Genomic DNA, 55,166 nt, shown 5'->3' on the forward strand with positions numbered 1-55,166 from the left:
GCGGCCCGAGGGGCGGCCGGGGCACGAGGTGCGGGGCGGTGCCGACGGCGGGACTCTGGAAGGGAGGAAGTGAGTCCCATGAGAGTCATGCTGAGAGCACGCCTGGACACCCAGGCCGCCAACGAGGCGATCAAGAGCGGAACCCTGCCGAAGATGATGGAGTCGCTGACCGAGCGGCTCCAGCCGGAGGCCGCCTACTTCGGTCCGGCCGACGGCGGGCGCTGCTGCACGTTCGTCTTCGACCTGAAGGACACGTCGGAGCTGCCGTCCATCAGCGAGCCGCTCTTCGGCGAGGTCAACGCGGAGATAGAGATCACTCCGATCATGAACGCGGACGACCTGCGCAAGGGCCTGGACGCGCTGGGGCGCTGAGCCCGCACACCGGCCCGGCCGGACCGCCCCGCTGTGCGCGGCGGTCCGACCGGCGGGCGCCCTTGTGCCCTCACCGCGCGAGCAGCATCCGCTGGAGTTCACGCGCCGCGCGCGGCGGCGCCACGTCGCTGCGGTGGGCCAGCGCGATCGTGCGGTGCAGGCTCGGGCCGGCCAGCTCAGTCATCCGCAGGTCGGGCCCGGAGCGCTCGGCGACCATCCGCGGCACCACCGCGACCCCGAGGCCGGCCCGTACGAAGCCGAGGACCGCGTCCATCTCGCCTCCCTCCACCGCGAACTCCGGCTCGAACCCCGCGCCACGGCAGGCGGTGACGGTCAGCTCCCGCAGGTCGTACCCGTGCCGGAACATCACGAGCCGCTCACCCTGCAGGTCCGCGATCCGCACCGACGCGCCAAGACCCCGCGAGCGCGGTGACGACACCACCACGAGGTCCTCGCGCAGCAGCTCGACGGTGGTGAGCGCCGGGGACGGACTGGGCAGCGGAAGGACCACCAGGGCGAGGTCGAGCGCGCCGCGCGCCAGCTCGCGCACGAGATCGTGCGAGCCGCCCTCTTCGATGAGGAGCTGGATGCCCGGATGCCGGTCGTGGAAGGCGCGCAGGACGTCGGGGAGCAGACCCGTGCACACGCTCGGCGTCGCGCCCAGGCGGATGCGGCCGCGGCGCAGCTGCGCCAGCTCCTGCACCTCGATACGGGCGGTGTCCGCGTCGGCCAGGATCCGGCGGGCCAGCGGCAGCAGCGCCTCGCCCGCGTCGGTCAGCGTGATGTTGCCCCGCGCCCGGCTGAAGAGCTCCGCACCCAGCTCCTTCTCAAGGGCGCGGATCTGCTGCGAGAGCGAGGGCTGGGAGACGTGTACGTCCTCCGCGGCCCGGGTGAAGTGCCGTGCCTCGGCGACCGCCACGAAGTAGTGCAGCTGCTGGAATTGCATACCCGCACGATAGGCGATCGATAGGCTGAGGCTATGGAGATGAGCTGAACCATCTCTTGGACCGATCGGGACTTTCGGCCGTAGCGTCTCTGACATGGCTCTGGCAACGCGGACGGACAAACGGCCGTCCATGACCCGCACGCTGTGGGACTCCACCATCGGCAAGAAGACGGTCATGGCGGTGAGCGGCCTGATCATGCTGCTCTACCTGGTCGCCCACATGATCGGGAACCTGAAGATCTTCTTCGGCCCGGCGGAGATCAACCACTACGCGCACTGGCTCCGCACGGTCGGCGAGCCCTTCATGCACTACGAGTGGACGCTCTGGCTGATCCGGGTGGTGCTGGTCGCCGCGGTCGTCGCGCACGCCACCTCCGCGTACCAGCTCAGCCGCCGCGACATCAGGGCACGCCCCACCCGGTACGTGCACAAGAGGCGCGAGGCGAGCTTCGCCACCCGCACCATGCGCTGGGGCGGCGTCATCCTCGCCCTGTTCATCGTCTGGCACATCCTCGACCTGACGACGGGCACCGTGCACCCCGGCACCTACCAGCACCTGCACCCGTACCAGAACATCATCGACACCTTCTCGACCTGGTACGGCAACGTCATCTACATCGTCGCCGTGGTCGCCCTCGGCTTCCACGTGCGGCACGGACTGTGGAGCGCCGCGCAGACCCTGGGCGTGGGCACCGCCGCCCGCGACCGCGTCCTCAAGCCCCTCGCCAACGGCATCGCCGTGGTGCTGACCCTCGGCTTCGTCTCCGTACCCGTGGCCGTCATGACCGGACTGGTGAGCTGACCCATGAACCACTCCACTGAGTACTCCGCGTACACGACGGGGGAGCCGCTCGTCGACACCAAGGCCCCCGCCGGGCCGATCGCCGAACGCTGGGACACCCGCCGCTTCCAGGCGAAGCTGGTCAACCCAGCCAACCGCCGCAAGCACACCGTGATCGTCGTCGGCACCGGTCTGGCCGGCGGCTCCGCCGGCGCCACCCTCGCCGAACAGGGCTACCACGTCGTCCAGTTCTGCTACCAGGACTCGCCGCGCCGCGCCCACTCCATCGCCGCGCAGGGCGGCATCAACGCCGCGAAGAACTACCGCAACGACGGCGACTCCGTCCACCGCCTCTTCTACGACACCGTCAAGGGCGGCGACTTCCGCGCCCGCGAGTCCAACGTCCACCGCCTCGCACAGATCTCCGTCGAGATCATCGACCAGTGCGTGGCCCAGGGCGTGCCCTTCGCCCGCGAGTACGGCGGCCTCCTCGACACCCGCTCCTTCGGCGGCGTCCAGGTCTCCCGCACCTTCTACGCGCGCGGCCAGACAGGACAGCAGCTCCTCCTCGGCGCCTACCAGGCACTCAGCCGCCAGATCGCCGCGGGCAACGTGGAGATGCACCCCCGCACCGAGATGCTCGACCTGATCGTCGTCGACGGGCGGGCCCGCGGCATCGTCGCCCGCGACCTCATCACCGGCAGGATCGCCACCTACTTCGCCGACGCCGTGGTCCTGGCGTCCGGCGGCTACGGCAACGTCTTCTACCTGTCGACCAACGCCATGAACTCCAACGCCACGGCCGTCTGGCGGGCCCACCGGCGCGGCGCCTACTTCGCCAACCCCTGCTTCACGCAGATCCACCCCACCTGCATCCCGCGCACCGGCGACCACCAGTCCAAGCTGACGCTGATGAGCGAGTCGCTGCGCAACGACGGGCGGATCTGGGTGCCGAAGGCGCAGGGGGACCAGCGGCCGCCCAACGAGATCCCCGAGGAGGAGCGCGACTACTACCTGGAGCGCATCTACCCCTCCTTCGGCAACCTCGTGCCCCGCGACATCGCATCACGCGCCGCCAAGAACGTGTGCGACGAGGGCAGGGGAGTGGGCCCCGGCGGCCAGGGCGTCTACCTCGACTTCGCCGACGCCATCCGGCGGATGGGCCGGAAGAAGGTCGAGGAGAAGTACGGCAACCTCTTCGACATGTACGAGCGGATCACCGCGGAGAACCCGTACGAGGTGCCGATGCGGATCTACCCCGCCGTGCACTACACGATGGGCGGCCTGTGGGTCGACTACGACCTGCAGACCACCGTCCCCGGCCTCTTCGCCGTCGGCGAGGCCAACTTCTCCGACCACGGCGCCAACCGGCTCGGCGCGAGCGCCCTCATGCAGGGCCTCGCCGACGGCTACTTCGTGCTGCCGTCCACCATCAACGACTACCTCGCCCGCCACCCGCACAAGGACGAGGTGGACGTCGACCACCCGGTGGTGCAGGAGGTGCTCGCCGAGACCGAGGACCGCCTCAACCTCCTGCTGTCCGTCGACGGCGACCGCACGCCCGACTCCTTCCACCGCGAACTCGGCGAGATCATGTGGGAGTTCTGCGGCATGGCCCGCACCGAGGCGGGGCTGCGCAAGGCCCTGGAGCGCATCCCGCAGATCCGCGAGGAGTTCTGGCGCCGCATCAAGGTGCCCGGCACCGGCGAGGAGTTCAACCAGTCCCTGGAGAAGGCGAACCGCATCGTCGACTACCTGGAGCTCGCCGAGCTGATGTGCCTCGACGCGCTGCACCGCGCCGAGTCGTGCGGCGGCCACTTCCGCGAGGAGTCCCAGACGCCCGACGGCGAGGCGGCACGGCGCGACGAGGAGTTCTCCTACGCCGCCGCCTGGGAGTTCACCGACACCGGCGCCGCCCCCGTCCTGCACAAGGAAGACCTCGTCTTCGAGTACGTCCACCCCACTCAGCGGAGCTACGCATGAAGCTCACCCTGCGCGTCTGGCGCCAGAAGAACGCCGACGCCGACGGCGCGATGTCCACGTACGAAGTGGACGGCATCTCCTCCGACATGTCGTTCCTGGAGATGCTCGACACCCTCAACGAAGAGCTCATCGTCAAGGGCGAGGACCCCGTCGCCTTCGACCACGACTGCCGCGAGGGCATCTGCGGCGCCTGCTCGCTCGTCATCAACGGCGACGCGCACGGCCCCGAGCGCACCACCACCTGCCAGCTCCACATGCGGTCCTTCGAGGACGGCGACACCATCGACATCGAGCCGTGGCGCGCCGCCGCCTTCCCGGTCGTCAAGGACCTGGTGGTGGACCGCTCGGCCTTCGACCGGATCATCCAGGCCGGCGGCTACATCAGTGCGCCGACCGGCTCGGCGCCCGAGGCGCATGCCACGCCCGTGCCGAAGCCGGACGCCGACTCGGCGTTCGAGCACGCCGAGTGCATCGGCTGCGGGGCGTGCGTGGCGGCCTGCCCCAACGGCTCGGCCATGCTGTTCACCTCCGCCAAGGTCAACCACCTCAACGTCCTCCCGCAGGGCGCCCCCGAGCGCGAGACGCGCGTCCTGGACATGGTCACGCAGATGGACGCCGAGGGGTTCGGCGGCTGCACGCTCACCGGTGAGTGCGCGACCGCCTGCCCCAAGGGCATTCCGCTGCCCTCCATCGCGGCCATGAACAAGGAGTGGCTGCGGGCGACCCGCAAGGTGAGCCGCTAGCCGCCCCGGGGGCCGCACGGTGCCGGCGGGGCGGATGTGGCCGGTCGCGCCGTTCCCCGGGCCCCACCCGGGCGCATAGCGTCCCGGCATGCATCCCGGAGCGTACGACCCCGCCAGGCCGGCCGTCGTCACCGCCGACGGCACACGGACCCTCACCTACGGACGACTCGAAGAACGCTCCCTGCGGCTCGCGGACCACCTGCGGGCCGCGGGGCTGCGCCGCGGCGACCACCTCGCCCTGCTCTGTGACAACGACCCGCGCGTCCTGGAGGTCTACTGGGCCGCCATGCGCTCCGGGCTCTATCTCACCGCCGTCAACCACCACTTGCTGCCCGACGAGGTCGCCTACATCGTGCGCGACTGCGGCGCGGGCGCGCTGATCGTGTCGGGCTCCCTCGCCGACCTCGGCGCGACCGTACGGGAGCGGGCGGGCGGCCCGCCGCTGGTGCTCGGCCTCGACGACGGCACGTACGAGAAGGCGCTCGCCGGAGCCTCGGCCGTCCCGCCCGACCGGCAGCCGCTCGGTACCGACATGCTCTACTCCTCCGGCACGACCGGCCGGCCCAAGGGGGTACGGCCGGTGCTGCCCGACGGGGACGTGCGCGAGAAGCCCACCACGTACACCGTCGTCTTCCAGGCCATGTACGGCTTCGGTGAGGACACCGTCTACCTCTGTCCCGCGCCGATCTACCACGCGGCACCCCTGCGGTTCTGCGGCATCGTGACCGCCCTCGGCGGCACCGTCGTCCTGATGGACGCCTTCGACGCGGAGAAGGCCCTCGCGGCGGTGGAGCGGCACCGGGTGACGCACAGTCAGTGGGTGCCGACCATGTTCGTGCGCATGCTCAAGCTGCCCGCGGAGGTACGCGAACGGTACGACCTCTCCTCGATGAAGATCGCCATCCACGCGGCCGCGCCCTGCCCCGTCGAGGTCAAGCGGCGGATGATGGAGTGGTGGGGGCCGATCCTGCACGAGTACTACTCGTCGACCGAGGGCAACGGCATCACGTTCATCTCCCCGCAGGAGTGGCTGCGCAAGCCCGGTTCGGTCGGGCGCGACGGGTTCCTGGGGGCCCTGCGGATCTGCGACGACGAGGGGCGCCTCCTGCCGCCCGGCGAGACCGGCACGGTCTACTTCGAACGCGACGAACCCCCCTTCCGCTACCACGGCGACGAGGCCCGCACCCGCGAGGCCCAGCACCCCGAGCACCCCAACTGGACGACCACCGGCGACATCGGGCACGTCGACGAGGACGGCTACCTCTTCCTCACCGACCGCAAGGCGTTCATGATCATCTCGGGTGGTGTGAACGTGTACCCGCAGGAGGCCGAGGACGTGCTCGTGCTGCACCCGGCCGTCGCCGACGTGGCGGTCGTCGGCGTGCCGGACGCCGAGATGGGCGAGGCGGTCAAGGCGGTCGTGCAGGTCGAGGACGGAATCACCGCGGGGCCCCGGCTGGAGCGTGAGCTGCTCGACTTCGCCCGCGCGCGCCTCGCGCACTACAAGGCCCCGCGCTCCGTCGACTTCACCGAGCGCCTGCCGCGCACACCGACCGGGAAGCTGGCCAAGGCCGGGCTCCGGGAGGCGTACCGGAGCGGACAGCGCTGACGGACCGGCGGCGACCAGACCATGGGCAGACCCGGCCGGCCCTCTCGGGCCGCCGGGTGGGCCCTCGGCCGTCAGCTCCGGTCGGCCCCGGCGCCGAGCGCCCGTGCCAGATACGGCGCGGTACGGGTGCCCTCGGTGGCCGCCACCTCCGCCGGGGTGCCCGCCGCCACGATCCGGCCGCCGCGGTCACCGCCGCCCGGGCCGAGGTCGATGACCCGGTCGGCGCCCGCCACGACCGCCATGTCGTGCTCGACGACGACCACGGAGTTCCCGCCGTCGACCAGTTCGTGCAGCCGCTGGACGAGGACCTCGACGTCGGCCGGGTGCAGGCCCGTCGTCGGCTCGTCGAGGAGGTAGAGGGTGTGGCCCCGGCGGACCCGCTGCAACTCGCTCGCCAGCTTGATGCGCTGGGCCTCGCCGCCCGAAAGTTCCGTCGCGGGCTGGCCGAGCCGCAGATAGCCGAGCCCCACGTCGAGGAGCGTGCGCAGGCTGCGTACGACGGCCGGGGTGTCGGCGAAGAACTCCGCGGCAGCCTCGACGGTCAGGTCGAGCACCTGGGCGATGTTCCTTCCCCGGTACGTGACTTCGAGCGTCGGGGGGTTGTAGCGGGCGCCCGCGCAGTCGGGGCAGGGCGCGTACGTGCTCGGCAGGAAGAGCAGCTCGACGCTGACGAAGCCCTCGCCCTGGCAGGTCTCGCAGCGCCCGCCCGCCACGTTGAAGGAGAACCGGCCCACTCCGTAGCCGCGCTCCTTCGCCGTGTCCGTCGCCGCGAAGACCTTCCGCACGACGTCGAAGAGACCGGTGTAGGTGGCCAGGTTGGAGCGGGGCGTGCGACCGATCGGCTTCTGGTCGACGCAGACCAGGCGGCCCACGCCCGGCAGCTCCTCGGTGATCTCGCCGACGAGCGTCGACTTCCCCGAACCGGACACGCCCGTGACGGCCGTGAACGCGCCGAGCGGGATCTCCGCCGTCACATCGCGCAGATTGTGACGGGTGACCGGGCCGACCTTCAACCAGCCCAGGGGCGCGCGCACTTCGCGCTCGGGGGCCGGACCCCGGTCGAACAGGAAACGCGCCGTCGCGGATTCGCCGACGCCCGCGAGCTCCGCGACCGGTCCGCTGTGCAGCACCCGCCCGCCGTGCTCGCCCGCCCGCGGGCCGACGTCGACGAGCCAGTCCGCGTGGCGGACGACATCGAGGTGGTGCTCCACGACGAAGACGGAGTTGCCGGCCGCCTTGAGCCGGTCCAGGACCGTCAACAGGGCTTCCGTGTCCGCCGGATGGAGGCCCGCCGACGGCTCGTCGAGCACGTACACCACGCCGAAGAGCCCCGAGCGGAGCTGGGTGGCGAGGCGCAGGCGCTGCAGCTCACCGGCGGACAGGGTGGGGGTGGCGCGGTCCGGGCTGAGGTAGCCGAGACCGAGCTCGGTGACGGTCCCGATGCGGGCGAGCAGGTCCTCGGTCAGGACGCGGGCCGTCTCGGAGGTGTCCGTGGCGCCCGCGAGGACATCGGCGAGGTCGGAGAGAGGGAGTGCGGCGAGCTCGGCGATGGTGCGGCCGCCGAACGTGACCGCCATCGCCTCCGGACGCAGCCGGCTCCCCTCGCACGCCGGGCACGGCTCGCTCGTCAGGAACCGTTCGGCCTTGGCGCGCAGCGTCTGGCTCTTGGAGTCCGCGAAGGTCTTCATCACATAGCGCTGGGCGCTCATGTAGGTGCCCTGGTAGGGGCGGTGGATCCGGCCCGCCTCCCGCACCGGGTGCACGGTGACCACCGGCTGCTCGTCGGTGAAGAGGATCCAGTCGCGGTCCCGTTGCGGCAGCTCGCGCCACGGCCGGTCCACGTCGTACCCGAGGGCGTCGAGGACGTCCCGGAGGTTCTTGCCCTGCCAGGCGCCGGGCCAGGCGGCGACGGCACCCTCGCGGATGGAGAGCGACGGGTCGGGCACCAGCAGCTCTTCCGTCGTGCGGTGCACCCGGCCCAGGCCGTGGCAGGCGGGGCACGCGCCGGCCGCCGTGTTCGGCGAGAAGGCGTCCGAGTCGAGCCGCTCCGCGCCCTCGGGGTAACGGCCCGCGCGGGAGAAGAGCATCCGCAGGGAGTTGGAGAGCGTGGTGACCGTGCCGACGGAGGAACGGGACGTCGGCGCCGAGCGGCGCTGCTGGAGGGAGACCGCGGGCGGCAGCCCGGTGATCTCGCCGACCTTCGGGGCTCCCACCTGATGGATCAACCGCCGCGCGTACGGCGCGACGGACTCGAAGTAGCGCCGCTGCGCCTCGGCGTAGATCGTCCCGAACGCCAGCGAGGACTTCCCGGAACCGGAGACACCCGTGAAGACCGCGAGGACGTCGCGCGGGATGTCCACGTCGACGCCCTGGAGGTTGTGCTCCCGGGCGCCCCGGACGCGTACGAACGGATCATGGGGGCTGTGCATGGGCGGACTCCGTACGCGGCTCGGGGACTCGCCCCACGATACAACCGCCCGCGCCCGCTCCCGCGGCTCTCACCTGCGGTTTCCCGGACGCGGAGGTGGTCGCGTCCTGGGGGGCGGGTCTCGGTGGGGAGTGTCGAGACCTCTACCCGGGCGTAAGGGCCTTTCGCCCCCTACCAGCCATTTTGGGCGTCTTTTACGTTTTACGGAGAGAGCGTGACCGGAATCACTCCGCCCCGTCGAAAGGCCCCCCACCGCATGATCGCGCACCCGGCCCACCCCAGCTCCGAGCAGACCGATGCGCTGGAGACCGAATTGCGGGAGCGCGGCGTGCTCTACACCGCGCAGCACCGCCCGGCGCCCGAGTACGCGGCGCAGGACCCCGAGGGCCGCGTCTGGATCATCCGTGCCGCCAAGGACGCCAACGCGGTCATGGCCTCGCCCTCGCGGATCTGGCGGGCCGCCTGCGACGAGCTGCGCATGAGCACTCCGGTGACCACCCCGGCCGGGGTGGCGCGGGCGATAGCGTCCGCGATCGGACGGCAGCCGTCGCCCGAGGCGTCGGTGCCGGTGAAGAGCCCGGGTCGCGTCTGATCGGTGACCGTTACATCCCTTATGGGTGCCTTTCATGTGAGGTGCGTAACTTCGTGGATGCCGCCGCCGAGCACCACGGGAACGGGGCGGCCGTCCACGAGAGACCGTGACCCGGAAAGGAACACACCTCTGTGTCCGCGCGTCTGCGAGCCCTGTTCATCGTTCTCGCCGCCCTGACCGCCACCGCTCTGCCGACCGTCGTCGCGTTCGCCGAGCCGCCCCTGGTGCCGGCCGAGGTCCCGCACACGACACCGCGCGAGGAGATCCAGCCCGCCGGCAACATCGTCGGCCAGCTCGGCCGCCGCACGGCCGAACGCTCCACCGGCAGGCCCCTGGGCCTCATCCCCGAGCAGTCCGCCTCCTGCGTCGCCCGCGCGATCGCCGCACCACATCGGGGCGACGCGTAGATCCGGGAAACGCCCCGGTCCTCACGCATCCCCGGACGGGGACGGGGCCGGCGTCAGCCCGGCCACCCGCGCCAGCCGCCGGAAGGAGTCAAGGAGACCGGCCCTGTCGTACGTACTGGTCGTGACCAGGACCTCCTGGGCACCGCTCTCCTTGATCACCCGCTCCAGCTCGTCGGCGACCTGCTCCTCCGTGCCGTGCACGTGGCCGCGCAGCCCCGATTCGTAGAAGCCGCGCTCCTTCTCGCTCATCGCCGAAGACTCCACGCGCTCGGCCGGCGTCAGCGGCGGGAACGTGCCGTGGGTGCGGGAGTACGCCATCGACCAGGCCTCGGGCACGAGCAGCCGGTGGGCCGCCTCCTCGCTCTCGGCCACCGCCACGGTGCCCGCGATCATGACGTACGGTTCGGCCAGCCACGACGAGGGACGGAACCCGGCGCGGTACTGCTCGATGCCGCGCAGCATCTTCTCGCGCCCCCTGATGTCCCCGATGACCAGCGGCAGACCCGCCTCGGCGGCGATCGTCGCGCCCTCGCCCACCGCCAGTACGTACGGCGGAACGCTCAGCCCCTCGGCGGGGCGGGCCCGCACCCCCGTGCCGGACGTGCCGCGGAACCAGTCGAGGAGCTCCGCGAGCTGCGCCGCGAAGTCCTCCGCGTCGTGCTTGTCGCGCCCCAGCGCCTTGCGCACCCCGTCGGTGAAGCCGACCGAACGGCCGAGCCCCATGTCGATCCGGCCCGGAAAGAGCGACTCGAGCACCCCGAACTGCTCGGCGACGACCAGCGACTGATGGTTCGGCAGCATCACGCCGCCCGTGCCGACCCGGATGGTGCGGGTGGCCGCGGCGACCGCCGCCGCGAGGACGGTGGGCGCCGACCCCGCGACGCCGGGCACGCCGTGGTGCTCGGAGACCCAGAAACGGTGGTAGCCGAGCGCTTCCACCTCCCGGGCGAGCCGCACCGTGTCGCGCAGGGCGGCCGGACCGTCGTACCCCTCGCGGGTACGGGAACGGTCGAGGACGGAGAACCGGGTCGCTGCCATCACAGAGCTCACGTACGGTTCAACGCCGCGGCGCCGCTGTGATTCCCTGAGGGAGTGACCGACAGCAACAGACCCCTGGCCGTGTTCGACCTGGACGGCACCCTCGCGGACACCGCCCACCGGCAGAAGTATCTGGAGCGCAGGCCGCGCGACTGGGACGCGTTCTTCGCCGCGGCGCCCCAGGACCCGCCGCTGGCGCGCGGCGTCGAGCTGGCCCTCGCCAGCGCCGAGGAGTGCGACATCGTCTACCTGACCGGGCGCCCCGAGCGGTGCCGCGCGGACACGGAGGAGTGGCTGGCGCGCCAGGGCCTGCCGGAAGCCCCGGTCTGGATGCGCGGGAACAACGACCGCAGGCCCGCGCGCAGGACCAAGCTGGAGATCCTGCGCGCGCTGGCCGGGAAGCGGCATATCCGCATGCTGGTGGACGACGACGAGCTGGTCTGCGACGAGGCGGAACGAGCGGGCTTCCCGGTCGTCCACGCCACGTGGGCGACCACATCCCACGAACTGAAGAAGGCCCAACAAAAAGAGGGCCGCACCTGACCAACCCCGCGAGCAAGGCCCCAAAGGGACGCGGGAAACGACGCAAGCACCCACAAAAAACCCGCACCAAACAACCCACACGCGCCCCCTGAGGGGCGCGGGGAACGGCGCGAGCAACCACAAAGAAGCCCGCACCGAAAAACGCACACGGGCAGCCCCCTCAGGGGCGCGGGGAACTGCGCGAGCAACCACAAAGAGGCCCGCACCAAACAACCCACACGGGCCCCTGAGGGGCGCGGGGAACTGCGCGAGCAACCACAAAGAAACCCGCACCGAACAACGCACACCAGCCGCCCCCCTCAGGGGCGCGGGGAACTGCGCGAGCACCCCCCAGGCACCCGCCCGGGCCCCCGCACCCCACCCGCCCCGCGAAGCGCTAAACGCTGGAGTCGTCGTCCAGGCGGAACCCGACCTTCAGCCCCACCTGGTAGTGCTGGATCTGCCCGTCCTCGATGTGGCCCCGCACCTGCGTGACCTCGAACCAGTCCAGTGAGTGGAGCGTCTGCGAGGCCCGCTCGATGCCGTTGCGGATCGCCTGGTCGACACCCTCGTGGGAGGTGCCGACGATCTCGGTGACGCGGTACGTGTGGTTCGACATGAGGGATGTTCCTCCGGACCGTCGGGTGCCATCGTGAAGTGCCGTCACTCCACCGTCACTCCACCGTGCCCCAGCCCGCCCGCTCGCGCGAGATGGCAGGCACCCCTTGACCCCCTCATTGGTCCGTACCAAAATCCTGCCAGTAACCCGTTCGAGCCATCCGCTCACCCCCCGCGTCGGGCTGACCTTCCCCTGTCCGCAGGCAGAAAGTGACCGACGTGAAACCGCACCACCGCGCCGCCATGCCCCTGGCGCTCACCCTCTCCTCCGCCCTCCTGCTCTCCGGTTGCGGCGTGCTGCCCGGCGGTGACGACACCAGGACCGTCACCGTCTGGCTGATGCGGGGCAGCGCGTCGCCCGAGTTCGTCGACCGCTTCACGGAGGAGTTCGAGAAGGAACACGACGACGTCGACCTCGACATCCGCGTCCAGGAGTGGACCGGTATCGGCGCCAAGGTGAAGAAGGCGCTCAAGGAGGAGGGCGGTGACGGTCCCGAGGTCATCGAGGTCGGCAACACCCAGGTCGCGGAGTACGTCGACGAGGGCGGCCTGTACGACCTCACCCTGGAGTCCGCACGGGACCTCGGCATGGACGACTGGCTGCCCGGCCTCGCCGAGCCCGGCCGGTACCGCGGCGCGCAGTACGGCATCCCCTGGTACGCCGCCAACCGCGTCGTCATCTACAACAAGGACCTGTTCGACGCGGCGGGCATCACCCGTCCGCCGCGCACCCGCGAGGAGTGGCTGACGGCCACGGAGAAGCTCAACTCCGGCGGAAACCAGGGCATCTACCTGGCGGGCCAGGACTGGTACACCCTCGCCGGGTTCATCTGGGACGAGGGCGGCGACCTCGCCAAGGAGACCAAGGAGTCGTCCGGCGACTGGCACGGCAGCCTGCACACCCCGGCGGCGCTGCGCGGCATGGACTTCTACCGGCGGCTCCAGGCGCTCGGCGAGGGCCCGCGCGACGCGGACGAGGAACACCCTTCGCAGGCCGGGGTGTTCGCGGGCGGGCACGTCGCCCAGATCGTCGCCGTGCCCGGCGCGGCCCGCGCGATCGAGGAGAAGAACCCGGAGCTGAAGGGCAGGCTCGGCTACTTCCCGATCCCCGGCAAGAAGGCGGGCAAGCCCGGCGCGGTCTTCACCGGAGGCTCCGACTTCGTCGTCCCCGAGCACAGCGACGACCACAAGGGCGCGGTCGAGGTGATCGAGGCGCTGGCCGGCAAGAAGTGGCAGACCGAGCTGGCGCGGACCATGAACTACGTGCCGAACAAGGCGAAGCTGGCCCCGGCGGTCGCCGGCGAGGAGGGGGTCGCCGCGATGGCCGTCGGCGCGGCGAACGGCCGGGCGACCCCCAACTCGCCCCGCTGGGCGGGTGTCGAGGCCGACAACCCCATCAAGGGGTACATGACGAAGGTCCTGACGGGCGGCGACCCGGCGACCGAGGCCCGCAAGGCCTCACGCCGGATCACCGAGGCGCTCAACGTCGGGGGCCTCTGACCGACACCGACGCCGACACCCCCCTCGCGCAGCGGTGCGAGGGGTGTCGGTGCGAGTGCGGGCCGTTCTACGCCACCGTGCTCAGCGACAGCGCGAACCGTGCCCTCTCGTCCGTCCACCACTGCGTCAGCTTCAGCCCGGCGGCGGCCAGTTCGCCCCGTACACCGTCCTCGCGGAACTTGGCCGAGATCTCCGTCCGGAGCTCCTCGCCCGCGGCGAAGTCGACGGCCAGGTCCAGCGCGTGGATCTTCACGGTCTGGGCGGTGGCCGAGCGCAGCCGCATCTCGATCCACTCGCGCTCGGGGTCCCAGACGGCGACGTGCTCGAAGGCGTCGAGGTCGAAGTCGCCGGCGAGCTCACGGTTGATCACCGACAGGACGTTCTTGTTGAACGCGGCCGTCACGCCCGTCCGGTCGTCGTACGCGGAGACGAGCACCGACTCGTCCTTGACCAGGTCCGTGCCGAGGAGCAGCGCGTCGCCGGGCTGGAGCAGCCCCCGTACGGAGGAGAGGAACGCGGCCCGTTCGGCGGGCAGCAGATTGCCGATCGTCCCGCCGAGGAACGCGACCAGGCGCGGCCCCGGCGTGCCCGGCAGCGCGAGGCCGCGGGTGAAGTCGGCGATCAGGGCGTGCACGTCGAGCGCGGGCCGCTGCGCGAGCAGGGCGTTGGCGGCGCCGGTCAGCGCGCTCTCGCTGACGTCCACGGGGACGTAGGTGTGCAGGGACGGCAGGGCGTCGATCAGATGGCGGGTCTTCTCCGAGGAGCCGGAGCCCAGCTCGATGAGCGTGCGCGCGCCCGTGATCTCGGCGATCCGGGCGGACCGGGCCACCAGGATCTCGCGCTCGGCGCGCGTGGGGTAGTACTCGGGCAGGGTGGTGATCTCCTCGAAGAGGGCGCTGCCGCGCGCGTCGTAGAACCACTTGGGCGGCAGGGTCTTGGGGCTGCGGGTGAGGCCGTGCTGGACGTCCGCGCGCAGCGCGGCGTCGGTGGCGTCCTCGGGCAGGGTGCGGGTCATCAGGAACGGGCTCACGCAGGGGGCTCCTTGAGCGGGGTCAGCAGTACGTCGGTGCGGTCGGCGGCGAGCAGGGTGCGGTCGGGCACCTCGCGCCAGCGCGGGTCGTCGTCGTAGGGCTCGGAGGCCACGACGGTGCGGCGGCCGGGCTCCGCGAGATACCAGAGCGTGTCGCCCCAGGCGGTCGCGGCGATCGTCTCGCCGTTGGTCAGCAGGAGATTGAGGCGGGACCCGGGGGCCGCCTCCGCGACCTCCAGGACGGTGTCGGCGAGGGCCTGCCCCGGCTCGTCGCCGCGGAGCAGCCGGTGCAGCAGGAGGGCCCACACCAGCGCGGAGTCGCAGCGCGCCTCCAGCGCGAGGAGTTCTTCGGGCGGCAGGCCCCGGGTGAGCGCGGCGAGCGAGCCGGGCCAGCCGGTGACCGCGCCGTTGTGGCTGAACAGCCAGGGCCCCGCGGCGAACGGGGCAGCCGCGGCCTCCCCGTCCGCGCCCGCCACGGTGGCGTCCCGTACGGCCGCGAGCACCGCCCCGGAGCGGACGACCCGGGCGAGATCGGTGAACGACTGGTCGCCCCAGATCGGCCCGGTGCGGCGGTAGCGAGCGGGCACCGGGTCCCCGTCCGCGTACCAACCCACCCCGAATCCGTCGGCGTTGACGGTGCCGTGCCGCTGCATCCGCGGCGCCCACGACTGGCGGAGCAGGCTGTGTTCGGGCGCCACGAGGACGCTTCCCAGCGGCTCCGGCGGGCCGAGGAAGGCGAGGTGACGGCACATCAGGCGGTCTCCGGGGCCGCGGCCTCGGTGGGCCCGGCGTCCCGCGCCGTGCGGAACCCGGAGAAGATCTGCCGCCGCACCGGATGGTCCCAGTTGCGGAACGTGCCGCGGCAGGCCACCGCGTCGACGGAGAACGCGCCGCCGCGCAGCACCTTGTAGTCGCCGCCGAAGAAGACGTCCGAGTACTCGCGGTAGGGGAAGGCCGAGAACCCCGGGTACGGCAGGAACCCGCTGGACGTCCACTCCCAGACGTCGCCGATCAACTGGCGCACGCCGAGCGGGGATTCCCCCGCCGGATAGCTGCCCGCGGGGGCGGGCCGCAGATGGCGCTGGCCCAGGTTGGCCCGCTCCGGCGTGGGGTCCGCGTCGCCCCACGGGTAGCGCGTCGAGCGGTCCGTCACCGGGTCGTGGCGGGCGGCCTTCTCCCACTCCACCTCGCTGGGCAGCCGCCGGCCCGCCCACCGCGCGTAGGCGTCGGCCTCGTACCAGCTGACGTGCAGCACCGGCTCGTCGGCGGGGACCGGCTCGACCGTCCCGAACCGCCGCCGCAGCCACTGGCCGCCCTCCCGGCGCCAGAACAGCGGCGCCCGCAGCCCCTTCTCGCGGACCATCGCCCAGCCCGCCGGATCCCACCACCGCATCCGGTCGTAGCCGCCGTCCTCGATGAACCGCTGGTACGCGCCGTTCGTCACCGGGGTGGTGTCGATGAAGAACGGGGGGACCAGGCGGCGGTGCGCGGGCCGTTCGTTGTCCAGGGCCCACGGCTCGGTGGAGGTGCCCATCGTGAACGGGCCGCCGGGCACCAGGACTTCGGCGGGGCCGGTGAACGGCTCGCACGGAGCGGGGTCGGGCGCGGTGAGAGCGGTCGGCCCCGACCGCAGCTGATGGGTGATCAGCATGGTCTCGTCGTGCTGCTGCTCGTGCTGCGCGATCATGCCGAACGCGAACCCCGCGTCGGTGAGCGGCGTGCCGCGGAAAGGCGTCTTCTCCAGTACGTCGAGCGCCCGGCCGCGCACCTCGGCCGCGTATCCACGCGCCTCGGCGGGCGCGAGCAGCGGAAGGTTCGGCCGCTCGGCGCGGGGGTGCTCGAACGCGTCGTACAGCGGGTCGATCTCGGGCCGCATGGCGTCACGGCCCGCGACCGCCCGCAGCAGCCACTGCTCCTCCTGGTTGCCGATGTGCGCGAGGTCCCAGACCAGCGGCGACATCAACGGCGAGTGCTGAGCGGTCAGTTCGGCGTCCTCCACACAGCTGGTGAGGAGGGTGGTGCGGTCCCGGGCGGCGAGGAGCGCGGCCAGCGCGCGCTCGCGCAGGGCTTCCGGGTCGGTGGTGGAGCCTGTCATCGGCGGGAGTCCTTCCCAGACGTGTCATGGGGGCGGGGGGCGTCGCGCACGCCGTCGAGGAGGTCGTCGGCGGGGCAGCGGCCCCGCTGGACGTACTGGGCGGCGTACGTCGCCACGGCGTCCCGCACCGACGCGGGCGCGCCCAGCCGGGGCAGCGCGTCGACGGCGGCGGCGAAACAGACGACGGCCGCCTCGCGCAGTTCGGGGTCGGCGGGGCCGTGCCGTGCCGCGTCCAGCCAGAGCGGGTTGTGCGGCGCGGCGGGCGAACCCGCCGGCCCGCACCGCTCGGCCAGTGGCTTGACGGCGCGGTACGCGGTCTCGGCCGCCTCCGGGTCGTCGAACACCGCGCTCGTCATGGCCAGCGGCACGATCCAGCCGTCGTCCCCGGGCTGGGCGTCCACCATGCGCAGCTCCAGGTGACCGCGCGGGCGGACCGGCGGAAACAGGGTGGTCAGGTGGTAGGCGAGGTCCTCGCGGGTGGGTCTGCGCGGTGCGCCGGTGCGCGCCCACGCGCGGAAGCTCAGCCCTTCCGGGACGCTCCAAGGTCCCTCGCCGGGCTCTCTCTTGACGCACATGACCGGTGCGTCGAGGGCGTGCCGGGCCCAGACCTCGCGCGGCTCCCCGTCGAGCGGCGGGGCACCGGATCTGCCGGGCTCGATGCCCGCCCACACGGCCTGCCGGGTCGACCGCCAGCCGGTGGGGCGGCCGTCCTGCAGCGGCGAGTTGGCGAACGCGGCGACCAGCACGGGACCGAGCAGATGGGCAAGGCGCCAGCGCCGCGCGTAGCCGAGCGGGCCCGGCTCCTCGTGGCCGGCGTCGAGACAGATCTGCACGGACGCGGTCGAGCACATCATCCGGCGTCCGGCCGGTCCACCGCGGTCGAGGCAGGCCTCCAACGCGTCGTAGCGGGGTTCGCGCAGGATCCGCGACGGCGGGCGCCAGGGGTCGGCGCCGAACCCGCTGAGGGTGAGGTGGTGGGAACGTAACGCGTCACGTACGACGCGTAGATCGGCCTCCATGGCCGTGATGCACTCCGTCAGCGAAAAGGCGGGAAGCGAGCTGAGCTCCAGCTGGCCGCCGGGTTCGACGGTGACGGACGATCTCAGGGGCAGGGCCCGCAGTGCGGCGTAGGCCGCTTCGAGGCGGGCGGTGGACACGGGCAGGTGGGGCAGTCCGGGCTCGTGGACGAGCCATTCCAGTTCGACGCCGGTGGCGCGGGGCGGGCCGGTCTTGAAGCAGATGCCGCGGACCAGCGCCTCCACCTCGGCCTCCGACACCGTGTCCCGCGCCCTTGTGGGGCGCGCGGTGCGGTGTTTCGTACAGTCTCCCTCGGGCATGCGGGGATCCTTCCATGCGGTACGGCTCGTCACACCCAAAACCTTTGAGGGCGTCCGCACAAGAGTGCCCCTCAGGCCGTTCTCGTACCGGGAATTTCCGCCGCGCCACCGGAGACCGGTGGCGGAGCCGCCCGTTCCGCACGACCGTACCCACGGTATGCGAGGTCACGGACCCGGGCAGCTCGAAGACGGCCCGTGGCCCGCGGCGCCGCTCAGCGCCAGCCGTACCGCTCCCTCAGCCGGAGCACGACGAGGTTGAACCGCATCCGGTCCAGCGCGCACGCCTCGCGCCGCATCCCGCGGTCGTGCACCCGGAAGACGCGGTCGATGTCCACCCACGAGTCACGTCCCGACCGGTCCCACGGCCCGCTCCCGATCGGCACCCACTCACGGTCGCCGGCATGCCGCTTGCTCGACAGCTGTACGGCGAGCAGCGTCCCGGACGCCTCGCGGGCGACGACGAGCACCGGCCGGTCCTTGCCGCGCCCGTCGTTCTCCTCGAACGGCACCCACGTCCAGACGATCTCGCCCGGGTCGGGGTCGCCGTCGCGGTCCGGCGCGTACTCGGTGCGGACCCGGCCCACCTCGCGCGGCTCGGCCTCGGTGGTCGCGGTGGGGCCCGAGCGGCCGGGCGAGTCGGACGTGTGCGGGTCATCGGTGAAGGCAGTCACACGGATCACCGTAGAACCTGACCGGCCACGGCCGCGGGCCGGGACCCGCACAGGACCGCGCCCGTGACGCGGTGGGCCGGTCACGGCGCCGGTGCGGCGTCCGGCAGCGGCGCGGGCCACCGCTCGTACCACCGCTGGTCCGCCTCCAGTTGGGCGGCGAGCGAGATCAGCAGCGGCTCGCCGCCCTCGGGTCCGAGCAGCTGCGCGCCGACGGGCAGGCCGCCCGGGGTGTGTCCCGCGGGCACGTTGACGCCGGGCCAGCCCAGGACGTTCCACGGCCACGCGTAGGGGCACGCGGCGATCATCGCCTGGTCGGTGCGCCAGCCGTTCATCGCGGCGAGGGTGCCGATGCGGGGCGGGGGAGCGGCGGTCGTCGGCGCGAGCACCACGTCGTACGTCGAGAAGACGGCGCCCACCTGCCGGTGCAGCGCGGCCTCCGAGCGGCGCGCCAGCCGCAGCGGGGCACCGCCGAGGAGCCGCCCCATGCGGGCCGCCTCCCGGGTGCGCCGGTCGAGCAGGGAGAAGTCGGGCACCTGGCGGCACCACGCGGCGATGCCCGCCGTGGCACGCGGCACGAACGTCAACCCGATCCGGCCGTACCGTGGATCGGCCTCCTCCACGTCGTGCCCCAGCGCGGCGAGCCGCTCCGCGAGCGCCACCACCCGGCCGCGCACCACCGGATGCAGGCGCTTGGCCGTCGCCGTGAACGGCATCCGCAGGGACAGCGCGATCCGCAACCGCCCGGGATCACGGGTCGCCGCCTCGGCGGCCCGGATCGGCTGCGGGCGATGCAGGTCGCCCTCGTGGCTGCCGCTCGCCGCGTCGAGGAGCAGCGCCGCGTCCCCGACGGTCCTGGCAAGCGGGCCGTTGACGGTGATGCCCTGGAACGCCTCGGGCCACGGCCACGTCGATATCCGGCCGCGCTGCGGCTTGATGCCGACCAGATGCGTCCAGGCCGCCGGGATCCGCACCGAGCCCGCGCCGTCCGAACCGAGCGCCGCGGGGACCAGGCCCGCCGCGACCGCGGCCGCCGAGCCGCCCGACGAACCACCCGGCGTATGACGGGTGTTCCACGGATTACGGGTGTCACCGAAGCCGGGACCTTCGGTGAACGGCCACTGCCCCAGCTCGCACGTGTTGGTCTTGCCGACGATCACCGCCCCCGCCGCCCGGAGCCTGCGCACGGCCTCGGAGTCCGCCGTCTTCGGCGGGAAGTCGCCCCTGCATCCGAACGCGGTCGGCTCGCCCGCCACGTCCATGTCGTCCTTCACGGCCAGCGGCACCCCGAGCAGCGGCCGCCCCGAAGAGGCACCGCCCGCCGCAAGCTCCCGGTCGGCGGCGTCCGCCTCGGCCAGCGCGGCCTCGGCCCGCACCAGCTTGAACGCGTTGAGCACCGGCTGCGACGCCTCGATCCTCGCCAGCGCCCGCTCGGCCAGGGCGCGCGCGGACACCTCTCCGTCGGCCAGCGCGCGAGCGGTGCGCGCCAGGCCCTCTGCACGGTCGGCAGTCATGTGGGGGACACCTTCGCTCGACGACGGGTGCCCGCACGTTAACCGGCGAGTAGGGCAACACGGAACGCGGCGCCCGAAGTTGACCCGCGAACCCGCGGGCTCCGCGAGCCGGGACGTTCCCCCACGATCCGCCCGAGGGTGCCCGGGCGCCGTCTGCAAGGATGACGGGGTCATGGTGCAGATACCCGAGCAGCAGTCCACGCGGCGTTCCGTGCCGACGAGCGCCGACGTCGCCCGTCTCGCGGGGGTCTCCCGCGCGACCGTCTCGTACGTCCTCAACAACACCAGCGCCGTGCGCATCAGCGAACCCACGCGCCTCCGCGTCCACGCCGCCGCCAGGGAGCTCGGCTACGTCCCCCACGCCGCCGCCCGGAGTCTGCGCGCCGGACACAGCCGCATGGTCCTCATGCCCACGGCGGAGATCCCGGCGGGCCCCCTCTTCAGCCGGTTCTTCAACGAACTGCAGTGGGCGCTCAGCCGCCTCGACTACACCGTCGTGCAGTACGCCAGCCTCGGCCTGACCGGCGAGGACGCCGCCCGCGCCTGGGCCGAACTGCGGCCCGTCGCCGTCCTGGCCCCCGATGTCTCCGCGGTCGGCCCGCGCGGCGTCACCGTACTGAAGCGCTCCGGCGCCCGCGCCGTCTTCACCCTCGGCCCGCACCGCGTCGAGGGCGCGCACGCCCTGCTCATGGACGGGCGCAGGGTCGGCGAGGCAGCCGCCCTGCACTTCCTGGCCCGCGGCCGCCGCCGCATAGGCGTCGTCGTCCCCGAGGAACCGGGCCTGGAACACTTCTCACGACCGCGCCTGGAAGGCATCCGCCAGACCGTGCGGGAGACGCGCACCACGGGCGCCTCCGTCACCGAACTGCTCCTCGCCTACGACGAGGGCTCCGCCGCCCGGCTCGCGGCCCGCTGGCGGGAACTGGCCCTGGACGCCGTCTTCGCGTACAACGACGAGTACGCGATGCTCCTGATGCGCGCCCTCCAGGACGAAGGCATCGCCATACCTGAGGAGACCGCCGTCATCGGCTCGGACGACCTGATGCTCGGCCGGCTCCTCAGGCCCCGGCTCAGCACCGTCCGCATCGAACTTCCGTCCGGCCGCGGCCTCGCCGAACTCGTCGACCGCGTGGTGCGCGACCCGAGCGCGGAACCCGAGGTGCACGACGTGCTCGGAGCGGACGTCGTGCACCGCGAGTCCAGCTGACCGCTACGGCCCGAAGTACCCGCTCACTGCTCCTGGCTCTTGGCCTGCTCCTCGGCGACCTGCCGGCGCACCTCGTCCATGTCCAGGTTCCTGGCCTGGCCGATGACGTCCGTGAGCGCGGCCTCGGGCAGCGCGCCCGGCTGGGCGAAGACCGCCACCTGATCGCGGACGATCATCAGCGTCGGGATCGACTGGATGGCGAAGGCCTGGGCCAGCTCGGGCTGCGCCTCCGTGTCCACCTTGGCGAAGACCAGGTCGGGATTGGCCTCGGCCGCCTTCTCGTAGACAGGGGCGAACTGCTTGCACGGCCCGCACCAGTCGGCCCAGAAGTCGATCAGGACGAATTCGTTGTCCGTGACCGTCTGGTCGAAGTTCTCCTTGGTGAGCTCCACTGTCGCGCTGCTCATGGTGTGTCCCTGCTTCCTGCTGTCGGGCGTAGCCGCTGTGCACAACGGCCGATGGTGCGGACGTATTCCGCCTGTCGCACGCGCGGAAGGTGCCGCATGTGCACCGGCGTGTTCCGCGCGCGTACCCATGTGGCCACGGCGCACACCTGCCGACAGACTGTCCTCATGACGGATGCCATCACATACGACGTAGTAGTCATCGGCGCAGGTCCCGTGGGGGAGAACGTGGCGGACCGGGCCCGGGCGGCCGGGCTCAGTGCCGCGATCGTGGAGAGCGAACTCGTCGGGGGCGAGTGCTCCTACTGGGCCTGCATGCCCAGCAAGGCCCTGCTGCGCCCCGTCATCGCCCGCGCTGACGCCCGCCGCGTCCCCGGCCTGCGCCAGGCCGTGCAGGGCCCGCTCGACACCGCCGCGGTCCTCGCGCACCGTGACGACTACACGTCGCACTGGAAGGACGACGGCCAGGTCGGCTGGCTGGAGGGCGTCGGCGTCGACCTGTACCGCGGGCACGGCCGCCTCGCGGGGCCCCGCAAGGTCACCGTCACCGGCGAGGACGGCACGGAGCGCACGCTGGCGGCCCGGCACGCCGTGGCCGTCTGTACCGGCACCCGCGCCGCCCTGCCCGACCTGCCGGGCCTCGCCGACGTCAAGCCGTGGACCAGCCGCGAGGCCACCGGCGCCGACCGTGTGCCCGGCCGGCTCCTCGTCGTGGGCGGCGGCGTCGTCGCCGTGGAGATGGCCACCGCCTGGCAGGCGCTCGGCTCGTCCGTGACGGTCCTCGTGCGGGGGCAGGGCCTGCTGCCCCGCATGGAACCGTTCGCCGGAGAGCTGGTGCGGGAGGCCCTCACGGAGGCGGGCGCCGAGGTCCGCTGCGGCGTCTCCGTCACCGCGGTACGGCGCGAGGACGGCACCGTCACGGCCACCCTGGACGACGGCTCGACGCTGCGGGCCGACGAGATCCTCTTCGCCACCGGGCGCGTCCCGCGCACCGACGACATCGGCCTGGAGACGGTCGGCCTCGAACCCGGCTCCTGGCTCCCCGTCGACGAGAGCCTGCGGGTCGAGGGCAGCGAGTGGCTCTACGCGGTCGGCGACGCCAACCACCGCGCGCTCCTCACCCACCAGGGCAAGTACCAGGCCCGCATCGCCGGCGCCGCCATCGCCGCCCGCGCCCAGAAGGTGCCCCTCCTGGAGACCGACCGCTGGGGAGCCCACGCCGCCACCGCCGACCACGACGCCGTCCCGCAGGTCGTCTTCACCGACCCCGAGGCGGCCTCCGCGGGACTCACCCTCGCCGAGGCCGAGGCCGCGGGCCACCGCGTCCGCGCCGTCGACTACGACATGTCCGGCGTCGCGGGCGCGGGCCTGTACGCCGACGGCTACCGCGGCCGGGCCCGCATGGTCGTCGACCTGGACCGCGAGATCCTCCTCGGCGTCACCTTCGTCGGCCCCGGCGTCGGCGAACTCATCCACTCCGCGACGATGGCGGTCGCGGGCGAGATCCCCCTCGACCGCCTGTGGCACGCCGTCCCCGCCTACCCGACGATCAGCGAGGTGTGGCTGCGGCTCCTGGAGACGTACCGGGGGTGACGGCACGCGGCGGGGCGGTCGGCCGCCCGCGCAGACGTCCTCGACGTGGCGCCCGACGGCGACCAGCTCCTGCCACCATTCCTCGGCCGCCGAGGCGTCGCCGCCCGCGAACTTGGTGTGCGGGGCCGGAACGCCGCGCGGACGCCTGGCGCCATCCGCGCGGCGGTCTTCGCCGCGGCCCGGGGCTCCAGCTGGACCGCGTCGCGAACCGGCTGCTGCTCGATCTGCTCACCCCCACCAACAGCGTGCAGCTCCGCAAGCTCGACGAGGCGACCTGGACCGTATGGGGCGAGCGGCGACACGGGCAGGTCAGCAGGCACGCCACAACCGGCGCGGACGAGGCTGTGGAGGTCGCTCGCCCGGCCCTGAGCGGGCGGGAGGCCCACATCCTGCGGCTGGTCGCGGGCGGCGCGACGACGTCGGTCGTGGCGCGCACCGTCGGGATCGGCGTCGACGGCGTCAACCACCACCTGACCCGGCTCTGCCGGCGGCTCCGGGCGCCGAACCGGACGGCGCTGGTGGCACGCGCCCACGGGCTCGGGCTGCCGGCCCCCGGGGGTGCAGCCGCCGCGGATCGCGCCGCGCGTCGCCCGCCGTGGCGGCCCCGCGGGACAGCCATGATCGACACGCCGAGTAGCCTGGCGTCGTGACGATGGAGCAGGCGGTCGGCGTGAGCGTCGACGCGATGATCGAAGACCTCAGGGCGCTCGTCGAGGTCGAGTCCCCCTCGCGCGACGTCGACGCGCTGACCGCCTCGGCGAACGCCGTCGCCGCGGTCATCGAGCGCCGGCTCGGCGGCCGGGCCGACCTCGTCGGCGGTGACGCGGGCCCGCACGTCCACTGGTCGGGCGGCGGCGAGCCCCGGGTGCTGATCCTCGGCCACCACGACACGGTCTTCCCCCTCGGCACCCTCGCGCGGCGCCCGTTCACGGTGGCGGACGGCCGTGTGACCGGCCCCGGCGTCTTCGACATGCTGGGCGGTCTGGTGCAGGCCGTCCACGGCCTGGCGGCGCTCGACGACCGGTCCGGCGTCGAGATCCTCGTGACCGCCGACGAAGAGGTCGGCTCAGGATCCTCTCGCGCGCTCATCGAGGAGCGCGCCCTCGCCTGCGGTGCCGTCCTGGTCTTCGAGGGCGCGGCCGACGGAGGCGCCCTGAAGACGGGCCGCAAGGGGTGCGGAACCTTCGAGGTGACCGTCACGGGCCGCGCGTCGCACGCGGGCCTCGAACCCGAAGCGGGCGTCAACGCCCTGGTGGAGGCGGCCCACCAGGTCCTGGACATCGCCGCGCTCGGCCGCCCCGGAATCGGCACGACCGTCACCCCGACCGTGGCGTCCGCGGGCACGCTGGACAACGTCGTACCCGCCGAGGCGACCGTCGTCGTCGACGTCCGGGTCGAGACGGCGGAGGAGAAGGAACGCGTCGAGTCGGCGTTGGCCGCGTTCTCACCCCGCCTCCCGGGAGCACGCGTCACGGTCAAGGGCTGTGTGGGACGGCCCCCGATGCCCGAGTCCGCGGCGGCGGAGCTCTTCGCGGTGGCGCGGCGCCTGATGCCGGGCCTGGAGGCGCGGGCGGTCGGCGGCGGCAGCGACGGCAACTTCACGGCCGCCCTAGGCGTACCGACCCTGGACGGTCTTGGCGCGGTCGGCGGCGGCGCCCACGCCGACCACGAGTACCTGCTGCTCGACACGATGGCGGAACGGGCGAACCTGGTGTCCGGCCTGGTGCGCGCGGTACAGCGGGGCGAGGTTCCGCCCCGGCCCCAGGACCGCACTGCCTGACGGCACCGGAGAGTCGCGTGGCCCGGCGGCGGCGTGCGACGGGGGAGGCTCGGTGGGAGCGATGGGAGCGATGGGAGCGGCGGGGCTGGTGACGCGGTGAGGGGGCGTGCCGGTTAGCGTTAGGCGCATGGGAGCACAGCGGCCCGGTGCGGTGGACGAGCCCACGGACCCCGACATCGACCTTTCCGTGGCCGCGCAGCGCCGCGAACTGACGCAGGGCCAGGGACAGACACTCGCGGCGGTCTCCGTCGGCGGCGGCCTCGGCGCCGTGGCCCGTTACGCAGCGACCACACTCTGGCCGGTCGCCCCCGGCGGCTTCCCGTGGACGACCCTCGTGGTGAACGCCGTGGGATGCGCGGCGATCGGCGTCCTCATGGTGCTCGTCACCGAGGTTCTGACGGCACACCGGCTGGTCCGGCCGTTCCTCGGCATCGGCATCCTCGGCGGCTTCACCACGTTCTCGACGTACGCGGTGGACATCGAGGCGCTGGTGAGGGACGGCCATGCCCGCACCGGGCTCGCCTACCTCGGCCTCACCCTCGCGGCGGCGCTCGCGGCGGTGTGGTGCGCGACGTGGACGACGCGCCGCGTGGTGGCGTGGAGGCGCTCGTGAACTGGCTGCTCGTCATCGCCGGCGGCATGATCGGCGCGCCCCTGCGCTATCTGACGGACCGGGCCGTGCAGGTGCGCCACCGCACCGAGTTCCCGTGGGGGACCTTCACCGTCAACGCCGTGGGCTGCCTGATCCTCGGCGTGCTGACCGGCGCGGTGCTCGCGGGTGCCGCGTCCTCGCAGGCGCAGCTGTTCCTCGGCACCGGGCTCTGCGGGGCGCTGACGACGTACTCCACGTTCTCGTACGAGTCGATGCGCCTCGCCGAGCGCCGCATGCGGTTCTACGCGGTCGCCAACACGCTGGGGAGCGTCGCCACGGGCGTCGGCGCGGCCTTCGTGGGCATGGCCGTCGCCGAGGCCCTGTGGCCGTGACGCGCGTCAGGGGACGACCGTCCGGGGACGGAGCGGCGGGGGCGGGGCTCAGCGCCGGAGCGCCGCCGAGACCTCGGCCGCCCACCGCCAAGGCTTCGCGGTGCCGCCGGGCTCGGAGTTGAAGTACTCCCAGCCGGCCACCCCGCCGAAGCCGGGATGCTTGGCGGCGAGCGCGCGCACCGTCGACCTGAGGGTCGTCATGTCGACGAAGCCACTGCCTCCGTTGGCCGGCGAGGTGAGCGTGCCCGCGACCACCTTGTGCGCGGGGATAAGCCCGCGGGTGATGACGGCGTCGTAGTCGGCGGTCGAGTCCATCGCGCCCCAGCCGTTGTAGAACTGGGCGTTGAACCACGCGATGTCGTGGCCCCGGCTGCGGTAGAGGGCGTCGTAATCGAAACCGGAGAGGTTCCCGCCGCCGCTCAGCGCACTGCCCACCGGGGCGAGGGTGATGAGGAAACCGGCGCCGAAGTCCGCCCGCAGGGCGCCGATGACGCGCTCGATTCCCGCCAGTGACATGTTTTCCTCGACATCGAGATCGACGCCGTCGAGTCCGTACTCGCGGATGAAGTCCCGCAACAGCGGGTAATACGTGCCGAATTCCTTGTCGAGCCGGGTGAAACTCCCGGGCGCCGCGCCGCCGACCATCGCGAGGACGTGCACGCCCCGGCGGCGCAGCGCCTTGAGGTCGCGCCACATCCGGTCGTACTTGGCCGCGTGGGGCGGGTCGTCGTTCACGTGGATCGGGGCGTACGGGCCGTTGAGGTCGTTGATGTGCACGGCGGCCACCAGGACGTCCGTCACGCCGGTGTGGTGCTCGGTGAGGGCGAGCGGCGACACGTACGTGCCGTTCGCGTACTGCGTCTGGTAATAGACCACCACGCGTTTACCCGGCCTCGCCGGTTTCCCCGCGGCCGCCGCCGTACCACTCGATGCCGCGGTGAGCGCCAATGCCGAGAGCAGGACGCTGCGCCTCTTCATGCTCATCTCTCCCCTGAGGTCGAAGTCGCCGCAATAATTCTTACGGGGAGGCGCGGAGAATCGCCAGGGAGTGAGAGAACTAATGCGTATTAGTTGGTGGGCGCGGGAGTTGACGCTTCGACGGGCCGCTGAGCGGTGACCTGGTAGCGGAGCAGTGCCACGCCGTTGCCGAACCTCCGCGTCTCCAGGAGCGTGAGGTCGGCCCTGACGTCCGTGGCCCGGAACATGGGGCGGCCGCGACCGATCAGGACCGGGTGCACGTAGACGTGGATCTCGTCGACGAGACCCAGGCGCAGGAAGGACTCCGCGAGGTCGGCGCCGCCGACGGTCATGTCCCCGCTCGCCGTCGCCTTGAGCGCCTCGATCTCCGCCGGCACCACCTCGCGCAGGATCGACGCGTTCCAGTCGGCCCGCTCAAGGGTCCGCGAAAACACGTACTTGGGCAGGGAGCACCAGATCCCGGCGAACTCCCGCATCGTCTCCGTGGCATCCGGGTCGGACTCCGCGGTGGGCCAGTACCCGGCCATCAGCTCCCAGGTGACGCGGCCGTGAATGAACCCGCCCATGGCCGCCAACTTGTCGTTGAAGTGCTGGTGCAGCTCGTCGTCGACGACATGCCAGTCGATCTCGCGGTCCGGCCCCTCCATGAAGCCGTCCAGGGACATCCCCATCATCCAGATGATTTTTCGCATCGCGGGCCCTCACCGTCTTCGTGGCGCCGTCGCAGCCGGTCGCACGGGTGACGGTACGCCCGCGCCCCGCCCCACGGGGTGCGGGACGAGGCGCGGGGTGGCGGGTGTCTTGTGACGGATGCGCAGGGCGAGCTGGTTGCAGTGCGGGACGTCGAGGACGTCGAGGATGTGCTGGTTGCCGCGCGCGAGGCGGAACATCTCGGAGATGTGCACGGTGTCGCCCGGTCGCGCGCAGGTGAGCAGTTCGCGGAACTTCGGGCGCTGGAGCGGGTGGAGGCGGCTGGATGTGCCCGGGCCTTCTTGAAGACGATCGGGACCTTGATCCCGGCCTCGGCGAGGACGAGGTCCTGGCGGGCGGCGGACTCCTGGTCGGTCGAGACCCGCTTGTAGAGCAGGTTGGCCACCGAGGGGCCCCTTCCGTACGGAGGATCGGACCCTATCTGTCGTCAAACCCTGTCAGCAATCACCATCGGGTCTGATTGGATTCGCGCTGCCGCCCGGATTTCCCGGGTTCATTGGACGCGTCAGCCGCCTGTCGTCAGACGATGGTTTGCCTGGGGCTCCGGTAGACGCAAATCCAGGACTGGTCGGCGAGGCCCTGGGCTCCACGGCGGCGGCCACTCATCGGCCCGGCTCCGCAATGCTCCGCTCCTCGATCGATACTGCCACCCTCCACTACTCGGTGATACCGTATAGCGGTACTCGGTAGCACGTAGTACTGACAGGCTGAGGAGCACCCGCGATGGACGACCTGACGGAGATGTTGAAGGGCACGCTCGAAGGGTGCGTTCTCGAAATCATCGGCAGCGAGGAAACCTACGGGTACGCCATCACCCGTCAGCTGAACGAGCTCGGCTTCGCTGACGTCATCGAGGGGACGGTGTACACCATCTTGCTGCGGCTGGAGAGGAACGGGCTCGTCCAGGTGACGAAACGGCCATCCGGGGTTGGTCCGCCGCGCAAGTTCTACGCGCTCAACGACGCCGGACGCGAGGAACTCGCGAAGTTCTGGGCGAAGTGGCAGTACCTCTCATCACGCATCGACAGGCTCAAGGAGGGCGGGAGATGAACTTCTGGGAGAAGGTCACAGGCAGCGATCTCACCAGGGAATGGAAGGCGTTCGAGGCCCGGGCCGATGTCCTGCCGGACGACTACCGGGCGGCGTGGGGGCAGATCATCGCCCACCTTTTCCCCTACGGGGACTTCACCGGTCGCAACCTGATGCCGATCCTCGACTCCGCCCTGGGGCTGCTCGAAGTAGCAGCGGCGGACGGCCAGAGCATCCACGAGGTGCTCGGCGAGGACATCCAAGGCTTCTGCACCGCGCTGGCCGGCGGAGCAGGGGCCCGCACTTATCGCGACCGGTGGCGCGAGCAGTTGAACAGGAACGTCGCGAGGAAATTGAGCCGGCTGGGAGGCTGACGTGAGCATTCAGGACATCATCGAAGGCAAGAAACAGTGGCGGGCGCACGTGGCTCGGGTCAAGGCACTCCCGCCGGACTACCAGATCGTCTACAAGGAGATACAGAAGTACCTGTTCAAGGTCGGGCCGATCAGCCTGCCTGACGGGCCCCTGCTCCCCGGGATCGTCGACTTCTTCGAGGAGGGCGTCGCCGGAGGCAAGGGGGTCGTGGAACTCATCGGCACCGACGTCGCCGCGTTCTGCGACGACCTGGTCAAGGACTCCCCTACCTACGCCGATATCTACCAGGCATCCATCAACGCGGAATCCGGCACTGACGAGAAGTGACGCCCGCCGCCCGGGTGCGGGCCGAAAACGAGGGCACTGCGTAACCGTCGAGCAGCTCCCTGGCGCTCACTCATCGCCCTCTTCGTCCTCATCCAGCTCGGGCGCCTCCGGGTCGCGCAGCGGACGCAGGGCACCGGCGGCAGGAACGCTGGCAGTGAAGCTGTAGCGGCCGAGCAGGTTCAGGTTGCGGTGCTTGAGCGGGGAGAGCCGGGCGATGTCCTCTTCCCGGATCTCGTTGCTCTCGGCGCGGAGCTGGGTGACGGCGGCGTCGATGTAGTTCGTGGTCCAGAGCGCGATGGCGTTGAGGACCAGGCCGAGCACGCCAAATTCGGCCGAGTTCTCGTCCTCGGGCACCAGCGAGACCACTGTGGCCGCCGCGGTCATCACGGCGGCGCGCGGGGCGACCTCCTCCACCGCCGCCCACAGCGCGGCCACGTCCAGGTCCGCCTCCTGCTCCTCGACCAGCTCCAGCTCCTCGAACGGCACCTTCGCCGCCCGCGCGAGCACCCGCGAAGCCTTCTCCAGCTGTGGCAGCGTCGACAGCCGCTCCTTCTCCGTCTTGCGCTTCGCCGTGTTCAGCAGCCGGGTGGCCATCAGGACCTGGAACAGGTCCAGGGCCCCATCGATAGCCTTCGCCTCCAGGTGCCGCATCACCGCGGTGAGCATCGCCGTGCGCTTCGGCTCCGCCGCCCGCTCCAGCAGCGGCGCCTTCGACCCCAGCGCGTACCGGGCCAGCGCGGCCATCCGGTTCGGCGGGGTCTGCGACAGCCTCAACCTGCCGAGCCGGTACGCGCCGATCTCGTCCACCCGCTCCAGCGCGCGGGTGGACGCCGTGCCCGTCGTCCGCGTCGGCGGCCGGCGCAGCCGGGTCCGAGAACCGCGAGCCCTCCGGCGTCTTCAGCGTCGCCGCAGATCCCCGGGCAGCGCCGGGTCCGCGCGGCGGGCGGCGCCCGCGACCGTGGCGTGCAGGCGCTTCTCCGCGACCTGCCGCGCCTCCGCCGCAGGGCGATCAGGTCCCGGTCCATGTCGTCCAGGAAGAAGAACCGCTCCAGCTCGGGCCTCGTCGGCTCCTCGGCGAACGTCCCGTACGCCTCGGACTGCTCATCACTCAGAAATTCCACCGGGCACGAACCGGGCCGTAGCCAGCCCCCGGACCGGGCCCGGAGGTGTTTCACCGAACCCCAGCGGCGAAGTGGATCACTGTGCCAGGGCGTGTATCGGAAGTGCTGGTAGGCGGGACTGACAGCGAGACTGCAAGGATGCGGTCATGGAGCAGATATTGAGTCGGCAGGAAGCTTCGGAGGCGGTCCAGGGTCACGGGTGGCGCTACTTGCTGGGGTCGTTGCAAACGTCGGTTCCGGTCGGGACGTCGGCTCAAGCCGTCAGTTTGGCGGTGGACGCTGTCGCGGTGTGCGGCGATGATGCGGACCGCCATCTGCGGATCGATGTCCGACCCGATCGGGCCGTCTTCACTCTGCAGTCGTTGGACCATGCGGCGGTCACCACCCGGGATGTCGAGCTCGCGCACCGGATCTCTGCCGCTGTCGGCAAGTCCGGGTTTCTGCCGGAGCCCGGACTTGGCACGGGGTCCTCACGGTCCGTCCAGCTACTGGAGATCGCCATCGATGCCCTGGACATCGCCGGGATCCGGCCGTTCTGGAAGGCGGTGCTGGGCTATACCGATGAGGCAGGCGCCGAGGGAGCGGAGGATCCGCTCGTTGATCCGCTCAGGCAGGGCCCGGCCATCTGGTTCCAGCAAATGGACCGCGCGCGTCCGCAGCGCAATCGCATCCACCTCGACATCAGTGTTCCGCACGACGAGGCACCCGGACGGATCGAGACCGCGCTGGCCGCCGGGGGGCGGCTTGTATCCGCGACCCGTGCCCCCGCGTTCTGGGTGCTTGCCGACCTGGAGGGGAACGAAGCCTGCGTCACCACATGGCAGGGCCGAGACAACTGAAACAACGTGCTGGTCACAGCCACTCGTTGATGGCTGCGACGAGGACGGTCGCTTCGTGGCGGACAGCGAGCTTGTCGTATCGCGTGGCGACGGCGCGGTGGCGCTCGAGGCGATTGATGCCGCACTCGACCGCGTGACGCTCGCGGTAGTCGGTTTTGTCGAACTTCGGCGGCCGGCCACCGCAGGAGCCGAGCCTGCGGCGGTTGGCGAGCTGATCGGTCTTGTTCGGGATGGTGCAGCGGATCCCGCGTCTGCGCAGGTAGGCGCGGTTCTTGCGGGGGACGAGTACGCCTTATCGGCGCGAACACGGCGGGGCCGGGTGCGGGGACGTCCCGTCCCCAGACGGGACACCCGGATGAGGTCGGCCACGGCCAGCACTGTGGGGAGTCGCCCCGCTGCCCGGCCGTGATCACGACGGACATGGGACGCTGGCTCTGCTCGACGGCCAGGTGCAGCTTGGCCGTCAGCCCGCCGCGCGAGCGGCCAAGGCCGTGGTCGGCCGGCTCGGCGTGGACGCCACCGGGCGGTTCCTTTTACAGGTCCCCCTTTTTCTGGCTCCGGCGGCATACTGGTGGCCCGGCAGACGGTGGAGTCGACGTTGATGTCCCAGGTCAATCAGCTCCTCGGCGTCCGCCCGGGCCTGCAGCGCAGTGAAGATCCGCTGCCAGGTACCGTCCCGCCGCCAGCGGCGGAACAGGTCGTACGACCGGGCCCAGGGGCCGTACTCGCTGGGCACGTCCCGCCACGGGATGCCGGTACGGACCCGGAACCGTATGCCCTCGATCAGCTGCCGCCGCGTCCATGCCGGCGGTCGTCCTGGCTTCTTGTCAGTGGGCAACAGCGGTTCCAGGACCGCCCATTGCTCGTCCGTCAGATCTCCCCGCGACACGAACCAAGATCATCGCGTGTCCAAGATCCACTTTCGATACACGCCCGAGACGGCCATGATCGTTCTCACCGATAACCGCTGTACCTACGTTCCCCGAGGCCGGTGTCGTACGACGGCGCGTGTCTTACGAGGACAGCGTGGCGTCGTCGCCCGGCGTGAAGTCACCGCTCAGCGCGGCGGCCATGCGCAGGTGCGGCCTCGCGTCGTCCGCGCGGCCCTGCCGCTGCAGCGTGCGGCCCAGCATGAGCCGCGCGTAGCTCTCCACCGGGTCGAGTTCGATGACCTTGCGCAACTCCTCCTCGGCGCGCAGGAGTTGAGCCGAGTGGTAGTAGGCGCGGGCCAGCAGCAGGCGCGGGGCGACCTGCTCGGGCACCTCGTCGGCCAGGGTGCCGAGGACGCGGGCCGCCGTCGCGTACTCCTTGGCGTCGAAGAACAGCCGCGCGCGCTCCCAGCGCTCCGCCGCCGTCCCGTGGTCGTAGTAGGTCGTCTCCACTGTCTGCCTCCTTCGAGCCGTGAAACGATGACCAGTAGTTGAATATTCCACCAGTGCGGTGAGGTGTGCGCCGGGCGCCGCCGACGTGGCCAGAACCTGCGGGATCATGACGGCCGTGCCCGCCGCCCGGCCCCGTCGCGACGGGATTCGCCCGGGAAGTGTTTGCGCCATTGTTCCGGCCGCGCGCCGGACTCATCGGGTGATCTCGGCCGACGGCGGGCAGTTTTCCGTAAGTCATGGGCGATCGCGGCACCGGGACGGCGAGGCGGGAGCGAGGGGGCCGCTGCCGATGTGTCGCCTGCGGCGGCGCGCCACATCCCTGGAGGGAGGCGAGGAGCGGATGACCGCGATCCGGGTGGGAGTGATCGGTGCCTCGGGACGCATGGGCCGTGAGGTGGCCCGAGCCGTCGACGCCGCCGATGACCTGGAGCTGGTCGCCGCGCTGGGCCGGACCGACCGGCTGGAGAGCCTCACGCGCTCGGGCGCCCAGGTAGCCGTCGAACTGACCCACCCGGACTCGGTCATGGACCATCTGGAGTTCTGCGTGCGCCACGGCATCCACGGTGTGGTCGGCACGACCGGCTGGACCGACGAACGGCTCGACACCCTGAGGGGCTGGCTCGCCGCCTCGCCGCGGACCGGCGTGCTCGTCGGCCCCCTCTCGGTCGGCGCGGTGCTCACCATGCGCCTCGCCCGGTACGCGGCCCGCTGGTTCGAGTCCGTGGAGATCGTCGAGATGCACCATCCCGACAAGGCCGACGCCCCCGGCGGAGCCGCCGTGCGCACCGCCCGGCTCATCGCCGAGGCCCGCCGCGAGGCGGGACTCCCCGGCCCGCCGGACGCCACGACCACCACGCTCGCCGGGGCCCGCGGCGCGGACGTCGAGGGCGTGCCCGTGCACGCCGTGCGGGCGCGCGGGCTCGTGGCCCACCAGGAGGTCGTCTTCGGCGGCCCGGGCGAAACGCTGACGATCCGTCACGACTCCACCGACCGGGCCTGCTTCACGCCCGGCTTCCTGCTCGGGGTACGCCGCGTCGGTACGGCCCCCGGGCTCACCCTGGGACTGGAGTCGTTCATGGGGCTGGACTGAGCGGGCCGTTCGGGCACGGCGAGCGGAACCGCCGCCGTCCGCGGGACAGGAGGGCAACGGTGATCGCGAGGGACGGAGGCGGAGTTCACGCGCCGACGGCGACGGCACCCGTTCGCCCGCCCCCGCTCGCCCGCCCCCGCTCGCCCGCTCGTCCGCGCCCCCGCGGTCCGCCGGGCGACCGGCGGACGGCGACCGGCGGACAGCGGTTCCCCGTACCCGTCCGAAGAAGACCACCGGCACGTGACCGCAGACGGCCCGAAGGGTGGAGCACGTGGCAACAGGATCGCCGGGCAGCACGCAGGGACCACCGCACATATCCGACGCCACGCTGCGGGACGCGGCACACATGGCGGGCGTGGAGTTCGGGCCGCGCGACGCCGCGGCCATCGCGGAACTCCTCGTCGCGACCGGCGTCCAACTGGTCGAGGTGGGCATGGTCTCCGGCCCCGGGACCAAGGACGCGGAGCTCATCCTCGCCGCCCACGAGAGCGTCGGGCCCGAACGCTGCGTGACGCTCGTCGTCGTACGCGACCGCCGCCAGGTCGACCAGGCTTTGGGGGAGGCCGAGCGGCTCGGGGTGCGGCACGTCATGTGTTCCCTCCCCACCTCCGAGCGGCACGCCCAGCTGAAACTCGGTTCCACGAGCCTCAAGTTCCTCCAGGTGCTCGCCCGTTCGGCGATATCCCGGGCCAAGGAGCGCGGCTTCCACGTCACCTTCAGTGGAGAGGACGGCGCACGAACCCCCGCCGAGCGGCTCGTCCCGTACGTCACCAACGGTTTCCTCGCGGGGGCCGACCGGTTCCGGCTCGCCGAGACCGTCGCGTGCCTCTCGCCCTGGCGGATGGAGGAGACCGTCGCACGGCTCGTGGAGATCGACGGCTCCGAGATCGAGGTCCACTCGCACAACATGCTGGGCATGGCCGTCGCCAACTCGCTGGCCGCCGTCCGCGCCGGCGCCCGGTGGGTCTCCACGACCGTCGCAGGTGTCGGGGAGCGCGGCGGCAACACTCCGCTGGCCGAACTCCTCACCGCGCTGCGTGTCCTGCACGCGGACAGGCGGTTCGACCTGACCCGCCTCACCGAGCTCTCCCGGCTCGTACTGAAGGGCTCAGGGCTCGGCGAAGCCTTCCAGCCGGGCCCGACCACCCCGTACGCGTTCGCCTACGAACTGGCCGGCCAGCTCAGCCATCCGGAGGCGTACGAGACGCTGCCCGCCGAACTCGTCGGCAACACCCGCCGGTTGAGGGTCCGCAGCCGCCTCACCCCCGGCCTCGTCGCCTGGGCGCTGGCCGGCACGGGCATCGACGTGGACGTCGGCGCCTTCACCTCCTGGCTCGTCGAACGCCAGCGACGGGCCGGCGACCCGCTGCTCGACCGCGACGCGATCTGCACGGCCGCCGCGGAGTTCCCCGCCCCCTGAACCCCGCCCGACTACCGGAGGTTCCGCATGACGCCCCCTACGCTCGCCGGTACCTGCCCCGAGTGCGAGACGGACCTGACCGTGCCGGCCATGGTCGCCGGCGAGACCCTCGTCTGTCCCGAGTGCATGCTCACCCTGCGCGTCGAGGAGATCGCCGACGGCCGCATGACGCTGAAGATGGTCGAGACCCGGCTCCGCGACTGGGGCCAGTGAGATGGGGCCGACCGTCGCTCTCGCCGCGGACCGGATCGGCTGGGAAGAACGCCGCCTGATCACCGCGGCCCCGGCCCACGGCCTGCGCCTGGAATGGGTCAACGACGAGTCGATGTGCCTGGGCCACCCGGACGCCCCCTCGCTGGCGGGCTACGACGGGCTCCTTGTGCGCAGCCGCAGCCACACCCGCGGCGGCCTCCTGGCCACGCTCGCCGAGGCTGCCGGTCTCCCCACCCTGAACACCGCCCGCACCATCCACACCTGCCAGAACAAGGCGGCCCTGCGCATCGTGCTGCGCGCGGCCGGCCTCCCCGTCCCGGACTTCCGCCTGGTGCTCTCCCGCGCGGACTTCGAGCGCGCCCTGCGAGAACTGCGCCTGCCGCTCGTCCTCAAGCCCGTCTTCGGCGGCATGGGCCGCAGGGTCACCCTGCTCCGGCACGCCGACACCGCCGCTTCCGTATACGACTACGTCGAGGACCTCGGGCACGCCGTCGAGCAGGCGAGCCTCATCGAGCCGTACTTGGGCGGGACCTCCGTGCGCTGCCTGGTCGTGGGGGACGAACCGCTCGGGGCCGTCGAGTTCACCGCCGGAGCCGACGAGTGGCGCACCAACGCGGCCCTCGGCAACCGGTGCCGGACCGTGGAACCCGATCCCGGCCTGCGCAAGATCCTCGACGGCGTGGTCTGCGCCCTCGGGCCCGGCCTCTACGGAGTGGATCTCTTCCGTGGTCCCGAAGGGCACGTGGTCAACGAGGTCAATCACGCGCCCGGTTTCCGGGCCCTGGCCACGGCGCTCGGCACCGACATCCCCTCGGCCGTCGCCCGCCGCCTACGAGAGGCCTTCGCATGATCCGCGCGGGAATCATCGGCGCCTCCGGACTCGTCGGAGGGGAGCTCATCAGACTGCTCACGCACCACCCCCACCTGGAACCGGCCTTCCTCGGCGGCTCCACGAGCGCCGGGATGCGCCTCGGCGAGCTGCACCCCGGGCTGATGAAACCCGCCCTGATCGTGCAGGACGTCACCGAGGCCACCACCAGCGGGCTCGACGTCGCCTTCCTGGCCACCCCCGCACCGGTCTCGGCGGACCTCGCCGCGCTGCTCGTGGACCGGGTGCCGGCCGTGGTCGACCTCAGCGGCGCCTTCCGCATCCGCACCCGCCACCTGCACGACCGCTGGTACCCCGAGGTGGAGCGCCGCGCCGACCTCCTGCGGCGCCGCGTGTACGGGCCCCCGGAACTCGTCCGCGACCAGCTGAAGGACGCCGCGCTGATCTCGCTCCCCGGCTGTCACGCGACCGCGATCACGCTGGGTCTTGCACCGCTCGCCCTCGGCCTGGGCCTTCCGCTGAAGAGAGTGCTCGTGGACGCCAAGAGCGGGTCCAGCGGCAGCGGTCTGCGCCTGCGCACCGCCGGCCTGCATCCGCTGCGCGGCGGCGCCATCACGCCGTACGCCCCGACCGGGCACCGGCACGCCGCCGAGGTCACCGACTTCCTCCAGGGGGCCAGGCCCGGCTCGATCGACGCGTTGAGCATGTCGGCCTACGGCGTCCCGACGGTGCGGGGGCTCCTCGCGAGCGTCTACGTCTTCACCGACCGGGTGGTCGACCCGCGTGAGCTGCACCGCACCTACCTGCGCTTCTACCGGGGGCACCCGTTCGTCCGCATGCGGCGGCACACCGAGACGCGGATCCCGATGCCCGATCCGCAGGCCGTGCTGGGATCCAACTACTGCGACGTCACCGCGCTCGTCGACGAGGACGGAGAGCGCATCGTCGTCCTCGCGGCCCTCGACAACCTCGTCAAGGGCGCCGCGGGCCAGGCGGTGCAGGCCGCGAACGTACGGTTCGGGCTGGCCGAGGAGGCGGGGCTGACGATGCAGCCGGTGATGCCCGCATGAGTACGTGTGAGACCCCGTGAGCACCCGGGACGGCCGTCGCACCGGGCCGCCCGGGGCGGCGCCACTCGTCGTCAAACTCGGGGGCAGCCGCCTCGACTCCCTCGGCGACCACTGGTGGGACGATCTGGCGCGCCGGGGAAGGGAGCGGCGACTGATCCTCGTGCACGGCTGGTCCCGGCCGCTGGAACGCCTCGACCCACGCCACGGACGGCCGACGGCGATGCTGCGCGACCGGTACGGGAACCGGAGCCGCTGGACCACACCGGACGTCATCGACGACATCAAGGCGGTCAGCTCCGCCCTGGGCGAGGACATCGTCGGGCGGCTCACCGTGCGCGGGATCACCGCGGAACGGCTGCTCGGCAGCGACCGGCTGATCAGCGCGGGGCCCGCCGAACGCCTGTGGTGGCGGGGCAGAAGCCTCGTCGAGCTGGACAACCTCGTCGGCCCGCCCGGCGCCGTGCGCACGACGCCCCTGGAACGGGCCCGGCCGGGCCACGTCTGCGTCGTGACCCCGCTGGCACGCGACGCGGCCGGCCGCGAGGTCAACACCGACGCCGACCGGGCGGCGGCCGCGATCGCCGGCGCCCTCGGTGCCAGGGACCTGGTACTCGTCACGGACGTCCCCCACCTGACCGTCGAGGGCGAGCCGGTGCGCGGCATCAGCGGCGAGAGCGCGGCCGGACTGCGCGACACGGTGGTCACGGGCGGGATGCGGAAGAAGCTGCGCGCCGCGTGCGAGGCGCTGGACCGCGGCGTCGAGCGCGTCGTCATCGGCGACGCCACCGTCACCGCCCTGCTCGCCGCCGACGCCGGAACTGCCGTCACCGGAGCCTGAGGAGGCCGGACACGTGCCGCGACCGCACGTCCTCGTCGTCGACAACGGCACGCTGTCGCGGCCCCAACTCTGCGCAAGAATCCACGAGTTGGGGTCGAGCGCGACCGTCACCGACACGGCCTCCGTGCCCTCGCGGCTCCCCGCCCGGTATCAGGCGGTCGTACTCAGCGGCACGAAGGTCCGCGCCCACGACCTCGCGCACTACGAAGCCCTCGTCCGGCTCGTCCGGGACACCGACGTCCCCGTCCTCGGCATCTGCGGAGGCATGCAGATCCTCGCGGTCGCCGCCGGCGGCCGCCTCTGCACGGGACCCCAGCGGGTCGGGCGCAGGGAGGTCCAAGTCGACCCCGGGGAGCCGCTCTTCGCCCATGTGCGGTCGCCCGTGACGCTCTTCCAGCGCCACACCCTGTATCTCCGCGAGGCCCCGCCCGGCTTCCGCGTCATCGGCCGCTCCGAGCAGGCGCCCGTGGAGTTCCTCCGCTCCGCCGACGGACGCCTCGTCGGCTCTCAGGCCCATCTGGAATTCCGGGCCGACGGGCGCGAAATCCTGCGCGGCTTCACGCAGTTCTACGCGTGAGGCGCGGGCGCCCGGCCGCCCGTAAGCCGGAACGCGTCAGCGCCCGGGCCGTCCCGGGTGGCGGGCCGCGCCGTCCGGGTCCGGGTCCACCCGCTGGATACGGGCGCGCCGCACGACCTCAGGGCCCACCTCGGCGGCCTCGCGGACCAGCGCGGGCCCGTCCCAGTCGGTGGGCCAGCCGTGCCACAGCCGCAGCTCCCCGCCCACGAACACCGCGGTGATCTGATCCCGGCCGGCCAGCCGGACCAGCTCCCACGACAGGTCGTACGACGGGGTGAGCTCGGGCACCCGGAGGTCGACGAGCAGGAAGTCGGCGGCCTTGCCGGCGGCGATCTCGCCCGTCACCTCGCCGAGCCCGAGGGCGTCGGCGCTCAGCGCGGTGGCGTGGGTCAGCCACACGCGGCCGACGCCGCACGCGGAGTCCCCCGACGGCAGGCCGTGGGCCAGGCGCTGGGCGCTCTCCGCGGCGTCGGTCACGCGGAAGCCGTCGCCGCGGGTGCCGTCGGTGCCGGTGCCGAAGCGGATGCCCATGGCCCGCCACATCAGGGCGTGCGCGACGGCGTTGCCCTTCCAGGCGCTGGCCACCGGGTTGTAGCTGAGCGCGGCTCCGGTGTCGGCGAGCATGCGCACCTCGTCGGGGGTGAGCAGGGTGGCGTGCGCGCCGAGGGTGTGCGGGTTGAGGGCGCCGATGTGGTGCAGGTACGACACCGGGCGGCGGCCCACGCTTTTGAGCGAGCGTTCCACGGCGGCCAGGTGCTCGTTGACGTGGACCTGGAAGACCGCACCGGCGTCCGCGCAGAGGTCGGCGGTCTTCTTCAGCACCTCAGCGGTGGCGTCCTCGGGGACGGGTATCGCCAGCGAGGGATGGATCAGCCGGGAGCTCTGGAAGCGCTCCAGGTGTTCCTTGCCGCCCTTGCCGTCGGAGACGACCTTCGACAGGACGCAGCGCAACCCGGCCTGTCCGGTGGCCTCGGCGATGACGCCCACGTCGACGGGTGCGCGGGTGCCGGCGTCGGCGACGGTGGTGAACCCGCCGCGCAGCGCCTCGAGCGCCGCGAGCTTCGCCGAGAGGTGGGCGGTCTCCTCGTCCAGGGCGTGTTCCAACGGCTCCCACACGGTCTTGAAGATCTCCGAAGGCTGCCCGAACGCCTGGGCCTTGCCGAAGCTCTGCGTCAGATGGTGGTGGGCGTCCACGAAGCCCGGCATCAGCAGGTGGCCCTTCAGCCGCACCGTGCGGGCGTCCCGGTGCTTGCCGACGAGTTCGCGGACGGGCCCGACGGCCCGGAACACACCGTCCTGGACGAGCACCGCGCGGTCCTTGACCGGCCCTTCGGGGAGCAGGACGACATCCGGTACGAGGAGCAGCCGCCGCCCTCCGCGGAAGTCCTCGGGACCGAAGGCCTCACGTCCCTCGCGGTCGGCGGCGGCCGCCGGTCCCGTTCCGACGGCGCCGAGCAGGCCGCCGGTGCCGGCCAGACCCGCCCCGACGACGAAGCCGCGACGCCCCACGCCACGCGTCCCGCCGCCCTCGCGGCCTGCTTCCGGCAACTGTTCGCCCGTGCCCGCCCACGTCTCGTCCTCACCCGACGACCCGTCAAGCCACGCCTGCTGCGCCACCGCACGCTCCTTCGTTCCGCACAGGGAAGGCCCGTCCGCGCGGGGCGGCCGAGCCGGGGGCGCTGACCTTAAGCGAGTCCGTAGGTCGGAACAAGGGTTTCGACAGACGGAAACGGAGGGTGAAGTTCGGGCGGGACGGCCGGGTCGCCGCGGGGTGGCGGAACAGGGCGATCCGTCCCGCTGCGCCGCACGTCACCGGCGTCGCCGCAGGTCAGCATGGGTGGCGTAACTTCCAGGAAACACCGGGACCCTAGGTTGAACGCACGCCGCACGCCGCACGCCGCACGCCGCACGCCGCACGCCGCACGCCGCACGCCGCACGCCGCACGCCGCACGCCGCACGCCGTCCGGCCACGGCGCGAGGTGTACGGGAATGGTCCCCGCCGACGCGTACGGCACCTCACCCTCATGCCCAGCGGAGGTCCCGTGAACGTCCCGCCCATCGCGCCCGGCCCCACGGGCGCCGACCGGATTCCGGCACCGGAGCCCCGGCGGCGGACCCGGGCGGACCGGGCCCGGCAGGTCGCCGAAGTGCTGCGCCGCCAGATCGCCTCCGGGGCGTTCGCGGCGGGCGTGCTGCCGGACGAGCGGGCGCTGATCGCCGACTTCGCGGTGTCGCGCAACACCGTCCGCGAGGCACTGGGCGTGCTCCGCGACGAAGGCGTGGTCGAGCGGCGCCAGGGCGTCGGCACGGTGATCGTGCGGCGGCCCTACGAGCACACCCTGGACCGGCTGACCGGACTCGCCGAAACGCTGCGCACCCACGGCGAGGTGGTCAACCGGGTGCGGGTCGCGGACGTGGTGCGCCCGCCCGGCGAGGTGGCCCGCAAGCTGCACGTCCCCGACGGCGGAGGAGTGGTGTACATCGAACGTCTGCGGCTGCTGGACGGAGTGCCGCTCTCCCTGGACCTGACCTACCTGGCCGCGGACATCGGGGAACCGCTGCTCGACGCCGACCTGGCCGGGCGGGACCTGTTCGGGCTCATCGAGCAGTCCACCGGCGGCCGGCTCGGCTCGGCGAGCGTCACCGTGCACGCGGTGAACGGCGATCCGCACACCTGCGCGCTGCTGGACATCCCGGCGGGTTCGGCGCTGTTCACCGTCGAACGGCTGACCAGGCTGCCCGACGGGCGCCCGGTGGACCTGGAGTTCCTGCGCATCCGCGGCGACCGGCTGGCGTTCTGCGCCGAACTCGTCCGCGCCACCACGGGAGACGAACGGTGAACCCCGACCCCGCCCCGGGCCCCCGCAGCCCAGGCCGCGCCCCCGAAGCCGAAGCCCCGGTGGGCCGCCCCAGCGAAGCCGAGAGTCCCGGACCCGGCCCGCTGACCGTCGCCGTGATGTGTCTGTGCGTCACCCTGGTGGTCGGCATGGTCTCCGCCGTGAACCTCGCCATCCCCGCGCTGTCGCGCAGTGCGCTGCGCCCGTCCGCCGAGTCGGTGCTGTGGGTGGTCGACGGGTACGTCGTGTTCTTCGCCTGCCTGCTCATCCCTGGCGGTGCGCTCGCCGACCGGCTCGGCCGCAAGCGGGTGCTGACCGCGGGCATGGGCCTGTTCACCGCCGGTTGCGCGCTCTGCGCGGTGGCGCCGGGCATCGGCACAGTGATCGCGGGCCGGGTGGTCAGCGGCGTGGGCGCCGCCGCGGTGCTGCCGACGACGCTGGCCCTGCTGGTGGGCGGCGCCCCCGCGCACCGCAGGCCACGGCTGGTGGCGGTGTGGGCGTCGATGACGGGTCTGGCGGCCGTCCTGGGCAACGTCGGAGGCGGCGCGGCCCTCCAGGCCGGTTCGTGGCGGGCGCTGTTCTGGTGCGTGGTGCCGTTGTCGCTGGCGGCACTCGTCCTGGTGGTGGCGTTCTCCCCGGCGCCGCCCCGGCACGACCGGCCGGTGTCGGCGGTGTCCGCGGCTCTGCTGACGGCCGGTTTCCTCGCGCTGCTCTCGGGCATCGTCTCCGGCCCGCAGGCCGGCTGGGGCAGCGCGCGGGTGCTCGGCGGGTTCGCGGCGGCCGTCGTGCTGCTGGCCGTCTGGGCCGGCCGGGAGCTGCGGCGCGAGCAATCGATGCTGGACCCGCGGCTGTTCACCGTGCCGGTGGTGCGGGCGGGGGCGGTCGGGATGGCACTGGTCTTCGTCGGGATGTTCGGCCTGTTCTACGTCAACGGCCAGTACCTGCAGTACGCCAAGGGGTACTCGCCGCTGGGGGCGGGGGTACGGCTGCTGCCGATGGCGGGCGCGCTGCTGCTCGCGCCGCGCTGCGCGGTGACGCTGGAGCGGCGCACCGGGCCGCGGGTGACGCTCGGGTTCGGCCTTGCGGTCCTGGCGTCCGGACTGGGCACGGTGTCGCTGGTCGGCCCGAACACCCCGTACGCCTGCTACGCGCTCGGCGCGACGCTCACCGCGGCCGGGTGCGGCCTGGCCACGCCGCTCCTCTCGCACGGCATGATGTCCGCGCTGCCCGCGCACCGGGCCGGGGTGGGCTCGGGACTGCAGAGCCTGGCACGGGAGTTGGGCAGCGCGCTCGGCGTCGCGGTCAGCGGCAGCGTGGTGACCGGGGCCTTCACCGCGGGCCTCCCGGAGCCACTGCGCGGACCCGGCGCGCCGACCACCGTGCCCGCCGCCGAGGAGCGGCTGGCCGACCAGGGGCTGACCTCCCCCGGCCTGCGGCACGCCGTCGTCACGGACTTCACCGCCTCCCTCGACACCGCGATGCGGGTGCTGGCCGTCCTCGTGGTGGCGGTCGGCGCGCTGGTCGTCGCCTGGTACCCGCGCCGCCAGAGCCGGACGGCGCGGACGCGGCCCCCGCGGGGTCCCGGGCCCGCGACGGACGAATGATGGCCAAAAGCGGACGCTCGCCGCGCGATGTGGACAGGGCGCGGCGCCGACGGATCTTACGGTGCCGGGAGGAACCAAGGCTCTGGAGGCGCGGATGGACAGCAGTCACGGGGAGCGGACGGCCCTGATCGTGGGCGCGGGGGTCGCCGGCCTCACGGCGGCCACGGCGCTCGCCCGCGAGGGATGGCGGGTCGAGATCGTCGAGGCAGGCCCCACCCGGGCGACCTCGGGCTGGGGGTTGTGCCTGACCGGCCCCTCACTGCGCGCGCTGGCCGCGCTCGGCCTCGCCGACGCGTGTCTGGCCGAAGGCCACGGCATGAGCGTGATCACGCACGTGGATGTGCGCGGAGAAGCCGTGGGCCAGGCGAGCCTGCCGCGCCTGATCGGGGCACGGCGGCCCGCGATGGCCGGCATCGCACGTCCCGTACTGCACCGCATCCTGTACGAGGCCGCCGAGCGGTGCGGCGCGGTGGTGCACCACGGGACGACCGTCACTGAGGTGGAGCAGGAGGCGCACCACGTCCGCGTGCGGCTCTCCGACGGCACCGGGCGGCGGGCCGCGCTCCTCGTCGGAGCGGACGGCATCCGTTCCTCCGTACGGGAGTTGCTGGGCCTTAGGGCCGCGCTCGACCACCACGGGCAGATGGTGTGGCGGGCACTGGTCCGGCGCCCCTCGTGGAGCACCGGCATCCATCACTTCGCCGGAGAGACCCACATGGCGGGGCTCGTACCCCTCTCGGAGAGCCGGGCCTACGTCTTCGTGACGGAGAACGGCGTCGAGCCGGGGCATCTGCCGGACGCCGAACTCGTCCCGCACCTGCGGAAGTTGCTCGCGCTCTTCCCCGCCCGGCTGGCTGAGCTCGTCCCGCCGGCGGCCGCGCCCGGTTCGGTCGTACGCCGCCCTGTGTGGACCGGTCTCCTGCCGGGCGCCTGGCACCACGGCAGAGGCGTGGTCATCGGCGACGCCGCCCACGCCCCGGCACCGCAGATGGCGAGCGGCGCGGCCCTGGCCATCGAGGACGGTCTCGTCCTCGCCAGGGAGCTGTCGGCGCACGCGTCGGTCGGCGCGGGCCTGGAAGCGTTCGTGCGGCGGCGCGCCGAGCGGTGCCGGACGGTCGTGGAGACCTCCGCGACCATCATCCGCCTGGAGCAGGCCGGGCGCCACGACGCGACGCATCCGCTGCGCGACGCCTGTCACCGCCTGATGGCCGAGCCCGCGTAACCGGCCGGCGCCGACACACTGACAGCGGACCCCGGACGCCCGCACCACAGTCCGTGGCGAGCCCCCGGCCCCCCTGTAGGAGGAACGCATTGCCGGATCCACTGCGCACCTTCCTCATCACCCGTTCCCGGAACCCCGCCGATCTCCTCAACGCCGCCACCCGCCTCTTCGGCGGCTCCGTCGCCACGTCTCCGCTGGACGGCCCGAGCGGGGGAGACCACGAACTGCGCGGAGTGGCGGCGCGGGACTTCACCGTCGGCTACTTCGCCTCGCCCCTCGGCGTGCGCGTCTCCTCGGCGGGAGGTACCGGCTCGTACTTCGTCAACATCGGGGTGTCCGGGGCCATCGCCGCGTCCCGCGACGGCCTGACCGCCACCCTCGACACCGCGACGGCCGGAGTGATCAACCCCGGGGACACCCAGGAGCTGCGCCCCGCACCCCGGGGCCGCACCAGCTTCCTGGGCCTCCGGATCGACGCCGCCCTGGTCGACCAGGAGTACGCGGCCCTCACCGGGAGCCCCCCGCGGTCCACCATCCGCTTCGGCTTCCCCCTGGACCTGGCCGACCCCAAGGGCCGGACCGTACGGCTCCTCATCCGCTCCCTCCTGGCGCAACTGGACTCGCAGGACCCCCTGTTCCACCACCCCGAACTGCGGCGCGGCCAGCTCCGCTGCATCGCCGCCGCGCTGCTCCTGGCCCAGCCGCACTCCCACACCGACGCGCTGCGGGACGGCCCCCGCCCCGGCCACCCGCGCTCCCTGCGGGCCGCCCTCGCGTTCATCGACGCCCATCTCGCCGAGCGCATCACCCTCGGCGACATCGCCGGGGCCGCCGGCTGCGCCCCGCGGACCATCGGCTCGGCCTTCCGCGACCGGCTCGGCCTGTCACCCATGTCGTACGTGCGCGACCAGCGGCTGGACCGGATCCGTCAGGACATCCTCACCACCACCGACACCATCGGCGCCATCGCCTACCGGTGGGGCGTCTCCCACCTGGGCCGATTCGCCGGCGACTACCGCGACCGCTTCCACGAACTGCCCTCCGACACCGCGGCCCGCCGGTAGCGCCGTGGCCCGGATGCCGCACGCTCCCGATTTGATCGTTCCGGTGGCGGGTAGCCGTGCCCCATGGTCACCGAGAACGCCGATTCCCCGAGCGGCTACGTGCAGCCCGTCGTCGACACCCAGGCCCTCGCCGAGCTGCTCGACGGCGAGTACGCCGAGGTCCGCGGCCTGGTCCGCGCCAACCTGACGAAGTACGCCGGCGTACTGGACGACGCCGAACGGCTCGGCTTCGACGAGTTCCGGGAACGCGTGCGGGAGATCGTCGTCGGCATGGCGGCGACCGGCCAGACCGGCATGGGCTTCCCGAAGGAGTACGGCGGTGGCGGCGACATCGGCGCGTCGATCGCCGCGTTCGAGACGCTCGCCTTCGGCGACCTCTCGGTACTGGTGAAGGTCGGCGTGCAATTCGGGCTCTTCGGCGGCGCGATCCTGCAGCTGGGCACCGAACGCCATCACAAGGCCCTCCTGCCCGACCTGATCACCGGGAAGCTGATGGGCTGCTTCGCGATGACCGAGACCGGACACGGCTCCAACGTCCAGGCCCTCGGCACGGTGGCTCGCTACGACGCGGAAAGCCAGGAATTCGTCATCACCACCGGCGACGACCAGGCGCGCAAGGACTACATCGGCAACGCGGCACGCCACGCCGAGCTCGCCGTCGTCTTCGCCCAGCTGGAAGTGGGGGAGGAGCGCCGGGGAGTGCACGCCTTCGTCGTGCCGATCCGCGTCGACGGACAGGTGGCCACCGGCGTACGCATCGAGGACGACGGACGCAAGATGGGCCTCGACGGCGTGGACAACGGCCGCATCTGGTTCGACGGCGTGCGCGTGCCCCGCGAGGCACTGCTCAACCGGTTCGCCGACGTCACCGCCGAGGGCGAGTACCAGAGCCCGATCGACAACCCCGGCCGCCGCTTCTTCACCATGCTCGGCACCCTCGTCCAGGGCCGCGTCAGCGTCGCCGGCGCCGCCGTCAACGCGAGCAAGGTCGCGCTGACGATCGCCACCAAGTACGCCCTGCGGCGACGGCAGTTCGAGGCGGACTCGGACACCGAGGAGCAGGTGCTCCTCGACTACGGGATGCACCAGCGCAGGCTGCTCCCGCTCATCGCCCGCACGTACGCGCTGCACTTCGCCCAGGACGTCACGCGCACGCAGCTGCACGAGGTGTTCTCCGGCATCGACGACGACGAACAGGCACGGCGCGAGCTGGAGGCGCGGGCCGCGGGCATCAAGGCCCTCGCCACCTGGCACGCGACCCGCACGATCCAGGAGTGCCGCGAGGCGTGCGGGGGAGCCGGCTACCTCGCCGTCAACCGGTTCGCCGCACTGAAGGCCGACAGTGACGTCTTCGCCACGTTCGAGGGCGACAACCACGTGCTGCTCCAGCTCGTGGCGAAGGGCCTGCTCACGCACCACGCGAGCGAGTTCGAGAGCATGGACCAGCTCGGCATGGTCCGGTACGTCACCAACCTCGCCGTCGAGACGGTCATCGAGAAGTCCTCGGCCCACAAACTGCTCGAACGCGTACGGGACCTGCTGCCCGGCGGCGACGAGTGGGACCAGCAGGCGGGTCTCCTCGATTCGGAGTACCACCTCGCCATGCTCCGCTTCCGCGAGGAGCACATGCTCGCCGGCGCGGCCCGCCGTCTCAAGCGCGGGATGGACCGGAAGACCCATCCCGGCGTCGTCTTCTCACAGGTGCAGGACCACGTCATCGCGGTGGCCCGCGCGCACGTCGAGCGCCTGGTGCTCGAGGCCTTCGTCGAGCGGGTGCGGCAGCAGCCCGAGGGCGACGACAAGGTCGCCCTCGGGCTGCTGTGCGACCTCTTCGCGCTCTCCACGATCGAGACGGACCGCGCCTGGTTCATGGAGCACGGCCGGCTGACCGTACAGCGGTCGAAGGCGATCAGCCGCGAGGTGAACGACCTCTGCCGCAGGATCCGGCCCCTCGCGGCCGAACTCGTCGACGCCTGGGGCATCCCGGCGCCGCTGCTGCGCTCGCCCGACCTGATCAGCTGATGCGCGTGGTGACCGTGGCGGAGTTGTTGCCGGTGTTGGTCTCGCGGCTGCTGGTGCCCGCCTCGCTGCGCAGGTGGACCGTTCCGCCGCCGTAGGAGGGGCCCTTGCCCGCGATGTCCAGACGCACGGTCGCGCCCGGCCTGAGGCTGCCCAGATCGGCGATCAGGGAGCCGCCGGGGGTGTACGAGGAGGTGCCCTGGCCGACGCGGTCGGCGACGTGGCTGATGCCGTTGGGGAGCGTCGTGGTCAGGTGGACGTTGTTCGCCGTGCTCTTGCCGATGTTGGTGACGACGACCTGCCAGACCCGTTCCTGGTTGTGGTCGATGTGCCCGGGGCCCGACGCGGTGACCTTCAGGTCCGCGCCGCTCTTCGGCCTGGGGTACTGGTAGTAGTCCTGGTTCCAGTGGCCGCCGATCCAGGCATCGCCGTAGTGCCCGTCGTATCCGGAGGGGGCCGGCGGCTTCGGCGCGGCGGGGGCGGCAAAGACCGGGGCGGCCGAGGCGACGGCGAGAGCGGCCCCGGCGGTGACGAGGGCCGTCAGGGCGCCGACCGTGCGCCGAGTGCGTGAGGGGTGCATCCGAGCAGACCTTCCATGGGGACGAGAGGGGGGAGCGCACGACGCTGGGCGCCCGTCGTCCCAGCACACCACGCGCATCCCGCCGATCCCGCTCCTACAAGTCCCGTCCTCGACGGCAGAAGGTCCCGAGAACGCCCGCGAGCCGTGAGCCGTGCGCCTCCCTCATGACATGGCGATCTCCAGCCACGGGCTCATCATGATCCCGGACGAGCCGCGCGGCTGCTGGTTCAGTTCGGCCTGCGCCGCCCCCAGGTCCTGGCCCGGGCCCTGCCAGAACGTGTACGGGCCGCCGCTTCGCTCCGGAGGGATCAGCGCCCAGTACTGGTAGTGGGTCAGGGTGAGGTACACGCGCTTGTTGATGTAGTCCAGGACCACCTTGACGTTGTGCTCCCAGTCGCTTCCCGTACCCGTGTACTCGGCGAAACCGCGGGGCGCCGTGGCCGCGTCCTGCACCGAGGAGCCCGCACCCGACTGCGAGTTGGCGGTGTAGTGGGCGTGCAGTCCTTGGGCGTGCGCGGGGACGGCGGCCGGGTCGAAGTGGTTGTCCGGCAGCCTGCCGTAGTCGTCCTGGTGCCAACTGCGCAGCGTCCCCGCCTGGTTGGGGCTCTTGTCGCGGACGTCCTTCTGCGCCTCGGACCGCTCGTCGATCACGGGCTGTTGCTGCCCCGGGTCCGGCGTCTCCAGCTGGTAGCGCACGTCGAAGATGAGGTTGAGCAGCGGGCGCGGCAGCATGTCCACGGCCTGCTTCAGCGTCAGCCGCGTCAGCGGCAGGTTCGCCCCGCCGCGCGCGTGGTTCTGGAGCCTCGGCTGCTCCTGCGGGGCGGTGTCGACGAGCGGGCCGAGCGACCGGCCGGTCTTCTCGCGCATCGTGTCGTCGTTTCCCCAGTACGGTTCCGTCTTCCCGGAGAGGGACGTGTGGTAGTAGCCGGTGTTCTCGGTGTCCGGCCGGGTCGCGTACCGGGTCTCCGCGTTCGGCACCGTCACCATGGCGCCGGGACCGTCCTCATGGGTCGGCGGATGGTGATCGGAGACGTAGGTCTGCTGTTGCTCCAGGAAGGCGTTGACCGCGGTGACGAGCCGGGTGGTCAGCCGCAGCGCCGCCGCCATGTCGGGCGCGGCGGACTTGAGCCCGCGCTTGATCTCCTTGAGGTCCGCCTCGAAGGTGGCGCCCGGGTCGAGCTTCTGGGCGCGGTTCACCTCGTCCTGCACCGCGATCGCCAGGTACCGCATGAACACGGCCGCGGAGAGCGTCTCCTCGGTGGCGCCCACGCCGCGCATGTACATGCCGGGGGTGACCTTGACGATCCGCTGCACGGCGGCCGGCTCCCCGGCCGACGCCTCCGCCCGCGCCCCCGAACCGGAACCGACGTCGTGTGTCGCGGCCGTGTGCCCCGTCATGACGCGCCGCGCGGTGGCCTCCGCCTCCCGCTCGAACCGGTCGGCCGGGTCCGAGACCTTCAGACCGGAACCCGTGTCGGTCCCCGCGACCGCGCCCCGGCGCTGCTGGATGACGTGGACCAGCTCATGGGCGAGGGTGTGCCGGTCCGCGCCGCCCTCGCCCACCACGACATGGCTGCCCGAGGTGTACGCCCGCGCCCCCACCTCGGCCGCGGAGGACCGGGCCGCCGCGTCATGGTGGATCCGTACGTCGGAGAAGTCGGCGCCGAGCCGCGTCTCCATGTCGGCGCGCGTGGCCTCGTCCAGGGGGCGCCCGGGAGCGCGCAGCACGCTGTGGACGGTGGACCGCTGCACGTCGGGTGTCCCGTGGCCGCAGCCGGCACCGTGCTGGTGCTGCTCCGGGGGCAACTGCCCGGCCTGGCGCAGCAGCTGCACCACGGCGTCGTTGCCCGCGACCGCCTGAAGACCCGCGAGCCCGCGCGGCACCGCCCGCGGTCCCGCGGGTGCCTGCCGGGCCGGGGCCCGGTCCGGGTCGGCGCCGGTCGTCGTCCTGTTGTGGTCGTGCACGTGGTCCTCATCTGGCGGCGAAATGCGGCTTCCCCCTGCATACCGGGGCGGGTGGCACGCGCACCAGAGCCGCCGGGGCAGTCCGGAGGGCAGAAGGGGTGCCCCGCTCTGCCTTTGGGACGGCGGTTTCACCCTGTGGGACGTGAGGCCGGTTCGAGCGCCGGGTCGGGGTGTGACGTGCGTGGGAGTCGTGAAGAAATCGCGCACGGTCTCCGGGAATTGGTCACGGGAGCGGAAAACTCGGAGGGCTCACTCGGCGCTTCGAACAGGTCGGGCGCCGACCCCCACGATGGGAGACCGATCAACGATGTTCACACTGGTACGGAGCAGAGCGCGGACCGCAGCGCTCGCGCTCTCGGCCGTAGCGGCCCTCGCCTTCGGTACGACCGCCACCACCGGCGCGGCAGCGGCCCCCGCCCCCGCTCCCTCTTCCGCCGTCGAGAAGCAGGGACCGACCTCGGTGGCATACGTCGAGGTGAACGACAACAGCATGCTCAACGTCGGCAAGTACACGCTCGCGGAAGGCGGTGACAACGTCTTCGACGTCGCCGTGATCTTCGCGGCGAACATCAACTACGACACGACCAAGAAGTCGGCGTACCTGTACTTCAACGAGAACGTGCAGCGCGTCCTCGACAACGCTGTCACCGAGATACGGCCGCTGCAGCGAAAGGGCATCAAGGTCGTCCTCTCCGTGCTCGGCAACCACCAGGGCGCCGGCTTCGCCAACTTCCCCTCGCAGCGGGCGGCTTCGGCGTTCGCGAAGCAGCTGTCGGACACCGTCACCAAGTACGGCCTCGACGGCATCGACTTCGACGACGAGTACGCCGAGTACGGCAACAACGGCACCGGGCAGCCCAACGCCAGTTCGTTCGTGCACCTGGTGACGGCGCTGCGCGCGAACATGCCGGGCAAGATCATCAGCCTCTACAACATCGGCCCGTCCGCGTCACGCCTCTCCTACGGCGGCGTCGACATCACGTCCAAGTTCGACTACGCCTGGAACCCGTACTACGGCAGCTGGCAGGTCCCCGGCATCGCACTGCCCAAGTCGAAGCTGTCCCCGGCCGCCGTCGAGATCGGCCGGACCTCGCAGGGCACGGCCGCCGACCTCGCCCGGCGCACCGTGCGCGAGGGGTACGGCGTCTATCTGACGTACAACCTCGACGGATCCGACCGCAGCGCCGATGTCTCCGCGTTCACCAGGGAGTTGTATGGCAGCGACGCTGTCTACACGCCGTAGCACAGCCGTGCGGGCCACGTCCTGACAACGATGTCGGGGGCCAGGGGACAGGAGGGGCCGCTTCGGAGGGGGTTTCCGAAGCGGCCCCGTCTCGGGGGAGGGGGAGGGTTACTTCAGCCCGCGGTCGAGGGCGTTGAACAGGACGCTGTCCGAGGTGTCTCCGGACATCTCCCAGATCATGCCGCCCAGCAGGCCCTTGGCCTTGATGTACTGGGTCTTCTTACCGATGGACCAGGTGTCGTCGAAGGACCACCACTGGCCGTTCGCCCCGGTGTAGCCGTACGTGGAGACGGACTGCTCGTCGTGGTAGACGGTGAGGTTGGGGAAGGCCGCGACGAGGTTGTCGTAGCCGCGGGTGCCCGCCTCCTCCTGGAACTGGCCGGGCGCGGCGCCGTTGGCGCTCTGCCACTCGCCGTGCGCGCCGCCGTCGGCGACCTGCTGCCAGCCGCGCCCGTAGAACGGGAAGCCGATGGTCAGTTTGCGCGGCTTGACGCCCTGGTCGGTGTAGGTCTTCACGGCGTCGTCGATGCTGAAGTCGGTGGGGTACGGGCTCTGCGCGTCCTTGTACAGGTTGGCCTGGTGGCCGGTGCGGTTGGGCTCCCAGGAGTTGTCGCTGCCCGCGCCGTGGAAGTCGTAGCCCTGGACGTTGCCGAAGTCCAGGTACTTGAAGACCTCCTTGAGGTCCCAGCCGTCGTTGATCTTCTTGGCGTCGGCCGGGGTGAAGGCGGTGAGCAGCCGGTGGCTGCCGCCGAGCGCGTCGAGCTGTCTGCGGAACTCGGCGATCAGAGCGGTGTTGTTGGCCTTGTCGTCCGTGCTCCAGTGGTTGCCGGGGTGGCCGTCGGGCGACCCGGGCCACTCCCAGTCCAGATCGAAGCCGTCGAAGATGCCGGCGGCGACGCCGTCACCGCCCGCGCCGTTGTACGCGGGCAGGTTGCCCTTGATGTACATGTCGATGCAGGACTTGACGAACTTCTTCCGCGAGTCGTCGGTCTTCGCGACGTCGGAGAAGTACTTGGAGTAGGTCCAGCCGCCGAGCGAGACGACGACCTTGAGGTTCGGGTGCTTGGCCTTGAGCTTCTTCAACTGGTTGAAGTTGCCGCGCAGTTTGCCCCAGCCGTCGTCGGCGACGCCGTCCACGGACTGCCCGGCCGGGAAGGCCCGGCCGTAGTCGGCCTCGGCGTCCCCGGCGCCGTCACCCTGGTTGGGATCCTGGGGGTTCTGCGTGGTGCCCTTGGTGACGCCGTTGAGGCAGGTGAGGTTCTTGGGGTCGACGTTGGCGAAGGCGTAGTTGATGACGTCGAGCTTGGCCGCCGCACCGGACGTCTCCAGGTCCCGTACGAAGTACTGGCGGCCGTAGATGCCCCACTGCACGAAGTAGCCGACCTTGGCGTACCCGTCCTGGCCGACGGGGTCCTTGGTGGTGACGGAGAGGGTGTTGCTCGCGGGCGACGCGTTGTCGGCGGCATCCCGCGCCTTGACGGTGAAGGAGTGGTCGGTGGCGGGCGCGAGTCCGGTGACGGTGCTGGTGAGCGTGGCCGCGGGCAGGCTCTCCACGAGGGTCGTGCCGCGGTAGACGTCGTAGGCGGCGACGCGCTGATTGTCGGTGGCGGCGTCCCAGGTCAGCTTCACGGTGCTCGAAGTGACGTCGCTCGCGCGGAGGTTGCGGGGCGCGGTGGGCGGGACGGTGTCGGTCGCCGGGTCCACGGTGGTCGCGCTGACGGGGGCACTGGCCTCGCCGGTGTTGCCGCGCGTGTCCTTGGCCCGGACGCTGAACTGATAGGCGGTCGCCGGTTCCAGGTCACGCACCGTGGCCTGGGTGGTGGCGCCGGCCGCGACGACCGTGGTGCCGCGCAGCACCTCGTACGACGCGACGGGGAAGTCGCCCTGCACGGCGGCCGTCCACTTCAGGCTCACCGTGCGGGCGGTGGTGTCGGCGACGCTCACGCCGGTGGGCGCCTTAGGTGGCACGGCCGCGGTGCCGTCGCACTTGTCGCCGTTGACGAGGCAGCCGGTCGGCGCCTTGAGCTGGCCGCTGCCGCGGAAGGTGTAGCTGTACGGCTCGGTGTCACGGCCCGCCGGGACGCGGGCGTTGTAGTAGGCGGGGGTCACGACCACGTGCTTGCCCTTGATCTCGGCGGTGCCGTGGGTGTGGTCGCTGATGGTGACGCCGTCGGGCAGGTCGAACTCCAGGGACCAGGTGTCGACGGCGGTGTCACCGCTGTTCTTCACGATGAACTTGCCGGTCCAGGACGAACCGCTGCCCTCGCTGACGAAGGTGGCGGTGAGTCTGGCGGCCGCGACGGCCGGGGGCGCGAGTGAGGTGAGTCCGGCCAACGCCAGTGCGAGCACGGCGAGTACGGCGATGAGGCGTCGGGGCGGGGCGAGGATCCCGTGGGGTCCGGCCGCTGGTCTGAGTGGGGACACGGCTCTCCTTGAGGAGGTGAGGCGTCCGTGCGGGGCCTGCCGAGTCTGCCGGGACTGCCGAGGCCGGGGTGCTCGGGCTGGCCGGGAGGCTCTCCTTCGGTTCGCGTCCGTGTGTCCGCCGCTGCCGACGGCGTACGGGGGCAGCGTTGGATGCGGGAACGGGTCCGATGGGGCGGGGGTCGGACGCGCTTCCTGCGGTACAGACCTTTAGGGAACCACCACCCGTGAGCATGTCAACGCGCACGGAAAGGCCCCGGACCGTACCAATCCGCGGTGCCTCGCCTCTCTGCCACGCTCCGGCGCACGGAAAGGACTGGACCAATCCCGCGATATTTTGCTCCCCTTTGACTTGAGGCGGCCCACCCGTCCTGTCCGGGGTGTCGCCTCCGGGAGGTCCGTGCTCGCCGCCGGGTCAGTCGCTGGTGGCCGCCCGGGACCGTGCGAGGGCGTCGAGCCGGGCGGCGAGGTCAGGGTGGCTGGCCGCCAGGTGGGGCCGAGTGGCGTTCAGGGGGCTGACGAGCGCCGCCGGGTCGTCGTGGGACAGGGCGGCGTCGAGCTGGCTGACCGGGCGACGGGCGGCGGCGGGGAGGTCGGTGAGCGCGGTGATCTGGCCCGCGACGCGGCGCAGGTCGGCGGCGTGGCGACGAGCCCAGGTGGCAAGGGTGCGGTCGGCCGCACGGCGCTCACGGGTGGCCTGCACGCGCTGCTCTCCCGTGGTCCCCGCGGGGCCGGGGCGGTTGCGCAGGTAGCGGCGCTCGGCGGCCTGGCGGCTCGCCACGCCCAGCGGGTGGGCGAGGTCGGCCCAGCTGGCGCCCGCGTTGCGGGCCGTTTCGATCAGGCCGGTCTCCCAGCCGGCGAGCTGCTCACGGATCTGGCGGAGCAGCAGGAGCGAGGCCAGGGCCTGCTCCGGGTCGGCGCCCGAGGCGACGGGAAAGCCGGACGAAGCGGGGGAGCCCGCGGAACCGGCGGAGTCCGGGGAGCCGGAGGCCTCGTCCCGGGCGGTGTTCAGGGCCTCGCTGATGGAGTCCAGGGCCGCCGCCGCGGCCAGGAACGCCGCCGGTCCCTGGTTGTCGGCATCGGACGGGATCGGCTGGTCACGCGCTGTCATCGGCACCTCCATTGGCGTCTCCGTGTCTCCGTACGCGCCCTCCATGGACCTCTCCGAAGAGCGCGTCATCATTTCGATGACATCAGCTTTGTCATCCATTGGATGACATGTTACAACGGTTTCAGTGAAGCGCATTGGCAGCTACTTGC

General features: G+C 72.1%; 52 protein-coding genes and 3 pseudogenes. 32 read left to right on the top strand and 23 right to left on the bottom strand.

What is annotated here, in order from left to right:
• The first annotated feature begins 87 nt into the window (after positions 1 to 87).
• The gene (locus ACZ7DY_RS03250) at positions 88 to 372 is read left to right on the top strand and encodes a hypothetical protein (protein ID WP_471129307.1); all 285 of its coding nucleotides are present in this window, start codon (positions 88 to 90) and stop codon (positions 370 to 372) included.
• Positions 373 to 442: 70 nt separating this feature from the next.
• Here the strand turns inward: ACZ7DY_RS03250 and ACZ7DY_RS03255 are convergent, their stop codons facing one another.
• The gene (locus ACZ7DY_RS03255; RefSeq protein ID WP_471129308.1) at positions 443 to 1,318 is read right to left on the bottom strand and encodes a LysR family transcriptional regulator; all 876 of its coding nucleotides are present in this window, start codon (positions 1,316 to 1,318) and stop codon (positions 443 to 445) included.
• Between the two features lie 94 nt (positions 1,319 to 1,412).
• Here ACZ7DY_RS03255 and ACZ7DY_RS03260 point away from each other — a divergent pair, with 94 nt between their 5' ends.
• From ACZ7DY_RS03260 to ACZ7DY_RS03275, 4 genes are all read left to right on the top strand, one after another.
• A complete protein-coding gene (locus tag ACZ7DY_RS03260; protein WP_471129310.1) occupies positions 1,413 to 2,120 on the top strand; it encodes a succinate dehydrogenase in 708 nt (235 codons plus the stop codon).
• A 3-nt stretch (positions 2,121 to 2,123) separates the two neighbouring features.
• Positions 2,124 to 4,082 (top strand): fumarate reductase/succinate dehydrogenase flavoprotein subunit, encoded by a 1,959-nt coding sequence (locus ACZ7DY_RS03265; RefSeq protein ID WP_471129313.1) that lies wholly within the window; start codon positions 2,124 to 2,126, stop codon positions 4,080 to 4,082.
• Positions 4,079 to 4,825 (top strand): succinate dehydrogenase/fumarate reductase iron-sulfur subunit, encoded by a 747-nt coding sequence (locus tag ACZ7DY_RS03270; protein ID WP_471129316.1) that lies wholly within the window; start codon positions 4,079 to 4,081, stop codon positions 4,823 to 4,825. The genes ACZ7DY_RS03265 and ACZ7DY_RS03270 overlap by 4 nt, the downstream gene beginning before the upstream one ends.
• An 88-nt stretch (positions 4,826 to 4,913) precedes the next feature.
• Positions 4,914 to 6,434, top strand: coding sequence for an acyl-CoA synthetase (locus ACZ7DY_RS03275; RefSeq protein ID WP_471129319.1), 1,521 nt, complete (start codon positions 4,914 to 4,916; stop codon positions 6,432 to 6,434).
• 71 nt (positions 6,435 to 6,505) lie between these two features.
• Here ACZ7DY_RS03275 and ACZ7DY_RS03280 read toward each other — a convergent pair whose 3' ends face one another.
• Entirely contained in the window at positions 6,506 to 8,863 is a 2,358-nt protein-coding gene (locus tag ACZ7DY_RS03280; RefSeq protein ID WP_471129321.1) for an ATP-binding cassette domain-containing protein, read from the bottom strand.
• 213 nt (positions 8,864 to 9,076) lie between these two features.
• Here ACZ7DY_RS03280 and ACZ7DY_RS03285 point away from each other — a divergent pair, with 213 nt between their 5' ends.
• Both ACZ7DY_RS03285 and ACZ7DY_RS03290 read left to right on the top strand, forming a co-directional pair.
• The gene (locus ACZ7DY_RS03285) at positions 9,077 to 9,454 is read left to right on the top strand and encodes a hypothetical protein (protein WP_471129324.1); all 378 of its coding nucleotides are present in this window, start codon (positions 9,077 to 9,079) and stop codon (positions 9,452 to 9,454) included.
• Positions 9,455 to 9,585: 131 nt separating this feature from the next.
• Positions 9,586 to 9,861 (top strand): hypothetical protein, encoded by a 276-nt coding sequence (locus ACZ7DY_RS03290; RefSeq protein WP_471129326.1) that lies wholly within the window; start codon positions 9,586 to 9,588, stop codon positions 9,859 to 9,861.
• Between the two features lie 21 nt (positions 9,862 to 9,882).
• Here the strand turns inward: ACZ7DY_RS03290 and ACZ7DY_RS03295 are convergent, their stop codons facing one another.
• Positions 9,883 to 10,911 (bottom strand): LLM class flavin-dependent oxidoreductase, encoded by a 1,029-nt coding sequence (locus ACZ7DY_RS03295; protein WP_471129329.1) that lies wholly within the window; start codon positions 10,909 to 10,911, stop codon positions 9,883 to 9,885.
• Positions 10,912 to 10,953: 42 nt separating this feature from the next.
• Here ACZ7DY_RS03295 and ACZ7DY_RS03300 point away from each other — a divergent pair, with 42 nt between their 5' ends.
• Positions 10,954 to 11,442, top strand: a complete 489-nt coding sequence (locus tag ACZ7DY_RS03300; RefSeq protein WP_471129331.1) for a phosphatase domain-containing protein — start codon at positions 10,954 to 10,956, stop codon at positions 11,440 to 11,442.
• Between the two features lie 376 nt (positions 11,443 to 11,818).
• On the opposite strand, the gene ACZ7DY_RS03305 is transcribed toward ACZ7DY_RS03300, so the two are convergent.
• The gene (locus tag ACZ7DY_RS03305; RefSeq protein ID WP_471129334.1) at positions 11,819 to 12,040 is read right to left on the bottom strand and encodes a dodecin; all 222 of its coding nucleotides are present in this window, start codon (positions 12,038 to 12,040) and stop codon (positions 11,819 to 11,821) included.
• Between the two features lie 242 nt (positions 12,041 to 12,282).
• On the opposite strand from ACZ7DY_RS03305, the gene ACZ7DY_RS03310 reads away from it, so the two are divergent.
• Complete coding sequence (locus tag ACZ7DY_RS03310; protein WP_471130208.1) at positions 12,283 to 13,539, top strand: extracellular solute-binding protein; 1,257 nt, start codon at positions 12,283 to 12,285, stop codon at positions 13,537 to 13,539.
• Positions 13,540 to 13,606: 67 nt separating this feature from the next.
• On the opposite strand, the gene egtD is transcribed toward ACZ7DY_RS03310, so the two are convergent.
• The 6 genes from egtD to ACZ7DY_RS03340 all read right to left on the bottom strand — a co-directional run bounded on the left by egtD (position 13,607) and on the right by ACZ7DY_RS03340 (position 20,183).
• Positions 13,607 to 14,569, bottom strand: a complete 963-nt coding sequence (egtD, locus tag ACZ7DY_RS03315) for an L-histidine N(alpha)-methyltransferase (protein WP_471129337.1) — start codon at positions 14,567 to 14,569, stop codon at positions 13,607 to 13,609.
• On the bottom strand, positions 14,566 to 15,321 hold the full coding sequence (egtC, locus tag ACZ7DY_RS03320) for an ergothioneine biosynthesis protein EgtC (RefSeq protein ID WP_471129339.1): 756 nt from the start codon (positions 15,319 to 15,321) through the stop codon (positions 14,566 to 14,568). Before egtC ends, egtD begins: the two co-directional genes overlap by 4 nt.
• Entirely contained in the window at positions 15,321 to 16,664 is a 1,344-nt protein-coding gene (gene egtB / locus ACZ7DY_RS03325) for an ergothioneine biosynthesis protein EgtB (protein WP_471129341.1), read from the bottom strand. Before egtB ends, egtC begins: the two co-directional genes overlap by 1 nt.
• Positions 16,661 to 18,001 carry an ergothioneine biosynthesis glutamate--cysteine ligase EgtA gene (egtA, locus tag ACZ7DY_RS03330; RefSeq protein WP_471129343.1) on the bottom strand — a complete coding sequence of 447 codons (1,341 nt, stop codon included), beginning with the start codon at positions 17,999 to 18,001 and terminating at the stop codon, positions 16,661 to 16,663. The genes egtB and egtA overlap by 4 nt, the downstream gene beginning before the upstream one ends.
• Before the next feature lie 212 nt (positions 18,002 to 18,213).
• Positions 18,214 to 18,672 carry a type II toxin-antitoxin system PemK/MazF family toxin gene (locus ACZ7DY_RS03335; RefSeq protein ID WP_471129347.1) on the bottom strand — a complete coding sequence of 153 codons (459 nt, stop codon included), beginning with the start codon at positions 18,670 to 18,672 and terminating at the stop codon, positions 18,214 to 18,216.
• An 80-nt stretch (positions 18,673 to 18,752) separates the two neighbouring features.
• A complete protein-coding gene (locus tag ACZ7DY_RS03340; RefSeq protein ID WP_471129349.1) occupies positions 18,753 to 20,183 on the bottom strand; it encodes an amidase in 1,431 nt (476 codons plus the stop codon).
• A 172-nt stretch (positions 20,184 to 20,355) separates the two neighbouring features.
• Between ACZ7DY_RS03340 and ACZ7DY_RS03345 the strand changes: the two genes are divergently transcribed.
• Positions 20,356 to 21,390 (top strand): LacI family DNA-binding transcriptional regulator, encoded by a 1,035-nt coding sequence (locus ACZ7DY_RS03345; RefSeq protein WP_471129352.1) that lies wholly within the window; start codon positions 20,356 to 20,358, stop codon positions 21,388 to 21,390.
• A 23-nt stretch (positions 21,391 to 21,413) separates the two neighbouring features.
• Here ACZ7DY_RS03345 and trxA read toward each other — a convergent pair whose 3' ends face one another.
• Complete coding sequence (gene trxA, locus ACZ7DY_RS03350; RefSeq protein WP_471129354.1) at positions 21,414 to 21,797, bottom strand: thioredoxin; 384 nt, start codon at positions 21,795 to 21,797, stop codon at positions 21,414 to 21,416.
• 165 nt (positions 21,798 to 21,962) lie between these two features.
• Here trxA and ACZ7DY_RS03355 point away from each other — a divergent pair, with 165 nt between their 5' ends.
• From ACZ7DY_RS03355 to crcB (ACZ7DY_RS03375), 5 genes are all read left to right on the top strand, one after another.
• Complete coding sequence (locus ACZ7DY_RS03355) at positions 21,963 to 23,387, top strand: dihydrolipoyl dehydrogenase family protein (RefSeq protein ID WP_471129356.1); 1,425 nt, start codon at positions 21,963 to 21,965, stop codon at positions 23,385 to 23,387.
• Positions 23,388 to 23,632: 245 nt separating this feature from the next.
• Entirely contained in the window at positions 23,633 to 24,037 is a 405-nt protein-coding gene (locus ACZ7DY_RS03360; protein WP_471129359.1) for a response regulator transcription factor, read from the top strand.
• A 2-nt stretch (positions 24,038 to 24,039) separates the two neighbouring features.
• Entirely contained in the window at positions 24,040 to 25,167 is a 1,128-nt protein-coding gene (locus tag ACZ7DY_RS03365) for a M20 family metallopeptidase (protein WP_471130210.1), read from the top strand.
• A 127-nt stretch (positions 25,168 to 25,294) separates the two neighbouring features.
• Positions 25,295 to 25,780, top strand: a complete 486-nt coding sequence (gene crcB, locus ACZ7DY_RS03370; protein WP_471129361.1) for a fluoride efflux transporter CrcB — start codon at positions 25,295 to 25,297, stop codon at positions 25,778 to 25,780.
• Positions 25,777 to 26,151, top strand: a complete 375-nt coding sequence (gene crcB / locus ACZ7DY_RS03375) for a fluoride efflux transporter CrcB (protein ID WP_471130212.1) — start codon at positions 25,777 to 25,779, stop codon at positions 26,149 to 26,151. The genes crcB (ACZ7DY_RS03370) and crcB (ACZ7DY_RS03375) overlap by 4 nt, the downstream gene beginning before the upstream one ends.
• A gap of 48 nt (positions 26,152 to 26,199) precedes the next feature.
• Here crcB (ACZ7DY_RS03375) and ACZ7DY_RS03380 read toward each other — a convergent pair whose 3' ends face one another.
• The 3 genes from ACZ7DY_RS03380 to ACZ7DY_RS03390 all read right to left on the bottom strand — a co-directional run bounded on the left by ACZ7DY_RS03380 (position 26,200) and on the right by ACZ7DY_RS03390 (position 28,034).
• Positions 26,200 to 27,129 (bottom strand): glycosyl hydrolase family 18 protein, encoded by a 930-nt coding sequence (locus tag ACZ7DY_RS03380; protein ID WP_471129362.1) that lies wholly within the window; start codon positions 27,127 to 27,129, stop codon positions 26,200 to 26,202.
• Between the two features lie 89 nt (positions 27,130 to 27,218).
• A complete protein-coding gene (locus ACZ7DY_RS03385) occupies positions 27,219 to 27,821 on the bottom strand; it encodes a dihydrofolate reductase family protein (RefSeq protein WP_471129364.1) in 603 nt (200 codons plus the stop codon).
• A gap of 9 nt (positions 27,822 to 27,830) precedes the next feature.
• Entirely contained in the window at positions 27,831 to 28,034 is a 204-nt protein-coding gene (locus tag ACZ7DY_RS03390) for a hypothetical protein (protein ID WP_471129366.1), read from the bottom strand.
• A gap of 529 nt (positions 28,035 to 28,563) precedes the next feature.
• On the opposite strand from ACZ7DY_RS03390, the gene ACZ7DY_RS03395 reads away from it, so the two are divergent.
• The 3 genes from ACZ7DY_RS03395 to ACZ7DY_RS03405 are packed head-to-tail and all read left to right on the top strand — an operon-like array spanning position 28,564 to position 29,571.
• Positions 28,564 to 28,890 carry a PadR family transcriptional regulator gene (locus ACZ7DY_RS03395; protein ID WP_171164436.1) on the top strand — a complete coding sequence of 109 codons (327 nt, stop codon included), beginning with the start codon at positions 28,564 to 28,566 and terminating at the stop codon, positions 28,888 to 28,890.
• Complete coding sequence (locus ACZ7DY_RS03400) at positions 28,887 to 29,243, top strand: DUF1048 domain-containing protein (RefSeq protein ID WP_471129369.1); 357 nt, start codon at positions 28,887 to 28,889, stop codon at positions 29,241 to 29,243. Before ACZ7DY_RS03395 ends, ACZ7DY_RS03400 begins: the two co-directional genes overlap by 4 nt.
• A gap of 1 nt (position 29,244) precedes the next feature.
• Positions 29,245 to 29,571: a DUF1048 domain-containing protein gene (locus ACZ7DY_RS03405; protein WP_471129371.1), complete on the top strand. Its 327-nt coding sequence runs from the start codon at positions 29,245 to 29,247 to the stop codon at positions 29,569 to 29,571.
• A 66-nt stretch (positions 29,572 to 29,637) separates the two neighbouring features.
• On the opposite strand, the pseudogene ACZ7DY_RS03410 reads toward ACZ7DY_RS03405, so the two are convergent.
• Positions 29,638 to 30,627: pseudogene (locus ACZ7DY_RS03410) on the bottom strand (Tn3 family transposase); the annotation flags it as partial.
• Positions 30,618 to 30,746: pseudogene (locus ACZ7DY_RS03415) on the bottom strand (hypothetical protein); the annotation flags it as partial. The pseudogenes ACZ7DY_RS03415 and ACZ7DY_RS03410, both read right to left, overlap by 10 nt.
• Positions 30,747 to 30,838: 92 nt before the next feature.
• On the opposite strand from ACZ7DY_RS03415, the gene ACZ7DY_RS03420 reads away from it, so the two are divergent.
• A complete protein-coding gene (locus ACZ7DY_RS03420) occupies positions 30,839 to 31,531 on the top strand; it encodes a VOC family protein (protein ID WP_471129373.1) in 693 nt (230 codons plus the stop codon).
• A gap of 13 nt (positions 31,532 to 31,544) precedes the next feature.
• On the opposite strand, the pseudogene ACZ7DY_RS03425 reads toward ACZ7DY_RS03420, so the two are convergent.
• Positions 31,545 to 32,420: pseudogene (locus tag ACZ7DY_RS03425) on the bottom strand (IS5 family transposase).
• A 124-nt stretch (positions 32,421 to 32,544) separates the two neighbouring features.
• A complete protein-coding gene (locus ACZ7DY_RS03430; RefSeq protein ID WP_471129376.1) occupies positions 32,545 to 32,913 on the bottom strand; it encodes a tetratricopeptide repeat protein in 369 nt (122 codons plus the stop codon).
• 340 nt (positions 32,914 to 33,253) lie between these two features.
• On the opposite strand from ACZ7DY_RS03430, the gene dapB reads away from it, so the two are divergent.
• The 7 genes from dapB (at position 33,254) to ACZ7DY_RS03465 (ending at position 38,950) form a co-directional block, all read left to right on the top strand.
• Positions 33,254 to 34,003, top strand: coding sequence for a 4-hydroxy-tetrahydrodipicolinate reductase (gene dapB / locus ACZ7DY_RS03435; RefSeq protein ID WP_471129379.1), 750 nt, complete (start codon positions 33,254 to 33,256; stop codon positions 34,001 to 34,003).
• 271 nt (positions 34,004 to 34,274) lie between these two features.
• A complete protein-coding gene (locus ACZ7DY_RS03440; RefSeq protein ID WP_471129381.1) occupies positions 34,275 to 35,423 on the top strand; it encodes an isopropylmalate synthase in 1,149 nt (382 codons plus the stop codon).
• Positions 35,424 to 35,450: 27 nt separating this feature from the next.
• Positions 35,451 to 35,636, top strand: a complete 186-nt coding sequence (locus ACZ7DY_RS03445) for a lysine biosynthesis protein LysW (RefSeq protein WP_471129384.1) — start codon at positions 35,451 to 35,453, stop codon at positions 35,634 to 35,636.
• 1 nt (position 35,637) lies between these two features.
• Positions 35,638 to 36,486 (top strand): ATP-grasp domain-containing protein, encoded by an 849-nt coding sequence (locus tag ACZ7DY_RS03450; RefSeq protein WP_471129387.1) that lies wholly within the window; start codon positions 35,638 to 35,640, stop codon positions 36,484 to 36,486.
• Entirely contained in the window at positions 36,483 to 37,535 is a 1,053-nt protein-coding gene (gene argC / locus ACZ7DY_RS03455) for an N-acetyl-gamma-glutamyl-phosphate reductase (RefSeq protein WP_471129389.1), read from the top strand. Before ACZ7DY_RS03450 ends, argC begins: the two co-directional genes overlap by 4 nt.
• Positions 37,536 to 37,551: 16 nt before the next feature.
• Positions 37,552 to 38,373 (top strand): amino acid kinase family protein, encoded by an 822-nt coding sequence (locus ACZ7DY_RS03460; RefSeq protein WP_471129392.1) that lies wholly within the window; start codon positions 37,552 to 37,554, stop codon positions 38,371 to 38,373.
• 13 nt (positions 38,374 to 38,386) lie between these two features.
• On the top strand, positions 38,387 to 38,950 hold the full coding sequence (locus ACZ7DY_RS03465; RefSeq protein ID WP_471129396.1) for a type 1 glutamine amidotransferase: 564 nt from the start codon (positions 38,387 to 38,389) through the stop codon (positions 38,948 to 38,950).
• 36 nt (positions 38,951 to 38,986) lie between these two features.
• Here ACZ7DY_RS03465 and ACZ7DY_RS03470 read toward each other — a convergent pair whose 3' ends face one another.
• On the bottom strand, positions 38,987 to 40,567 hold the full coding sequence (locus ACZ7DY_RS03470; protein ID WP_471129398.1) for an amidohydrolase family protein: 1,581 nt from the start codon (positions 40,565 to 40,567) through the stop codon (positions 38,987 to 38,989).
• Between the two features lie 408 nt (positions 40,568 to 40,975).
• Between ACZ7DY_RS03470 and ACZ7DY_RS03475 the strand changes: the two genes are divergently transcribed.
• The 5 genes from ACZ7DY_RS03475 (at position 40,976) to ACZ7DY_RS03495 (ending at position 47,700) form a co-directional block, all read left to right on the top strand.
• Entirely contained in the window at positions 40,976 to 41,791 is an 816-nt protein-coding gene (locus ACZ7DY_RS03475) for a GntR family transcriptional regulator (RefSeq protein WP_471129401.1), read from the top strand.
• The gene (locus ACZ7DY_RS03480; RefSeq protein ID WP_471129403.1) at positions 41,788 to 43,392 is read left to right on the top strand and encodes an MFS transporter; all 1,605 of its coding nucleotides are present in this window, start codon (positions 41,788 to 41,790) and stop codon (positions 43,390 to 43,392) included. Before ACZ7DY_RS03475 ends, ACZ7DY_RS03480 begins: the two co-directional genes overlap by 4 nt.
• 94 nt (positions 43,393 to 43,486) lie before the next feature.
• Complete coding sequence (locus ACZ7DY_RS03485; protein ID WP_471129406.1) at positions 43,487 to 44,614, top strand: FAD-dependent monooxygenase; 1,128 nt, start codon at positions 43,487 to 43,489, stop codon at positions 44,612 to 44,614.
• An 89-nt stretch (positions 44,615 to 44,703) separates the two neighbouring features.
• Positions 44,704 to 45,678 (top strand): helix-turn-helix transcriptional regulator, encoded by a 975-nt coding sequence (locus ACZ7DY_RS03490; RefSeq protein ID WP_471129409.1) that lies wholly within the window; start codon positions 44,704 to 44,706, stop codon positions 45,676 to 45,678.
• A gap of 63 nt (positions 45,679 to 45,741) precedes the next feature.
• A complete protein-coding gene (locus tag ACZ7DY_RS03495; RefSeq protein ID WP_471129412.1) occupies positions 45,742 to 47,700 on the top strand; it encodes an acyl-CoA dehydrogenase family protein in 1,959 nt (652 codons plus the stop codon).
• On the opposite strand, the gene ACZ7DY_RS03500 is transcribed toward ACZ7DY_RS03495, so the two are convergent.
• Positions 47,693 to 48,277 carry a hypothetical protein gene (locus tag ACZ7DY_RS03500; protein WP_471129413.1) on the bottom strand — a complete coding sequence of 195 codons (585 nt, stop codon included), beginning with the start codon at positions 48,275 to 48,277 and terminating at the stop codon, positions 47,693 to 47,695. The genes ACZ7DY_RS03495 and ACZ7DY_RS03500 overlap by 8 nt on opposite strands.
• A 162-nt stretch (positions 48,278 to 48,439) precedes the next feature.
• Positions 48,440 to 50,242 carry an eCIS core domain-containing protein gene (locus tag ACZ7DY_RS03505; protein WP_471129416.1) on the bottom strand — a complete coding sequence of 601 codons (1,803 nt, stop codon included), beginning with the start codon at positions 50,240 to 50,242 and terminating at the stop codon, positions 48,440 to 48,442.
• Positions 50,243 to 50,549: 307 nt separating this feature from the next.
• On the opposite strand from ACZ7DY_RS03505, the gene ACZ7DY_RS03510 reads away from it, so the two are divergent.
• Complete coding sequence (locus ACZ7DY_RS03510; protein ID WP_471129418.1) at positions 50,550 to 51,485, top strand: endo-beta-N-acetylglucosaminidase H; 936 nt, start codon at positions 50,550 to 50,552, stop codon at positions 51,483 to 51,485.
• A gap of 108 nt (positions 51,486 to 51,593) precedes the next feature.
• On the opposite strand, the gene ACZ7DY_RS03515 is transcribed toward ACZ7DY_RS03510, so the two are convergent.
• Together ACZ7DY_RS03515 and ACZ7DY_RS03520 are read right to left on the bottom strand one after the other, a co-directional pair.
• Complete coding sequence (locus ACZ7DY_RS03515; RefSeq protein WP_471129421.1) at positions 51,594 to 53,909, bottom strand: glycosyl hydrolase family 18 protein; 2,316 nt, start codon at positions 53,907 to 53,909, stop codon at positions 51,594 to 51,596.
• Between the two features lie 412 nt (positions 53,910 to 54,321).
• Positions 54,322 to 55,017, bottom strand: a complete 696-nt coding sequence (locus ACZ7DY_RS03520) for a type III effector protein (RefSeq protein ID WP_471129422.1) — start codon at positions 55,015 to 55,017, stop codon at positions 54,322 to 54,324.
• Between the last annotated feature and the right edge of the window lie 149 nt (positions 55,018 to 55,166).

It is taken from the genome of Streptomyces sp. NPDC037013 (genome assembly GCF_055607265.1).

What these genes read in the sequence shown, in the direction of transcription:
- ACZ7DY_RS03355 (WP_471129356.1), top strand. Translation starts at nt 21,963, where the DNA reads ATGACGGATGCCATCACATACGACGTAGTAGTCATCGGCGCAGGTCCC.
- ACZ7DY_RS03340 (WP_471129349.1), bottom strand. Translation starts at nt 20,183, where the DNA reads ATGACTGCCGACCGTGCAGAGGGCCTGGCGCGCACCGCTCGCGCGCTG.
- trxA (WP_471129354.1), bottom strand. Translation starts at nt 21,797, where the DNA reads ATGAGCAGCGCGACAGTGGAGCTCACCAAGGAGAACTTCGACCAGACG.
- egtC (WP_471129339.1), bottom strand. Translation starts at nt 15,321, where the DNA reads ATGTGCCGTCACCTCGCCTTCCTCGGCCCGCCGGAGCCGCTGGGAAGC.
- ACZ7DY_RS03520 (WP_471129422.1), bottom strand. Translation starts at nt 55,017, where the DNA reads ATGACAGCGCGTGACCAGCCGATCCCGTCCGATGCCGACAACCAGGGA.
- ACZ7DY_RS03495 (WP_471129412.1), top strand. Translation starts at nt 45,742, where the DNA reads ATGGTCACCGAGAACGCCGATTCCCCGAGCGGCTACGTGCAGCCCGTC.
- ACZ7DY_RS03395 (WP_171164436.1), top strand. Translation starts at nt 28,564, where the DNA reads ATGGACGACCTGACGGAGATGTTGAAGGGCACGCTCGAAGGGTGCGTT.
- argC (WP_471129389.1), top strand. Translation starts at nt 36,483, where the DNA reads ATGATCCGCGCGGGAATCATCGGCGCCTCCGGACTCGTCGGAGGGGAG.
- ACZ7DY_RS03255 (WP_471129308.1), bottom strand. Translation starts at nt 1,318, where the DNA reads ATGCAATTCCAGCAGCTGCACTACTTCGTGGCGGTCGCCGAGGCACGG.
- ACZ7DY_RS03365 (WP_471130210.1), top strand. Translation starts at nt 24,040, where the DNA reads ATGGAGCAGGCGGTCGGCGTGAGCGTCGACGCGATGATCGAAGACCTC.
- ACZ7DY_RS03310 (WP_471130208.1), top strand. Translation starts at nt 12,283, where the DNA reads ATGCCCCTGGCGCTCACCCTCTCCTCCGCCCTCCTGCTCTCCGGTTGC.
- egtB (WP_471129341.1), bottom strand. Translation starts at nt 16,664, where the DNA reads ATGACAGGCTCCACCACCGACCCGGAAGCCCTGCGCGAGCGCGCGCTG.
- ACZ7DY_RS03250 (WP_471129307.1), top strand. Translation starts at nt 88, where the DNA reads ATGCTGAGAGCACGCCTGGACACCCAGGCCGCCAACGAGGCGATCAAG.
- egtA (WP_471129343.1), bottom strand. Translation starts at nt 18,001, where the DNA reads ATGCCCGAGGGAGACTGTACGAAACACCGCACCGCGCGCCCCACAAGG.
- ACZ7DY_RS03275 (WP_471129319.1), top strand. Translation starts at nt 4,914, where the DNA reads ATGCATCCCGGAGCGTACGACCCCGCCAGGCCGGCCGTCGTCACCGCC.
- ACZ7DY_RS03450 (WP_471129387.1), top strand. Translation starts at nt 35,638, where the DNA reads ATGGGGCCGACCGTCGCTCTCGCCGCGGACCGGATCGGCTGGGAAGAA.
- ACZ7DY_RS03420 (WP_471129373.1), top strand. Translation starts at nt 30,839, where the DNA reads ATGGAGCAGATATTGAGTCGGCAGGAAGCTTCGGAGGCGGTCCAGGGT.
- ACZ7DY_RS03485 (WP_471129406.1), top strand. Translation starts at nt 43,487, where the DNA reads ATGGACAGCAGTCACGGGGAGCGGACGGCCCTGATCGTGGGCGCGGGG.
- ACZ7DY_RS03500 (WP_471129413.1), bottom strand. Translation starts at nt 48,277, where the DNA reads ATGCACCCCTCACGCACTCGGCGCACGGTCGGCGCCCTGACGGCCCTC.
- ACZ7DY_RS03385 (WP_471129364.1), bottom strand. Translation starts at nt 27,821, where the DNA reads ATGCGAAAAATCATCTGGATGATGGGGATGTCCCTGGACGGCTTCATG.
- ACZ7DY_RS03510 (WP_471129418.1), top strand. Translation starts at nt 50,550, where the DNA reads ATGTTCACACTGGTACGGAGCAGAGCGCGGACCGCAGCGCTCGCGCTC.
- ACZ7DY_RS03400 (WP_471129369.1), top strand. Translation starts at nt 28,887, where the DNA reads ATGAACTTCTGGGAGAAGGTCACAGGCAGCGATCTCACCAGGGAATGG.
- ACZ7DY_RS03380 (WP_471129362.1), bottom strand. Translation starts at nt 27,129, where the DNA reads ATGAAGAGGCGCAGCGTCCTGCTCTCGGCATTGGCGCTCACCGCGGCA.
- ACZ7DY_RS03260 (WP_471129310.1), top strand. Translation starts at nt 1,413, where the DNA reads ATGGCTCTGGCAACGCGGACGGACAAACGGCCGTCCATGACCCGCACG.
- ACZ7DY_RS03270 (WP_471129316.1), top strand. Translation starts at nt 4,079, where the DNA reads ATGAAGCTCACCCTGCGCGTCTGGCGCCAGAAGAACGCCGACGCCGAC.
- ACZ7DY_RS03475 (WP_471129401.1), top strand. Translation starts at nt 40,976, where the DNA reads ATGCCCAGCGGAGGTCCCGTGAACGTCCCGCCCATCGCGCCCGGCCCC.
- crcB (WP_471129361.1), top strand. Translation starts at nt 25,295, where the DNA reads ATGGGAGCACAGCGGCCCGGTGCGGTGGACGAGCCCACGGACCCCGAC.
- ACZ7DY_RS03345 (WP_471129352.1), top strand. Translation starts at nt 20,356, where the DNA reads ATGGTGCAGATACCCGAGCAGCAGTCCACGCGGCGTTCCGTGCCGACG.
- ACZ7DY_RS03305 (WP_471129334.1), bottom strand. Translation starts at nt 12,040, where the DNA reads ATGTCGAACCACACGTACCGCGTCACCGAGATCGTCGGCACCTCCCAC.
- ACZ7DY_RS03265 (WP_471129313.1), top strand. Translation starts at nt 2,124, where the DNA reads ATGAACCACTCCACTGAGTACTCCGCGTACACGACGGGGGAGCCGCTC.
- dapB (WP_471129379.1), top strand. Translation starts at nt 33,254, where the DNA reads ATGACCGCGATCCGGGTGGGAGTGATCGGTGCCTCGGGACGCATGGGC.
- ACZ7DY_RS03445 (WP_471129384.1), top strand. Translation starts at nt 35,451, where the DNA reads ATGACGCCCCCTACGCTCGCCGGTACCTGCCCCGAGTGCGAGACGGAC.
- ACZ7DY_RS03280 (WP_471129321.1), bottom strand. Translation starts at nt 8,863, where the DNA reads ATGCACAGCCCCCATGATCCGTTCGTACGCGTCCGGGGCGCCCGGGAG.